This is a genomic window from Micromonospora arida, from assembly GCF_042873195.1.
In the GTDB taxonomy this organism is placed as follows: Bacteria; Actinomycetota; Actinomycetes; order Mycobacteriales; family Micromonosporaceae; genus Micromonospora; species Micromonospora arida.
In genome coordinates this window covers 314,963-371,253 of record NZ_JBIALC010000001.1, presented here as the reverse complement: position 1 = coordinate 371,253, position 56,291 = coordinate 314,963, and the positions used below count along the sequence as shown (strand labels likewise).

Genomic DNA, 56,291 nt, shown 5'->3' with positions numbered 1-56,291 from the left:
ACAGCGCGCTCGTCGCCGGCCTGGCCATCACCCCCTTCGCCCTGGGCTCCGCGGCCGCCGCCGTGCTCGGTGGCCGCATCGTCAACCGCTTCGGCCGACCACTGGTCGCCATCGGACTACTCACCGTGGTGGTCGGACTGGCCGCCACGGTGATCGCACTGCGCCTCTTCCCGGACGCCCCGGCGCCCTGGGTCACCGCCGGCCCGCTGCTCGTCGCCGGCATCGGCAGCGGGCTGGTGATCGCCCCCAACCAGACGATCACCCTCTCCGAGGTGCCGGTCGATCAGGCGGGCAGCGGCGCTGGCATGCTCCAGACCGGCCAGCGGATCGGCGCCGCCGCCGGCATCGCCGCCGTCGGCTCGCTGTTCTTCTCCACGTTGGCCGACAGCCGCGGGGACTGGACCAACGCCTTCGAACAGTCCCTCATGCTCGCCACCGGCATCATCGCGCTCGCGCTGATCGCCGCGCTGATCGATATCAGGCGCACCCACAACCACAAGAACTGACCGGGGTACGCCGCTGGCCGGCTCCCCGGGTGTGGGTGCCGGTGCCGGTGCCGGTGCTGGTGCCGGTCCCTGTGGCGGTGCCGGTCCCGGTCCGCGGTCCTGGTCAGCAAGTCGGTTTCGTGGTGCGGTTTGTGCGGGGTCAGGGCACGGAAGTGCCGCTGGCCGGCACCCCGGGGTTGCGGGTGCCGGCCAGCGGTCGGTGTCGTGCTGGTGGTGCTGTGCTGTTGTTCTGTGGTGGTGCGGGTCAGCTGTTCCAGTGCTGGCCGACCAGGTCGGTGGCCTGCTGCTCCCACTGGGCGTAGGCGTCCGGGTAGGCCGACACCTGCACGGTCTGCGCGGCGTCGGTCAGGGGCATGTCCTGCCACCCGTCGACCTGCTTGAGGCCCTTGAGGAACGCGGTGGTGGAGTAGGCGGGGTCGGTGATCTGCTCCGGGGTGCCCCAACCCGAGCTCGGGCGCTGCTGGAACAGGCCCAGCGAGTCGTGGTCGTTCTTGTCGCCGAGGTGGCCGAGGTTCTCCAGCTTCGACTCCTGCAGGCTCGTCGCGATCGAGATGACCGCGGCCCGCTCCGGCAGACCGGCCTTCTTCGTGGCGGCGATGATCGCCTTCACGTTGGCGCTCTGCTCGTCGTTGAGGGTGATGTGGGACTGCTCGCCCTGCGGCTTCGGCGCCGCCGACTGCACGGCCACCGCGACCGGCTTGGCATCCACCGGGTTGGCGTGGGCGGCGATCGGGCCGGCGAACACACCACCGGCGAACGCGAGACCAGCAACAGACAGCATGCTCTTACGGAAGATCGTATTCATGAGGGGTAGCTCCTTCGGGGGTAGAACACCCGACCGCCAAAAGGGGGGGCGGCGGCAGGGTGTGAGCACCTCGTCCGGCGCTGCACAAACAAAGAGGAAAAGTTTGGGGGTGACGCTCGTGTCGGGCGTCGGCGACCTGGCGAGCCGGGGGGCTCGCGGCGCCGGTCCCTGTGTAACGACCGGGGGGCCGGGATCATTCCGGGGTGGCCCGCCTACCGGGCACCCTCATCGTGGCGGTGCCTGCGGTTGGTCGTCGGGACTGTAACGACCGGGCGGAGGTTGGCATTCCAACCTGCGCGACCAGCCCCCAAAGGTCGGGTGGCGGGTCGGTGGTACTGCGATCGTCAGGGTATGTAACGACCCCGGCCCGGCCATGATTCCGGCCCACGAGTGCGCCCGGTCACCACCCACAAACACCCACCAACGGACAAACCACCCACACGGCCGGGCTCGTGCGACCCCAAACCACCCTGGCCGGGCGTGATCCACTCGAGTTTACGGAAATCGGGGCATCCCGGACTTCCGGACACCGCGATATCAAGGCCCGAGTCGATCACGAACGGGCCGACCGCGCAAAGGCCCCAAGCCGGACACAGCCTGCCGGAAGTCGTAGCGGCGGTATGTCGACCTCGATATCCGCGGGCATGGCCGGACCGACGAATATCGGCGGGCATGGCCGGACGACGACGGTCCCCCGGAAGGCGCTGGCGCGCCCCGTCTCACTGAACAGGCTGGCGCCCGTCGGAGCGTTTCCGACGGGCGCCAGCCTCGGTACTGTCCGGGCGCAGCCCGGTGGTGTGGATTAGTGCGCCGCACCACCGAAGCGCTGGCGGCGACGCCAGGCCAGGGTCAGCAGCAACATCACCGCTCCGGCGCCGACCAGGCCGCCACCGAGCTTCATGGGTGTGCCGAGGCTGTCACCCGTGACGGGCAGCGGCTGCTTCTTGGGCAGCACCCGCAGCTCGGCGCTGGCGGTACGGCCGGACTCCCGGCCGGTGGCGGTGAAGGTCAGCAGACCCGTCACCGACGGCTTGTAGCTCTTGGTGAAGCGACCCTGGGCGTCGGTGAACGCCGTGAAGTTCAGGGGCGCGCTCGCCTGGTAGGCCACCGGAGCCATCGCCACAGTGCTGCCGTCGCTGCGGCGAGCCGGAGCCGCGCCGCCGGCCGGTGCGGCCAGCGGAGTGACCGTCACGGTGTGGTCGACGGTCTCGTTCGGGCCGAAGCCGGTACCGGTCAGCACGACCGTCTCGCCGAGGTAGATCGTCGGCCGGTTGACGGTCAGAGCCGGGGGTTGCGGCGCGTACGGCGGCGGTTGGGTCGGGTCAGTGGTCGCGCTGGGCGTCGGCTGCGGCTGTGCCGCCCCCGCTGCCGTCGGCACGGCCACCACGGCCAGGCCGACCGTGAGCGCCATGATGATGCGGGATAGCCGCATGATTGGTTCCCTCCTACTGATCACAGCTTGGTGCGGAATGAACTTGGGTGGTCCAAGGGCTGGCGGTGGGGGTCAGCCACAGCTCGGCCTGCCCGACGCCGGTCTTGGCCGTCAGCACGGTGACCTCCAGCGCCCTCTCGGCGCCGGGGCCGACGTCGACGCTGGCCGTCGCCACCTGACGGCGGCGTTCGGTGCCGCTGCCAAGCGCCGTCTCGGCCCCGTCCAGTCGGGCCTCCAGGACCGCTCCTCCAGCCGGGCTGAAGATCGACACCAACGTGCGGGCGGTGTACGGATCGCCAGCCATGCCGAGGCCGAGGATGGACTCGCTGAGTCCGGACTTCGGCGCCGTCGAGCGCAGAGTCACCCGCAGCCGTAGCTCACGGCGGCCGTCGGACCGGCATTCGCCGACCGTCAGGTTCGCCGCCGGCTTCAGGTAGTAGCCGAGCTTCGCGCCGCTGCCGTCGTTGAGGAACACGCCGACGGTCGGCACGGTGTCCTGTTCCGGAAGCGTCCCGGCCATCCGGCTCTCGCCGAATGTCCGCTGTTCCTCAGGTCGGGCACTCCAGAACAATATCCGGCGTTCGGTGATAGCACGGTCAAATGCGGACAACAACACCCGTGGGTTGACATTCTTCTTAAAAAAGGTGTCGAACACCGAGGCGGCAGACGCCGCGAAGAAGTCGTCCTGCTGTTTGATGTCGAGGCGCTGGTAGCTGTCGTTGAGCAGGGTCTGCACTACCTTCTCGCTGGCGAGCGGGACACCCCCGGGCACCAGCACCGGACCGGTCGCCTTGAGCAGATAGGACAGCACCACCGGATCAACGGCGAGTACGCCGTCGACAGTGGTGCCGGTCTTTCGCCGGAACATCTCGCGGTACAGCGTCGCGGCGGTCGGGAAGTGCGGGGACAGGTTGACGTCGGCGGGATAGATGCCGGGCAGGTCCGTCCAGAGGGCCCGGGTCTCGGCGGGCACCTTCACCGCCGGGGTGAACCGGCCGAGCGAGGCACTGCTGCCCTGCTTGCCCATCTTCACCTTGCCGTTCTCCGCCTCGATCATCGCGTACGCGCCGAACATGCCGCCGGTGGCGCGCAACTCGGCGAGGTTCTGCGAGACGAGCAGGTAGCGGCGTGGGCCGTTCGCGCCGAGCAGCGGCGGGAGGAGGCGGGCTCCCTGGTCGGCAGCCCTGGTGAGGCTGGCCAGCCGGTCGATCTCGTCGCGCAGGTCGCTCAGCGCCTGCCGGATCTGGCTGACCAGAGTGTCGGCTGGCACCGCCGCCAGGTTCTGGCGGGTACGTTGCACCGACTCGTGGGCCTCGGTCAGCTGGGTGGAGACGGCGGCGAGTCGGGCGAGGTCCACCCGGCCCCCGGTCGGCACCAGGCTGGTCAGGTCCGCCCGAAGCAGGGTCGGGAACGCGTGTCGAGCCAGTTCGTCGATGGCGGCGGCGATCTGCGCGACGGCGTCGAGGTCGTCGCCTGCCATCGGCGTACGTCGTCCGAGCTGCCAACTCGGGTCGGCCGTTGCCGCGCGGGCCGCGCCGGCCTGCTCCTGAAGGGCGGCGAGCGTCCGCAGGGCGCGGTCGGTGTCCCCACCGACGGTTTGGGCGCTCAACTCTCGGGCCAGGCCAGCGGCGTTGAGCAGGTGGGTGCGCGCCTGCCAGCCACGGAAGCCGATCCACCCGGCGGTCGCCAGCAGCAGCGAGCCGACCACCAGGGCACCAAGGAGGGCCCGTCGCAGTCGGGCCCGCCGACGACGCCGGGACCGGCTCCGCCGCCGGATCGGTCGTTCGCTCACCGTCACACCACACTCCCAATCGCGGAACCGGACAGAAGGTCGATTCCCTGACGTTCTTAGCACGCATCAGGGAAATTTGTACTGTTATTGCGTTTGTCGTCCTTTAAGCGAGCTTTCTTCGTGGCTCCGTGGCGGGCTCTGCGACCCGTCCAGCCGCCTCGTGCAACAGCCGTTCGATCTGGTCCACGCCGGCGGGCAGCGACATCTCGCGCAGGTACGCGGCCCGACCCCGGCGACCCATCTCGGTGCGGGTCGGCGGCGGAATGGTGGCGGCCAACCAGAACCTGTCGGCCAACGCCGCCCAGTCCTCGGGTGGGCAGGACAACCCAGCCCGAGCCCGTTCGACCAGCTCGGCCGTGTCCCCACCGGCGGACGCGATCACCGGCGCGGCACAGGAGAGCGCGGCCTGGAGCTTGCCGGGCACCATGCCGCGCAGCTCCGGAAGGTTGCGCAACATGACCAGTTGATAGTCGGCGGCGGCGTACAGCTCCGGCATGTCGACCGGCGACCGCCGCTCCAGGAAACGGACGTTCCCCGCGCCCAGCTCGGCGGCGAGCCCCCGCACCTGCCGCTCCGCCGCGCCCGAACCGACCAGGACCAGATCCATCGTCCGGTCCAGTGCCGCGGCCGCACGGACCGCGGTCTCCAGCCCCTGCCGCGCCCCGATGGTCCCGGCGTGCATCACCACGCACCGGCCGTCGCGACGGACCAGCTGGCGAGCCGCCACGCCGGGTGTCGCCGGGTGGAAGATCCGCTCGTCGGTCCAATTCAGCACCAGCCGGACCCGGGCCGGGTCGGCACCGGCCGCGACCACCAGATCCCGCATCGACGGCGCCGCGACCGCGATTCGCGCCGCGGTCCGGTAGATCCGGGTCATCGCGCTGCCCATCCGTGCCGCCCAGCGCCCCTCGCCCCCCTCGTCCGCGCCGTCGCGAGTCCAGACGTCCTGCACGTGCAGCACCGCCGGCACCCGCCCGAGCAACCGGAGCACTCCGGCGGCGGCGAACGTCGTCGCCGGCAGTTGGAAGACGTAGAGGGCGTCCACGTCGCCCAGGAACCGGCGTGCGACCAGCCCAGCGCTGCCGGCGAAGGAGAGGTAGCTGGCCATCCGGCCGCCGACCGACGCGGCGCCCCCGGGGTACCGCGGGACCCGTCGGACGCTCAGCCGTTGGCTGTGCGTCTCGTGGTGCCACCGCTGCCGCCAGCCGGGATAGACGTGCCCGCCGGGGTAGTCCGGAAATCCGGTGAGGACGCGTACCTCGTGCCCACGCGCGGCCAGCTCCTCGGCGAGGCTCCCCGGGATGAACGCCGGCTCGGGCGGAAAGTGGTACGACAGGATGCCGATCTTCACCGGTGCGCCCCCGTCCCACAGGGATCGCCGGCGACCGGCGCGGCACCACGACCGGCCGGCGTGCGGCGCGCGTACGATGCCGACAACCCCTCCCCGCGCGGCCACCGGCGTCGACGCACCGCCCCCGCGGTGCGAGCGCTCGTGTCCGTACCGATGAGAGGGGCACCGATGGCTGATCGCGTGTTGTTCGTCTGCCACGCCAACCTGTGCCGGTCGCCGATGGCCGAGTACCTGGCCCGCCGGCTGCTGGCCGACCGACCCGTCGAGGTGGCCAGCGCCGGCACCGACGCGGTCGACGGGCTGGCCATGCACCCGTACGCCCTGGAGGTCGCGACCGAGATCGGCGCGGACCCGGCGGCGTTCCGGACCCGGGGGTTGCGGCCCGAGTACCTGGTCGACGCGACGCTCGTGCTGACCGCGACCCGACGCCAACGCTCGGTCTGCACCGCGTTGGCGCCGGGAGCGCTGCACCGGACGTTCACGCTGCGCCAGTTCGGCCGGCTGGCCGCGGCGGCCGAGCCGCCCGCCGACTCGGCCGACGACCCGTTGCGGGCGGCCATCGCCGCCGCCGCCCAGGCCCGGGGACGGCTGCAACCCGCCGCCCCGGACGAGGACGACCTTCGGGACCCGATCGGCGGTACCGCGGCCGACTTCCGACGCTGCGCCGAGGAGATCGAACGGTCGCTGCGACCCCTCGCCGCGCTCATCGGGGCAGCCGGGTGAGTTCCTGGGTGTGGTCGGGGACGCCGTTGACCCCGTCGGCGGTCGCGCTGTGCCGGCCGGACGCGGCCCTGTCGGCCGGCACCGACGCCTCGGCCGTCGAGGCCACCACCCGGTAGGCCTCGTACTGGTACGCCTCGGCCTTGGCCACCTTGGCCATGTTCAGCACACAGCCGAGCAGCCGGACCGAGACCGAGTGCAGTGACCGGGCCGCCGCAGCGACCTGGGTCCGCGAGGTACGGCCCTGCTGGGTCACCAGCAGCGCGCCGTCGGCCTGCACGGCCACCACCACGCCGTCGGTCACCGCGAGCAGCGGCGCGGTGTCGATGATCACGATGTCCGCCGACTCGCGCAGCGCCAGTAGCAGGTCCGACATGGCCTTGGAGCCGAGCAGCTCGCTCGGGTTCGGCGGGGCCGACCCGCTGGGCAGCACCAGCAGCGACTTGTCGCCCCAGCGCTGCACGACGTCGCCCACCTTCACGTCACCCACCAGCACGTCGGTGAGGCCGACGCCGGCATCCAGGCCCAGGTAGTCGTCGACCTTCGGGCGGCGCAGATCGGCGTCGACCAGCAGAACCCGCCAGCCCGCCTCGGCCAACGCGATGGCCAGGTTGCAGGAGAGCGTGGTCTTGCCCTCGCCCTGCAGGGCGCTGGTCACCGCGATGACCCGGGCCGGTTCGTGGACGTCCACGAAGCGCAGGTTGGTCCGCAGCTTGCGCACCGCCTCGGCGCGCGCCGAGGTCGCGGCGTCGCCCACGATCAGCGGGGCGCTGCGGGCGTTGGCCTCGAACGGAATCTCACCGAGCAGCGGGCTGCCGGTGGCGCGTTGCAGGCCGGCGGCATCGCGCAGTCGGACGTCGGCGACGCCCCGCAGGATCGCCAGACCCACGCCGAGGATCAGACCGACCAGGCCACCGAGGGTGAGGTTGCGGGCCGGCTGCGGCGAGACGGGATTGGCGCTGACCCGCGGGCCACTAACCACTTCGATCTTGATGGGCGCCTTGCCCTCCGGGGTCGTCTCGACCTTCTGAACGAGCTCGACGAACTTGTTGGCGAGGCTCTCCGTCACGCGCAACGCGCGGGTCTGGTCGGTGTCGGTCACCGACGCCCGCAGCAGAACGGTGCCGGTCTCGGTCGATGTGCTCACCCGGCGCTGCACCTCGTCCGCGGTGAGGCCGACCGGAGTCTCGGCCACCACGCTCTGCGCCAGCCGATCGCTGCTGAGCAGGTCGGCGTACGACTTGACGCGCTGCTGGAGAAAGAGCCCGCCCTGATAGGCGTCGCTGACGCCGGTGTTGGGGGTGGTGACGAAGAAGGTCACCGAGGCGACGTACCGGGGTTGGGCCCGTACGGTCAGGAACGCCGAGACGCCGAGAGCCACCATGACCGTGACCAGCGCGACCCACCAGTGCCGACGCACGTGGCGCAATTGGCGGAGCAGGTCCATCAGGAGCGCCCCCGTGCCGGTCCGGTTACGGCAAAGAACTTCACGAAAACCCCCAAGGTCGTCTCTAAACTCGTGAAACCATTAAAGCGGCTCATACGGCTTATGTCCGGAGTTATGTATTTTCCGGCGGCGAGATGTGCGCCCGCATGACCAACCCGACAAACGCCCATTCGGCTGCGGCGACAACGGGGAAAAGTCGGAAGCCGATCGGATGGCGTCCGATCGGCCCAGCGGTCGCCGCCGACCGCGCCGCCGGATAGGGTTGACAGCGGTGTGCCGGGAAGTCTGGTCGGCGAGTGGATTCCTGCCGTCCCGACTCCCGTAGGTGAGCCCAAAGTTGACCTCCCCCACCCCGCCATCAGGGCCGCGTCCGCCGAAGATCCGGCTGTTCTCCCGATCGTCCTGGCCGCAGGCCCGGCACATGGCCGACGTGCTGCGCACCGAGACCGTCGGCGGCGTGCTGCTGCTGTCAGGTGCCGTGATCGCGCTGATCTGGGCCAACTCCCCGTGGTCCGACTCGTACACGCGGCTCGGCGACGTGGTGCCCTGGCCCGGCGCGCCCTGGCACCTCGACCTGAATCTGGCCACCTGGGCGGCCGACGGCCTGCTGGCCATCTTCTTCTTCGTGGTGGGCCTGGAGCTCAAACGGGAGTTCGTCGCCGGTGACCTGCGCGACCCGCGCCGAGCCGCGCTGCCGATCGCGGCCGCGCTCGGCGGGATGCTGCTGCCGGCGCTGATCTACGTGGCGGTGGTGCTGAACGGGGGCGGGGACGGCCTGCGCGGGTGGGCCATTCCGACCGCCACCGACATCGCATTCGCGCTCGCCGTCCTCGCGGTGGTCAGTTCACATCTGCCCCAGGGCCTACGCGCATTCCTGCTCACCCTCGCGGTGGTCGACGACCTGTTCGCGATCACCATCATCGCGATCTTCTACACCGCCGACTTCCACCCCGTACCGCTGCTCGCCGCGTTGGCGCCGATCGGGCTCTTCGCGGTGCTGGTGCAGCGGGGGCGCACCTGGTGGTGGGCGCTCATCCCCCTCGCGATCGCCGCCTGGACACTGGTGCACGCCTCGGGCGTGCACGCCACGGTCGCCGGTGTCCTGCTCGGCTTCACGGTCCCGGTGCTCGCCCGTCGTCCGGCGGGCGGCGAGCAGCCGGCCACCGCCAGCGAGGGTGGGCTCGCCGCCCGCCTGGAGCACCGCTGGCGGCCGGTGTCGGCCGGCTTCGCGGTGCCGATCTTCGCCCTCTTCGCCGCCGGGGTCACGCTGCGCGGCACCGACCTGGGCGCCCTGCTGAGCGACCCGATCGTGATCGCCATCGTCGCCGCCCTGGTCTTCGGCAAGAGCATCGGCATCTTCGGCTCGACGTACCTGCTGGCCCGGTTCACCCGCGCCGAACTGGACGAGGACATCACCTGGGCCGACCTGCTCGGGATCGCCCTGCTGGCCGGCGTCGGCTTCACCGTCTCGCTGCTCATCGGCGACCTGGCGTTCGGGGTGGGCAGCACGGCCGACGACCGGGTCAAGGCGGCCGTCCTGCTCGGCTCGGTGATCTCCGCCGGGTTGGCCGCCACGGTGCTCAGCCGCCGCAACGCGGCGTACCGGAGGGTGGCCGAGCGGGAGCGGCTGGACGCCGACGGGGACGGCGTACCCGACGTCTACCAGCACCCCGAGACCCGCTGAGCGCGCCGACGCGGCCCGGTGAACGCGAACGCCGAGGGGGCGGCGCGGCCCGACCAGCGCGGTTTCGCCGCCGCACCAACCGCGCGGGCTCGCGCTCAGCGGCGACGGTCGGCGGGCGGCAGGTCCTCGGTCTCCTCGACCAGCGCCTCGGCCGTCGGCCCGGTGAAGTCGTCGCCCGGCACCGCCACCTCCTCGACCCGATCCTGCTCGTCGGGCTTCCCGCCGGGCGGCGGCTCCGGGGCGGTGCCATCGCCGGCGAAGCCGTACTCGTTCGGTTCGTCGTGCCGGCTCATGTGGTCATCCTCCCGCTTTTCCCGCTTCACCTGTCGAGGCCAACGGTAGGTGGTGATCGTCCTCAGCGCAGCGCGCTGGGGATTGTCGGCCGGACCATGGGGGTGGGCGGCTCAGCGCCGCCCCGAGCAGCTGACGCAGGGCGATGATCGCGACCGCGCCGGCCAGGCCGTTCCAACCCGGCTCGCCGGCGAGCCGCAGCAGACCGGCCGCGGTGAGCAGGTCCAGCAGCACCCGGACGCCGCTGCGCAGCGCCCCCGTGGTGAGCGTGGTGAGTACCCCGGCGACCAGCGCCAGGACGGTGGCCGCCGTGACCAGGGCGCCCGTCACGGTTGACGCTCCCCCTCGGCCACCTGACGCTGCTCCTGACGGATCTCGCGACCCAGGAAGTAGTTCAACGCCGTTCGGATCGTCGCGATCGCGGCCAGTTGGCCGATCTGCGTGAACGACGGGGACACCGCCGTGCGCAGCACGTCGGCCGCCAGCTGAAATTCCAGGCCCAGGGTCAGAAAGCGGCCCAGCGAGAGCCGGATCGGCGTGAAGCGGGCGGCGCTGCGATGTCGCAGCCCTTCGACCACGAACCGCACCGCCGCCCACACCGCGCCCACGAAGATCACCAGCGCGCCGGCCACCTCCACCACGGCAACCAGCACCTGATCGCCTTGGCGCAACAACTCGGCCGGATCCACCCCGGGCCGTTACCCGCCCACCAGGCGGCTAGTCGGCGCTCAGGTCAGCTCGTTCACCGCCTCCAGGATCAGCCAGAGACCGGAGATGGCGAAGAGGATCGCGGCACCGTACTTGATGGTCTTCTCCGGCAGCCGCCGACCGAGCATCCGGCCGACCAGGATGGCCAGCGCGTCCGCCGCCACCATGCCGATGGTGGAGCCGAGCCAGGTGCCGAACCAGCCGTACTTGGTGGCGAGCGTGATCGTGGCGAGCATCGTCTTGTCGCCCAGCTCGGCGAGGAAGAACGCCACCGAGACCGCCACCAACGCGGTCTTGTTGGTCTTCTCCGCCTTACGCTTCTCCTCCTCGGTGAGTTTGTCCCCGCGTAGCGTCCACGCACCGAACCCGAGGAACGCCACGCCGGCAACCAGGGAGATCCACTCGGTCGGCAGCACCGCCCCGAGACTCGCGCCGATGGCGACCGACGCGAGGTGCACCACCGCGGTGGCGACCGTGATGCCGATCAGCACCGGAATCGGTTTGAACCGCGTGGCGAAGGTCAGCGCCATCAGCTGGGACTTGTCCCCCAGCTCGGCGACGAAGATGACGCCGAAGCTGACGACCAGCGCGGCGAAGAATCCCTCCATGACGTCCTTCCCGTTCACGCCGGGAGGAGGTACAGGGGCGCCCTCGACCCGGCTGCAACAGCCTGAGTCGAAGGTCTCGCCCGCCCCGAAAAAACCGGGGCCGCGTGGCCGGATGCGGAACGCACCAGTATGTCGACCACGACATTGGGGGCTACTCCCCTTCGCGTGGTCAGCCTATCGGATCACCACCCGGCCCGGCCCAGCCGGGTGAACAGGCTCACCGCGCCCGCGCCAACGTGACGCCGAAGAGCCCGTCCGGGTCGGTCCAGAACTCCGCCGCGGCGAAGTCGGCCATGGCCAGCTCCGCGGCGACCCCCTCCCGGTGGAACTTCGCCGACACCTCGGTACGCAGCTCCTCCCCCGCCGCGAAATCGACTGTCAGCCCGAGCACCCGCACGCTCATCGCCCGGGTCGCCCGCAACCGCATCTCGATCCACTCGTGCTGGGGATCCCACACGGCGACGTGCTCGAACGCGGCCGGGTCGAAGTCGGCGCCCAGCTCCCGATTGATCACGTGCAGCACGTTGCGGTTGAACTCGGCGGTCACCCCGGCGGCGTCGTCGTACGCCGGCACGATCACCGACGGGTCCTTCACCAGGTCCGTGCCGAGTAACAACCAGTCGCCGACCTCCAGCGCGGCGCGCATCGCCGTCAGGAACTCGGCCCGCTCGGCGGGCAACAGGTTGCCGATGGTGCCGCCGAGGAACACCACCAACCGCCGACCGCCGGTGGGCAGCCGGTCCAGTTGCCGGGTGAAGTCCCCCACGATGCCCCGCACCCGCAGGCGCGGATAGTCGGCCGCGATCTGGGCGGTGGACCCGCGCAGCGCACTGACCGACACGTCGAGGGGGACGAACGTGCCCAGCCCACCCCGGCGGGTGAAGGCGTCCAGCAGCAGCCGGGTCTTCTCCGACGAGCCGGAACCCAGCTCGATGAGCGTCTTTGCCCCGGTCAGCGCCGCGATGTCGGGAGCGTGCGCGGCCAGCACGACCCGCTCGGCCCGGGTCGGGTAGTACTCCGGCAGTCGGGTGATCTCCTCGAAGAGTTCGCTGCCCCGGGCGTCGTAGAACCACTTCGGCGGCAGCCACTTTCGCTCGGCGCTCAGCCCTGCCCGGACGTCGTCGCGCAGGCCACGCTCCAGGTCAGCCTCTTCGAGGTAGATCTCCAGGGGTTCCGCGGTCATCGGTTCGCTCCTCTGTTCGATCAACCGTTGCGTGCCTGCCCGGCGCGGCTCACCGGGGTCGGCAGTGGACGTACCCGCACCTCACCCGCGGTGGCGACGACGAGGTGCCCCTCCGGCACCGACCGCCACCCGGGATCGTCGTCGTGTGGCTCGGAGGCGAGCAGCACCGAACCCGGCGTCTCGCGGACCGACAACGCGTGCCCCGCCACGCTGGCCACCACCCGGTGCCCGTCGGTGAGCAGCAGGTTGAGCCGCGAACCGGGGGCGGCGGCGGCGACGTCGGTCACCGTCCGCCCGACTGCCTCGACCGGGTCGGCACCAGTGCGCAACCGATGCCGCACCAGCGCCCAGAGCAGCGCCGAGTCGGTGGTGGCGTCCAGAGTGAGCAGGTCACGCACCGGCAGACCGGCGGCGAGCGGCACCACGGCGTCCGGCCAGCCGCGGACCACACCGTTGTGGCTGAACAGCCACCGCCCCTCGGCGAAGGGCGCCGCCGCGCCGTCGAGCACCGCCATCCCGACCGTGGCCGAGCGCACCGCCGCCACCACCGCCGCGCTGCGGGTCACCGCCGCGAGTTGGGCGATGGTCGGGTCACTCCAGATCGGCTGCGCCCGCCGGTACCGCACCGGCTCACCCTCACCCGGGTACCAGCCGACACCGAACCCGTCGGCGTTGATCGTGCCGCCGCCGCGCATGTCACGGGGCGCCCAGGACTGCCGCACCAGCGAGTGCGGAGGGTCGAACAACAGCTCGGCCAGGGTGACCGGCGGCCCCAGGTAGGCCAGGTGGCGACACATCAGCGCCCCCAACCCGCCGCCGGGCCGCCGGTCGTGCGGCGACTCACCGGTACGACTCGTCCGGTCGCGCGTCCCGGGCACACCGGAAACCGCTGAAGATCTGCCGGCGAATCGGATAGTCCCAGTTACGGAAGGTGCCCCGGCAGGCGGAGCGGTCGGTGCCGAACGAGCCACCGCGCAGCACCCGGTAGTCGCCGCCGAAGAAGACCTCCGAGTATTCGCGATAGGGGAACGCGGCGAACCCCGGATGCCCGCCGAACGCGGTCGAGGTCCACTCCCAGACGTCGCCGATGAGCTGGTGCACACCCAACGGCGACGCGCCGGCCGGATACGCGCCCACCGGCGCCGGCCGCAGATGACGCTGGTCGAGGTTGGCGTGCGCCTCGGTCGGGTCGTCGTCCCCCCAGGGGTAACGACGCGACCGCCCGGTCGTCGGATCCCACCGGGCCGCCTTCTCCCACTCCGCCTCGGTCGGCAGCCGCTTGCCGGCCCACGCCGCGTACGCCTGCGCCTCGTACCAGCACACGTGCACCACCGGCTCGTCGGCGCGGACCCGCGCCCACTGACCGAAGCGCCGATACGACCAGTCGTCGCCGTCAGAACGCCAGTGCATCGGGGCGCTCAGCTGCTCCCGAACCCGATGCTCCCAGCCGGCCGCGCTCCACCAGCGCTGCTCGGTGTAGCCGCCGTCGGCGATGAAGGCCGCGTACTGGCCGTTGGTCACCGGGGCGGCGTCGATGACGTACGCCGGGAGGTCGACCCGGTGCGCCGGACGTTCGTTGTCCAACGCCCACGGATCGGTGTCAGTGCCCATGGTGAACTCGCCGGCCGGCACCAGCACCTCCGCGCCGACCCGGACCGACGACTCGGGCGGCGCCGGGGCGTGCAGCACCGCCGGCCCCGAGCGCAGCTGGTGGGTGGCGAGCATGGTCTCGTCGTGCTGCTGCTCGTGCTGCACGATCATGCCGAAGGCGAACCCGTCGGCGACCAGCGGCCGCTCGGTGAAGGTCACCGCGTCGAGCAGGTCGTGCACCTTGTCCCGAACGGTGGCCAGGTAGGCGCGCGCCTCTGCGGGCGGCAACAGGGGCAGCGCGGGGCGGTCCCGGCGCGGCTGCTTGAACGCGTCGTACAACTCGTCGATGTCACACCGGACCGGCTCCCGGCCGCCCACGTCCCGGACCAACCAGAGCTCCTCCTGGTTACCGACATGGGCAAGGTCCCAGACCAACGGCGACATCAGCGGTGAGTGCTGGCGCGTCAGGTCGGCGTCGTCGACCACCTCGGTCAGCAACGCGGTGCGGGCACGGGCCCGCGCCAACTCCACCGCGATGTGGTCGCGCAACTGCTCGCCGTCGACCCGGCCAGACTGCGAGGCTCGCAGAACCGGCTCACTCCTCGCGCTCACTGGTCTCTCCTCTCTGCGGCGGCCAGCCGCTGGCGTACCCCTCGCTGGATCTCGTCGTGGGTGCTGGTCGGCAGCTCCAGTCGGGGCAGGGTGGTCAGGGCCAGGTCGAGCAGGGCCGCCGCGGCGGCGGCCAGCGCCGGGTCGGCCAGGCCGTGCCGGGCGGCGGCCGACCAGCGGTGCGCCACTGGCGTGGCGATCGTGTACGCCTCCCGCACGGTGCCCTGGTCACCGAACAGGGCGGTCAGCACCGCCAGTGGCAGCCGCCAGCCGCGGTCGGGTTGGGCGTCCAGGTAGCGCAGCTCCAGGTAGCCGCGTGGCCGCACCGGCGGAAAGAGGGTGCTGACGTGGTAGTCGAGGTCATCGGTGGTGGGCGGTTGTGGCAGTGCGCCGTCGAGCCAGTCGGCGAAGGTCACGCCGGGCGGCGCGGCCCAGTCGGCGCTGTGCCGGCGCAGACAGAGCAGCGGCGCGGCGAGCACGTAGCTGATCCAGGCGTCGATCGGATCGTCCCCGGCCCGGGAGGGCGACCAGACCGGGCGGGTCCGGGCCGGGTCGATGGCCAGCCAGGCGGCCATCCGCGCGGAGGCCCAACCGGTGCGCCGCCCCGCGTGTCGACTGGCGGAGGCGAACGCCGCGAGTAGTGGGGGCCCGACCGCGTGGGCCGCGGCCCAGCGGTCAGCGACCTGGTCCGGCTCGCCGGCGTCGAGGCAGATCTGCAGGCCGGCGGTGCTGTACATCATCGTGCGGCCGGCCGGGCCGTGGCGGTCGAAGGCTCCGCGCATCGCGCGGTAACGGGGGGTTTCCACCACCGGGCGGGGCCGTCGGTGGGGGTCGATGCCACTGCTGCCGAGGACCAGCCCGGCGGCGGCCAGCAGGTCGGTGACCTGGGCGATGTCGGCCTCGGTGGCGCGGATCAACGCGGCGACCGAGGGGCGGGGCGGGGTGGAGATCTCCAACTGGCCACCCGGCTCCAGGGTGACCATGCCGCCGTGTCGCAGCGACTCGGCCGGGCTGGTGGCATCCAGCGTGGCGGGGCTGTGCCGCCCCAGCGCCGCCCGCAGCCGCGTCGCGTCGACGGGGCGGGCGGGATCGGCGGCGTCGTGCACTGTCCATTCCAGTTCGACGCCGGTGTGGGTGGGTGGGCCGGTCTTGAAGCAGATCCGGGCGAGGTGTCGGACTGCGGCTGCGGACTCGCGCAGGATGGCGCTGCGGTCCAGGTCGGATGACGTCGCCAAGGGTCGGGCCCCCTCTCCGTGCGCCGGGTCCGGCACACCGTGCCACCGTAAACCCACCCACCGACACCGTCGGGGGCGTGCACGGCGCCACCAACCTCTGTCTAACAGACGAATTTCCGAAGCAGGGCGGAACAAACCGCTCCAACCGCCGACCGGTCAGCCGCCGGCGGAGTGACCCGGTCGCGGCGGTGACGGCGGGGCTTTCCCCGATGGGGACGGCTTGTCCTTCGCCGACTCGGTGGGCGTGACCGTCGCGGGCTCGGACGGCTTCGTCTCGGGTACCACCCGCTGGCAGTACGCCTCGACCTCGGCGGGGCCGCCGGCGGCGGTCACCAGCCTCTGGAAGGCCGGCGTGCGTAGTGCCTTCTCCCGCTGCTCGGGCTTCTTCGCCCGCCACGCGCGGCACAGCCCGTGCACCTGGCCGGCGGTGGTGGGACCGGCCGGCGGCGTGGCGGTGACGGGCGCGCCCGGCGCCGGGGTTCCGGGGCCCACCGACCGACCGGGCTCGGTCGACCGGGATGCGCCCTGGTGCGGCGAGGGTGACGGGCGCGACGGTGCCGGTGCGACCGGGTCTGGCCCTCGGTCCCGGGTGACCGCGGCGAAGGCGGCCCCAGCGGTGGCGGTAGCTGCCACCGCGCCGATCCAGGCCACCGCGCCGGTGGTCATCCGGCGACGGCGTGGCCGCTGCGGCACGGCCGGCGCCGGGTTGGCCCGGGCGGCCCGGAACGCGGCCACCGCGGCGTCCTCCCCGGCCAACTCGCCTAGGCGGACGGGGCCGGCCGCCGCGGCGAGCAACGCGGCCACCGGCTCGGCCGGGGGCACGTTGCGGGCGCTCAGGTGGGCCCCACGTGAGTTCGCGTCCACTGCTGTGGGCGTGGCGGAGGGGGCCTGATCCAGGGTGGCGTCCACCCGCGCAGGGGTCGAGTCGAGCAGCCGCTCGGTGTCGGCGTGGTCGGCTCGCCGGAACGGGTTCATCGGGAGTCCCCTCACGTCAGCCGTCCGCCGGTTCGACGTGCGATGCCCGCAGGGCGGGGCTGCTCCCCGCACGCGGCGGTGGCACCCCCTCGACCCCGAGCGACGACTCGGCCGGGCTCTGCCGCTCCAGCAGGACCGCGAGCCGGCGTAGGCCTCGGTGGGCGGCGGTCCGCACGGCGCCGGCCCGGCGGCCCAACACGCGGCCGGCGGACCCCGCGTCCAGCCCGATCACGGCCCGCAGCAGGACCGCCTCGGCCTCCCGGGGCGGGAGGGTGGCGATCAGCGCGAGGGCGGTCTCGGTACCGAGCGTCTCGCTGGCTCGCTCGGCGGTGTCCGCGTCGCTGGCGAGTTCGGCGAGCGCCTGCACCGGGACCGGCAGCGAGGGGCGGCGGCGCATCCGGCGCAGGTGGTCCATCGCGCGGTTACGGGCGATGGTGACCGCCCAGGCCCGGAACTCGCCCCCGGTGAAACCGGGCAGGTCACGGGAGATCTGGAGCCAGGTCTCGGAGGCGACGTCCTCGGCGTCGGCCCCGACGAGCGCGGTCAGGTACCGCAGCAGCCCGGGCTGGAGGCTGCGGTAGAGAAAGCGGAACGCCTCCTCCTCCCCGGCCTGCGCTGCGGTGACCACCTCCGACAGGTCGGCGGTCATGCGCGGTCCACGCATCGTTCGAGGCGTGTCGGCCCGACCAACCGGGCTGGCGCACACCACGCGGCACGAGTCGTCCGCCCGATCAGCACCAGTACCGCACCGCCCTCCACCGCTCTGATTGTGCCCGCGACCATGATTGTCGGGGCGGCGTGTCCGGGAGCCAACGCCAGGGTGATCGATCGGCGCGCTGCGCGCCGAGGTGGCCGGGAGGGCCCGAGCCGGGCTAACGCTAAGAGCGGGCTCACGACGCGACAAGTCGGCGTCGTGTCACGGAAGAGTGACAATTATCAACTCGGCTCGACGGCGCGTCGTCGTAACGGCACGTACGTGACAGTCGCCAACCACCCCTGGAGGCGGTTTCCTGCCCCCTTTGACGACCCAAGCGACGGAAATAGTCGCTTTTCGTGACACCACACATCCACACCGTCACGAAGGGCGTGCGTCCACACAGGTCAGGCCGGATCGGCCAGTCCGAACCAGCCGCCCGGCGGCCCTGCCACGGCGCGCCGCCCCGCGCCACTCTAGGTACGGTAATGCGGTGTTGTCATCGGAGGTCGTGCTCAGCGGTCGCTACCGCTTGGACGAACGTGTCGCCACGGGCGGCATGGGCGACGTTTGGCGTGCCTCCGACCTGATCCTCGGCCGGCAGGTGGCGGTCAAGGTTCTCCTGCCGGCACTGGTCTCCGATCCCGATTTCATCGCCCGGTTCCGCGCCGAGGCCCGGATCATGGCGGCGCTGCGGCACCCCGGCATCGTGCAGGTCTTCGACTGCGGTGCGGACGACCTCCCCGACGGCGGGCGCGCGGACTACCTCGTCATGGAGTTCGTCGCCGGCGAGCCGTTGTCCAAGCGGATCGAGGCGGCCGGGCGGCTCGACGTGGCCGAGACGATGTCGATCGTGGCCCAGGCGGCCGCAGCGCTCAACGCGGCGCATCGCGGCGGCATCGTGCACCGCGACGTCAAGCCCAGCAACCTGCTGGTGCAGGAGGACGGCACTGTCGTCCTGGTGGACTTCGGCGTGGCCCGCTCCACCGACATCACCAGCATCACCAGCACCAACGCGGTGCCGGGCACCGCCCTCTACATGGCTCCGGAGCAGGCCGCCGGTCGGCCGGTCAGCGGTGCCACCGACATCTACGCCCTGGGCGCGGTCACCTACTGCTGCCTGACCGGCAGTCCGCCCTTCACCGGTGACAATCCGCTCCAGGTCGCCGTGCGGCACCTGGACGACGAGCCACCGGAGCTGCCGCACGACATTCCGGAGGCGGTCCGCGCCCTGGTGTCGCGGGCCCTGGCCAAGGATCCGCTGGAGCGGTTCACCAGCGGAGCGGCGATGGCCGAGGCCGCTCGGACGGCGGTCACCGGCGGCGAGCCGCCGACGGCGATGGCCGGGCCGGTCGCGCTGCGCGACGCTGGGCCGGGCACCCGCACGGACGTGCCGGCCGGCGCGGCGGTGGCGGCCGGGCGCCAGCGACGGCGGGGTCCGCTCGTCGGCGCGGCGGCGGCCATGCTGGTCGCGCTGGTCGGGCTCGGCGCGGCGCTGGCCGCGACACGTAACGTCGGCGACGACCCGGCGGTCAATCTGCCGGCCACCTCGCCGACGGTGGCGCCGAGCGGCCCCGTCGACCTGCCCGCGGCGAACGAGCAGATCACCAGTGTCGAGCCGGTCCGGCCGGACCGGCCGCACGTCTCCAGCAACTCCCCGTCGGCCTCGGTCTCCGCCACGCCGAGCCTGCAGCCCAGCGAGACGGTCGGCCCGCCGACCCCGACGGTGGGCGTCACCACGGCGCCGCCGACCAGCGCGGCGCCCACGACCGCCGCGCCGCCGACGACCGCGCCGCCCTCTGATCCGCCCCCCACCTCCAGCGCGCCGGTCGATCCGGAGGTGCCGGTGGGCGGTTGAGCGGACCAGTGTCGCCGACCCCCGTCAGTCCCACCAGCACCGATATCCCCAAAACGGACTTACGACGCCGAAGACGCCTCTAGGCTCTGAGCAGGCTATTTACACCATCTGCTGCGGGAGCCTGGGTGAGCGCTGAAAAGCTGGTCGTGATCGGTCAGGGGTACGTCGGACTGCCGCTGGCCATGCGGGCCGTCGAGGCGGGGCTCGACGTGGTCGGTCTCGACGTCGACGCCGACCGGGTGAAGCGTCTCGCCTCCGGCGAGTCGTTCGTCGAGGACATCCCGGCCGACCGGCTGGGCCGCGCGTTGGGCAGCGGCCGCTACCACCCCAGCACGGAATACACCGACGCTGACGGGTTCGACATCTGTGTCATCACGGTGCCGACCCCGCTGCGCGACGGGACCCCGGACCTGAGCTTCGTCGAGCAGGCCGGCGTCGGTATCGGCCCGTACGTACGCCCCGGCTGCACGGTGATCCTGGAATCGACCACCTACCCCGGCACCACCGAGGAGCTGCTGCGCCCGCTGTTGGAGTCGGCCAGCGGCCTGACCAGCCCCGGTGACTTCCACCTCGGCTACAGCCCCGAGCGGATCGACCCGGGCAACCCGACCTGGCGGCTGGAGAACACCCCGAAGGTGGTCTCCGGTGTGGACCCGGCGGCGCTGGCCCGGGTGGACGAGTTCTACCAGCGCCTCGTCGAACGCACCGTACCGGTGGACTCCACCCGCGTCGCCGAGCTGACCAAGCTGATCGAGAACACGTTCCGCCAGGTCAACATCGCGCTGATCAACGAGCTGACCATGCTCTCGCACCACCTCGACATCGACGTCTGGGAGGCGATCGACGCCGCCTCGACCAAACCGTTCGGCTTCATGCCGTTCCGGCCCGGCCCCGGCGTCGGCGGCCACTGCCTGCCCATCGACCCGTGCTACCTGTCCTGGCAGGTCAAGCGCCGCCTCGGTCGGCAGTTCCGGTTCATCGAGCTGGCCAACGACGTCAACCACGAGATGCCCGAGCACGTCGCCCAGCGGATCATGGGTGGGCTGAACCGGGACGGCCGGGCCGTCAGCGGCGCCCGACTGCTGCTGCTCGGTCTGGCGTACAAGAAGAACACCGGCGACATGCGCGACTCCCCCGCCGTGGACGTGGCCCGTCGGTTGCAGGCCCTCGGCGCCGAGGTGCACGCCGTCGAGCCGTACGCCGAGGCGCACCAGATCCCCGCCGGAGTCACAGTGGTCGGGCTCAGCGAGCGTGAGGTGCGCGCGGCCGACGCCGTGGTGGTGGCCACCGACCATGACAGCTTCGACTACGACCTCGTCGTCAGGCACGCCCGCTACGTCTTCGACACCCGCAACCGGTGCGTCGGCCCGATGGTCGAGCGCCTGTAGACCCGGCACCGCTGGCCGGTCCCGCCGCCGGGGAAGATGGCGGGACCGGCCAGCGGATGTCCGTCCGGTCGCCGGGGTCGGACCCGGCCGGTCCGGACCGCGACCGGCTCACTGGTCGGCGAGCGCCTCGACGACCGGGCGGGACAGCGCCCGGCGGGCCGGCAGCACCGAGGCGAGCAGAGCGGCGAGCACCGCGACACCGAGGATCAGCCCGAGCTGGCCGAGCGGCAGCACCACGTGGAAGTCGCCGCCGAGGCGGTCCAGCAGGGCCATCGCGGACGCGCTGACTCCGGTGCCGAGCCCGACCCCGAGCACCGCGCCGACCAGCGCCATCAGCACCGCCTCGACGGCGAGCACAGCCCGCATCCGCCCTCGGGTGAGCCCGACCGCCCGCAGCACGGCGTTCTCCCTGGTCCGTTCGACCACCGACAGGCTCAGGGTGTTCGCCACACCGACCAGGGCGATCACCACGGCCAGACCGAGCAGCGCGGTGACGAAGGCGAGCAGCATGTCCACAGTGCCGGTGAGCATCTTCTTGTACGCGCCCTGGTCCATCAGGTTCACCGTCGGGTAGCGGCCCAGCACTGCGGTGATCGCGTCGCGGGCCCGCTCGGGGCTCACCCCGGCGGCGGGGTCGATCTCGGCCAGGTAGCCGCGCCGGGCGGGGAAGAGCTCGGCGAAGTCCTGGTCGGACAGGTCGATGACGTGACCCGCGGGCACCTCACCACCGGGGCTGTCGTCGGTCACCACGGCGGCCACCCGGAACGACCTCCCCCCGACGGTCACCGGGGAGCCGACCTGCCAGCCGCGGGCCCGCGCCAACTCGCTGTGCACCAGCACCTGCCCCGGCCCGACCCGCTCGGCGTCGCCGGCCAGCACTCCGCTCAGCGTCCGGCCGACCAGCGCCGGGTGGGCCGCGCGGATCTCGACGTCGTCGACGACAGTGTTGCGCTGCTCGTGCACGACACCAAGCTCGGGACGGGAGGCGAGCTCGCCGACGAGCGCGGCCGGCAGGTCCTGACCGATTCCGCTGACCACGAAGTCCGTCCCGATCTGGGCGTCCACGCTGCGTTCGATGCCGTCCTTGGTGCTGCGGGCGCCAACCATGAACGCTGAGACCAGTCCGATACCGATCACCAGCGCGGTGGCCGTCGCGGCGACCCGCCGCGGATTGCGCACCGTGTTGCTCACCGCCAGCTCACCGATGGTGCCGAGCACTCGTCGGACCGGCCAACCGAACACCCGGGCCAGCGCGGGGACGAGCACGGGCCCGAACAGCACGATCCCGAAGAAGGTGAGCACCCCACCGACCGCCACCAGTAGTAGCTGACCGGCGCTGGCGGCGCCGGCCAGCGCGGCCACACCGACGGCGAGGACCACCGCGCCGATGCTCAGCCGAACCCGACCAGCACCCCGGCTGGGCTGCACCGCGGCGTCGGTGAGCGCGGCCACCGGTGCGATCCGTGTGCCCCGCCAGGCCGGCAGCAGGGCGGCGCACACGGTGAGCCCGGTGCCCAGCAGCAGGCCGGTGAGCACTGTCGAACCGGTCACGGTCAGCCTACCGGTGACCGGCACGTCCAGTTGGGACAGCAGCAGCCGCAACCCGGCGGCGAGGGCCACCCCGAGCAGGACCCCGAGCGCGGAGGCGACCAGCCCCAGCACCGCCGACTCCAGCACTGTGGATCGGAAGACCTGTCCCCGGGTGGCGCCGATCAGGCGCAGCAGCGCGGTCCGTCGGGTCCGCTGGGCCAGCACGATCGCGAAGGTGTTGGCGATCACGAAGCCGGCCACCACGATGGCGACCCCCACGAAGATCAACAGCAGCATGCGGAACTGGTCCACGTTGCGGACCGCGTCCTCCACGGCGTCGTCGAGGATCTGCTGGCGACTCTTCACCGTGGCTTCGGCGCCGGATGCGGCGCGTACCTTCTCGGTCAGCGTCGCGACGTCGGCGCCCGGGCGGGCCGCCACCATGATCCGGCCGTAGCCCCGCTCGCCGGTGAGGGCCAAGGCGTCCGGCCCGACCAGGCCGACGAACGGACCGCCGACGTCGCGGGCGGTGTCCGCCACGTCGACGGTGCCCACCAGGGTGTACGGGCGGGCCGCCCCGCCGGAGGCGCCGATCCGGACCGCCGCGCCGAGCCCGAAGCCCTGCTCGGCCGCCGTCGGCGCGTCGAGCACCACCTCGCCGGCCCGGTCGGGCAACCGGCCGGCCACCACGTCGTACGAGCGCAGCGCGTCCTCGGTGGGGATGGCGACGAGCATGGTGAAGCCGAGCACCGGCCGACCGTCGGCTCCGACGATCCCGGCGGTGTTGGTCAGCTCACCGGCGGCGGCGGCCACCCCGTCGACCGCCCGCACCCGGTCGACCAGCGCCGGGGGCAACACCTCTCGGCCGGCCGAGTAGACCCCCAGATCGGTGTGGCGGTCGAAGGTGCCGGCCCGCTCGTACGCCCCGGCCCGCATCCCGTCGACGAACATCATCGTGCCGGCGACGAACGCGACGCCGAGCACGACGGCGAGCGCCGAGAGCAGCATGCGCAGCGCCTCGGCGCGCAGCGAACGCAGGGTCAGGCGGATCATGCGGGGCTCCCGGTGCAGGTGGCGGATCGGACCCCTCCGACGCTATGGCCGGAACCGGTCTGTCGATCTCCACCTGCGCGCTCGACCTGCGTGCGCCCCGGGTCGCGGTGCGCCCGCCGGCCGCTACGACCCAGGTCGTACGCGGTGTCATCCGCCGGGCGTGACCAGCCCGCTCTCGTACGCCAGGACCACCGCCTGGACCCGGTCGCGCAGCTGGAGTTTCGCCAGGATCCGCCCGACGTGGGTCTTCACCGTCGCCTCGGCCACGTGCACCCGGGCGGCGATCTCCGCGTTGGACAGCCCCTGGGCGACCAGCAGCAGCACCTCCCGTTCCCGTTCGGTGAGCTGCGCGAGTCGAGGGTCGGCGCCCGGAGCGGCGCCGAGCTGCCCGGCGAACCGGTCCAGCAGGCGTCGGGTGATCGACGGAGCCACCACCGAGTCGCCCTGGGCCACCACCCGGATCGCGGCCAGCAACTCCTCCGGCGGGACGTTCTTGAGCAGGAAGCCACTCGCCCCGGCCTGCAGCGCCGCGAACGCGTCCGCCTCGGTGTCGAAGGTGGTCAGCACCAGCACCCGAGGGCCACCAGCGGGCCGCTCGGCGCAGAGTCGACGGGTCGCCTCCACCCCGTCCATGGTGGGCATCCGGATGTCCATCACCACCACGTCGGCCTCGGTGCGGGCGAGCACCCGCAGGGCGTCCGCGCCGTCGATCGCCTCCCCGACGACCTCCAGGTCGGGCTGGGATTCCAGCACCATCCGGAACCCGGCGCGGACCAGCGCCTGGTCGTCCACGATCACCACCCGGACCGTCATGCCGCAATCACCTCCGTTGCCGGCTCTGACGGTAGCGGCAGCCGAACCTCTACTTGCCAGCCCCCGGCCAGCCGGGGACCGGCGGTGAGGCTGCCGTCGTACACCGTCACCCGCTCCCGCATGCCGAGCAGGCCGTGACCGCCGGACGGCGCCGGGCTGACCAGCGGGCGGCCGCGACCGTCGTCGACCACCCGGACCACGACGGCCTCGGCGGTGTACGACAGGACGACCTCGACGCCCGCGCCGACGCCGGCGTGCTTGAGCGCGTTGGTCAACGCCTCCTGCACCACCCGGTAGACGGTCAGCTCCAGGCCCGGCGGCAGGGCCGGTGGCGCACCGGTGACGGTGCTGCGGACGTGCAGACCGGCGTCGTCGAAGCGGGCCAGCAGGTCGGGCAGCTCGGCCAGCGCGAGGCGTCGGTGCTCGGGGTCGGCCGCCACCGCCAGCCCGTCGGCCCCGTCCGCGCCGGCCGGGCCGGCGTCGCGCAGAACGCCGACCAGGCGGCGCATCTCCTCCAGCGCCTGCCGGCCGGTGTCCGCGACCACCTTCACGGCGGTGCGCGCCTGGGCGGGGTCACGGTCGAGCATGAACCGGGCCCCGTCCGCCTGGACGATCATCACGGCCATGCTGTGGGCGACCACGTCGTGCAGCTCACGGGCGATCCGGGTGCGCTCCTCGGCGACCGCCGCCCGGGACTCGGCCTCCCGCTCGCGTTCCAGGGTGGTGGCCCGCTCCTCCAGGCTGAGCACGTAGAGCCGGCGGGTCCGCACGTTCAGCGCGACCAGCCACACCGCCCCGGTGACCAGTGCGTACCACAGCGCGGTCACCCACCACTGGATGACGTTGGGGGTCTGTGCGGCGGCCAGCAGCACGCCGACTGCCGCGACCGCGCCGGCGAGTACGCCGTCGCGCAGCCGCCGGCCGTACTTCACCACGCTGTAGAGCGCGATCAGGACGGCCACGTCGTAGATGAGCGGACCCCAGCGGGCGATCACCTGGATCAGGGCGAGCACCGCGACCGCCACCGTCACCGCGCTCGGGTGGGTGCGGCGGAACAGCAGCGCCACCGCCATCCCCACGCCCACCGCCGTGGCCGCCCAACCGCCCGGCTGGTTCACCGCCGCGGCCAGGGAGACGAGGACCACCAGCGCGGCGACGGCCACGTCGAAGGCGGCGCCGCGCAGCGGGCGACCGAACAGGGTGCGTCTCACGGTCACCCAGCGTACGTGCCGGGATGCAAGGCCCTCGCGCCCCGCGCCCGGGCTCAGCCGCCGAGGACCTCACGCATGCGGTCGATCTCGACGGTCTGCTCGGTGGCGACGGAGTTGGCGAACTCGTTGAGCGTCAGGTCGGAGCCGACCGTGAGCAGGTTGGTGGCCATCTCGATGGCGCCCTGGTGGTGCTCGGTCATCATCTGGACGAAGAGCCGGTCGAAGTCGGCGCCACGGGCCGCGGCGAGCTGCCGCATCGCCTCTGGCGACTGCATGCCGCGCATGGTGCCGTGGTCGTGCCCCTGCACCTCCGCCGGCAGGCCACGGGTCTGCAGCCAGCCGCGCATCATGCCCATCTCCGGCCCCTGGCTGGCTCGGATGCGCTCGGCGATGGCCCGGACGTCGGGGTCGGCGGCCCGGTCGGGGGCGAGCTCCGCCATCGCCAGGGCCTGCGCGTGGTGCGGGATCATCATCCGGACGAAATAGACGTCCAGCGAGTTGTGCGAGGCGGGACCGGCGTCGCGGACCTCGTGCGCCGGGCGGGTGGCCGCCGTCTCGCCCGGGCGGCCGGGCGCGATGACGGTCAGGTCGGTGGGGACGGGGCTGGCCGTCGGCGACGCGGCGGAGGTGGCGGGCGCGGAGACCGGCTGCGGTGCGCTCGTGCCGGTGTCGCCGTCGAGGCGGATCACCATGAACACCACCAGCGGCAACACGAGAGCCAGTGTGACGACCGCCAGGGTGCGTGCGCGCCGGTTGGTCATGGGCCACTCCCTGCAGTCGAGGTCACCGCGATGCTATCCATTGAAGAACCCACTTTCATGTGATCCAGCTCACATCGACGTTCTTCGTCGGACGGTAACGTGTCAACCATCGTCTCCCCCTTGCGAAGGGCCCCGCCGATGATCAGATTCCACAAGCCACGGTTACGACAACTGCGTGTCGTGGCACTCGCCACGACCGGCCTCCTCGTCGCCAGCGCCCTCGTCGCCCCGGCGAGCAGCGCCCAGACGGTGCCGCAGGCGGCCCCGGCCCCCGCGCTCACCAACACGATCCCGGGCGTCGACGAGATCGTGAGCAGCCCCAACCTGCGCCAGATCGCCAACGTCCCCAAGGTCGCCCCACTGGACGCGACCAACAGCGACATCGCCTTCCAGGGCAAGTACGCGTTCGCCGGCAACTACAACGGCTTCGTCATCTATGACATTTCGCGGCCCAGCGCGCCGACGGTCAAGGCCCGGGTGCTCTGCCCGGGGTCGCAGAACGACATCTCCGTCCACGGTGACCTGCTCTTCCTCTCCACCGACTCGTCGCGCAGCGACGACTCCTGCAACAGCACCACGCAGGGAGCGGACGTGAAGGGCTCGTGGGAGGGCATCAAGGTCTTCGACATCAAGGACAAGGCCAACCCGCGCTACATCAAGTCCGTCGAGACGGCCTGCGGCTCCCACACCCACACCCTGGTGCCGGGCAAGGACCGCAAGGCCATCTACCTGTACGTCTCGTCGTACAGCCCGCGGGCCGAATTCCCGGACTGCCAGCCGCCGCACGACTCCATCTCCATCATCAAGGTGCCGGTGAAGAAGCCGACCGACGCGGCCGTGGTCGCGACGCCGAACCTCTTCCCGGACGGCGGCTTCCCCGGCAGCCAGACCGGCTCGGCGACCACCGGTTGCCACGACATCACCGCCTACCCGTCGAAGGACCTGGCCGCCGGCGCCTGCATGGGTGACGGCATCCTGCTCGACATCAAGAACCGCGAGGCCCCCCGGGTCATCAACCGGGTCCGGGACGAGGTCAACTTCGCGTTCTGGCACTCGGCCACCTTCAACAACGCCGGCACCAAGGTGATCTTCACCGACGAGCTGGGTGGCGGCGGGGCGGCGACCTGCAACGAGACCGTCGGCCCGAACCGCGGCGCGGACGCCATCTACGACATCGCCGGCCGCGGCAACGCCCGGACGATGACCTTCCGCAGCTACTACAAGATCCCCCGGGCGAACGCCGACACCGAGAACTGCGTGGCGCACAACGGCTCGCTGATCCCGGTGCTCGGCAAGGACATCATGGTCCAGGCGTGGTACCAGGGTGGTATCTCGGTGTTCGACTTCACCGACTCGGCCAACCCGAAGGAGATCGCCTTCTGGGAGCGCGGCCCGCTCTCGGCCGACACGTTCGTCGGCGGCGGCACCTGGTCCGCGTACTACTACAACGGCCACATCTACTCGAACGACATGGTGAAAGGCCTGGACGTCCTGGAGCTGAACGACTGGCGTACCTGGTCGGCCAAGCTGACCCGCTACCAGGAGCTCAACGTGCAGACCCAGCCCAGCTACCTGGGCTGGTAGCCACCACGCACCACGCACCACGCACCACGCACCACGCACCACACCGGGCCCGGTCCCCGATCTCCGGGGGCCGGGCCCGGCCCTGTTCGCGCACGTCCGCCCGTCAGCTCATCGGCAGGATCCTCCACATGTCCATCGGGACGCCGGTGGGGCCGATCGTCGGTTGTCTCCCGCCCCGGGCCGGCCTGTCGGGTTCCGCGCGCCGCAGCACCTCGGCTGGTCGACCGCGCTCCCCCGGTCCTCGGTGGGGCTGGTCACCCTGACGGCGCCAGCGCGGGCGGCAGACCCGCCACCGTGTCAACGTGGTCAGACGTGAAGCTTGACGTCGTCGCACCGCCCGCCCCACCCGCGCCGACCACCCGCTGGCGACCCCACCCGCTGGACCTGGTGGCGGTCGTCCTCGCCGTGGTCGGCGCCGCCTGCGCGCTGAGCGGGCTGCTGCCCCGCGCGGAGACCACCGCCACACTGCACCGGATCCTGCCGCTGCTGCTCTTCCTCGGCACCGTGATCGTGCTCGCCGAGCTGACCGCCGTGGCCGGTGTGTTCGACGTGCTGGCCAGCCGACTGGCCATCGCCTCGCGGGGGAGGTGGGCGGCGCTGTTCCTGCTCTGCGGCGGCCTGGCGACGCTGACCACCCTCGTGCTCAACCTCGACACCACCGCCGTGCTGCTCACCCCGGTCCTGCTCGCGCTGGCGCGCACCCTGCGCGTTCCCGCCGCCCCGCTCGCGGTCACCACGGTCTGGCTGGCGAACACCGCCAGCCTGCTGTTGCCGGTGTCCAACCTGACCAACCTGCTGGCCGCCGACCGGGTCGGGCTGGCGCCCCTGACGTACGCGACCCGCATGGCGCTGCCGCAGCTGGTGGCGGTGGCGGTCACCATGGCGCTTCTCTGGTTCACCTGGTGGCGACGGGACCAACCGACTGGCGGGCGTTTCGTCCCGCCGGCCGCGCACGTGCCGGCGGACCCGGTGCTGCACCGCACCGCCCTCGCCGGTTGCCTGCTCTTCATCGGCGGGATCCTCGCCGGCGTGCAGATCGGTCTCGCCTCCACCGTCGCGCTGGCGCTGGTGCTGGTCGGGTTCGTCGTCCGCTCCCCCGCCACGCTGCGCCCGGGGCTGGTGCCGGTGCGCCTACTGCTCTTCGTCACCGGCCTGTTCCTGGTGGTGCAGACCCTCGGCCGGCACGGGCTGGACGACGTGGTGGGCACCATGCTCGGGGCCGACGGTGGTGCGCTCGGCGCGCTACGCGCCGGCGGCACCGGAGCGCTGCTCGCCAACGCGCTGAACAACCTGCCGGCCTACCTGGCCGGCGAGTCGGTGCTGCCGGCCGGCGACGCGACCCGGCTGCTGGCCCTGCTGATCGGCACCAACGTCGGCCCGCTGGCCGCACCCTGGGCGTCGCTGGCGACCCTGCTGTGGTTCGAGCGGTGCCGGGCGGCCGGGGTGGCGGTGCCGCTGACCCGGTTCGTGCTGACCAGCATCCTGCTCGCGGTCACCGGCACGCTCGGCGCGGTCGGCGCGCTGCTGCTGGTGAGCTGATCCCGGCGGGACGATCCAGTGCGCGGCGTTCGGCTCAGTCCCGGTACACGGCGAGCTGAAGCTCCGTGACGCCCTTCTCCGGGGTGTCCGCGCAGTAGTCCAGGTAGACCTCCCGGGCGAAACCGTCGGTGCGGTAGCCGTTATCCTCGATCCACCGGGCGAGCGCCTGCATGCTGGGCTCGACGTCGTCCATCGCACCGTGGTGGATGATGGTCGCCGCGCTGCGCAGCGCCGGCAGGTCGCGCACCGTGACGTCGGGAGCAGCGGCCGGCTCGGCGTCGACGAGCACCCCGGCGTGGACGACGACAGCGTCACCGCCCGCGTCGGCGGGCTCGTACCAGGCGATGGCGGGCCCGGTCGGGTTGACACCGGCCGCCGACAACCGCCGGAACAGCTCGGGGTAGAGCGGTTGGATCACCGGTCCGATGTCCTCGCCCTGGTAGCTGGCCGCGACGGCGGACAGCTCCGCGACGCGGGCCGGTGCGATCTCCTTGAGTACGACGTCCTGGGTGGTCATCCGACCCTCCGACTCGATCATCCGGAGCCTCGCCTCCACGGCCGCCAGCCGGGCCGTGTCGGCGGCCAACTGCTCAGCTAGCTGGCTCCGGCGCAGCCGCAGCATGCCGCGCAGCTCGGCCACGTCGACGGCGTCGTCGACGATCGCGCGCACCTGTTCCAGGGTGAGGCCCAGCTCCTTGAGGGCGATCACCCGGTTGAGCCGACGGAGCTGGTCGGCGCGGTAGAAGCGGTAACCGCTGTGCGGGTCGACGCTGGCGGGGCGCAGCAGGCCGATGCTGTCGTAGTGGCGCAGCATCCGCACCGACACCCGGCCGAGTCTGGCGAAGTCTCCGATGGTGAACATGGTCCCCTCACACTCGTCCCTGACAGCGTGTCAGAGTCAAGCGTGGTGTGCGGGGCGGCCGTCAGTGGCGGGCGGGGCGCGGGCCGACCAGCCGGCGGACCATCGGAGCGGCGTTCCACTTGGCCGCGCCGACCAGGTCGCGGGCGTGCTCCAGGACCGTGTAGTCGGGTCGGGTCAGCCCCTCGGCGAGGGCCCGGTCCAGGTCGTTGCCGCAGCGGCTGAGCACGGTGTCGAAGTCCCGACGGACCGGCTCCTGCAGGTCGTAGCCGAAGGAGCGGTGCAGCCGGGCGAAGAGCGGCTTGTACAGCCGGACCCGCTCGTGCAACCCCGACGAGTACGACATCGGGTTCTTCGGACGGCGGAGGATGTAGTCGGGCAGCACGTCGGCGAACGCCCGCCGGACGATCCACTTCTCCTGCCCGTGGCGCAGCTTCAGATCCACCGGCAACCGCATCGCCAGCTCCACCACGCTCAGGTCGAGGAACGGCACCCGGGCCTCCACGCCGTATGCCATGGCGGCCCGGTCGACCCGCTGCAACTCGGTGCGGCACAGGTTGTGGATCCGATGCCGGAACAGTCGGCGGGCCGCCGCCGGGGCGACCTGGTGGTACATCGGGTACCCGCCGAACAGCTCGTCGGAGCCGTCGCCGGTCAGCACCACCTTGATGCCCAGGTCGCGGAGCCGCCGGAAGATCGGCACCGAGACGACCGCGTTGATGATGTCGCCGTACTCGGTCAACTCGGAGATCCGGATGGCCTCGCGGACGTCGGCGAGCCGGATGTCGCGCGGTCGCAGCTCGACCACCACGTGCGGCACGTCGAGGTCGGCGGCGAGCCGCCGGGCGTACGCCACGTCGGGGCTGTCGGCCACGCCGACGGTCACCGCGACGCAGTCCGGGTGGATGTCGCGCACCTGCCGCAGGGTCACCGAGCTGTCCAGCCCACCGGAGAGCACCACCCCGACGGTCAGATCGGTCTCCACCCGCATCCGGATCGCGTCGCTGAGCGCGGCGCGGACCAGCAGCGCGGCCTCGTCCGGGTCGTCGATGACCGGCAGGCCGTCACCGATGGTGAGCAGGTCGACGTACGGGCTCAGTCGCACGTGCCCGTCCGCCTCCGCCCAGCCGTGGTGCCCGGGCGGCACCTCGGCGATCGGGGCGCCGTGTCCGACGAGGGCCTTGACCTCGGAGGCGAGGTGCAGGCAGCCGGGTCGACGGGACCAGTACAACGGCTTGACCCCGAGCGGGTCGCGGGCCAGGTACGCCCGGCCGGTGGCCCGTTCGACGACCGCGAAGGCGTACTCACCGCGGAGCCGGGTGACCGCCGCCTCGCCCCACTGCTGGAACGCGGCGAGCAGCACCTCGGTGTCGCTCTCGGTGCGGAAGGCCTGCCCCAGGTGGGTCAGCTGCGCCCGCAACTCCCGGTAGTTGAAGATCTCGCCGTTGAAGCAGAGCAGCCACCGCTCGTCGGTCGACGTCCACGGTTGCACCGCCCGGTCCCGGTCGACGACCCGCAGCCGGCGGGTGCCGGCGAGCAGCCCGCTCTCGGACCGGGTCTCGGTGACCTCACCGCGCGGGGCCAGGGCGGCGAGCATCCGCCGGAAGGTCGTCGGGTCGGCCTCGGGGCCGATGCTCAACGCGATGCCGCACACGGCTCAGACCCCCATCTCGGCCTCGTACGCCCGGCGTAGGCGACGCCGGGCGGTGGGCGCGAGACACAGGTGCCAGGCCTGCCCCTCGTCGATGACGTTCAGCTCACCGGCCTCCTGCCGGCTCAGCAGCAGCTCCGCCAGGGCCTCGCGCGCGCCGAACCGCTCGAACCAGGCCAGCTCGACGTCGGCCGAGTAGCCGAGGCAGTGCCCGCTGGGCAGCATCGCCGCGTAGCCCAGGCGGCGCAGCCGGTACTGGTGCTCGGCGCTGCGGACCAGGCTGGTCACCCAGAGCGGCGGGGTGGCCGGCGGCGCGACGGCGGCGAACTCCCGTCCGATGTCGTTGAGCAACGCCACCACCTCGCGCCGGGCGCGGCGGAACAGCAGCCCCGCGGTGCGCGGGGTGGCGTCGGGTCGCAGTCGGCGACGCAGCCCGCGGGCGGCCCGGCCCAGCATCGTGGCGGGCTGCTCCTGATAGCGGAAGCGCAGCAGGTCGCGGCGGCGCAGCCACTCCAGATCGACCAGCTCGGGGCTGCCGTTGACCTGGTCGTCGGTGACGAAGGTCGGCGCGTCCTGCCACCACAGCACGTCGATGCGGGAGAGCAGATAGATCCGTACCAGCGCGCTGAGGTCGGTCGCCGAGGTGCGGTCGTTCGGTTGGTAGCGGGCCATCTCCAGCAGCAACGTCTCGCGCGCGCCGATCAGCCCCTGCGGGGTGGCGTCGAGGACCGCGGCGAGGGCTGGCTCCCGCAGCCGCTCGTCGATGAGCACCTGCCGGGCCCGGGTGCTCGCCGCGTCGGCCAGGGCGCCGACCTCGACCAGCAGGTCGGCGACGGCGGCCCGGTAAGCGGGCAGGTCGGGGGCGGGGGCGGGAACGCGGCGGGGGGTCGCACCGGAGGGTCGGCGGCGGGCCGGAGCCGCAGGCGACGGAGGCGAACCGGGTTGCTGTCCCGGGCTACGGCTGGGCACTCGCATGACAGGTCCCTCTCTCCGGTCACGACACTGGGTGGTTCGCCCTGAAACACACCGTAATCATCGGGACCGGAACGGACCGAACAATCCTCCTATTTCCCCCCTAACGGAGCGTGGACGACGCAGGGGTGATCCTTGGGCCTGGCGCTTTGGAGCTGATGTCGCCAACGAATCAACGCCGCCGGCTTCGCAAGCGGAGCCGTGGTGCACACGAGCGGGCCCTGACGTCACACAGGCGGGCGTGACGTCACACAGGCGGGCCCGTCACACAGGCGGACACGTGATGTCGCAAACGATTCAGCTCCAAAGGCACCGACCAACACACCACCCACCGACGCCCGACGGACCGACGCCCGCCGGGCCGACGGCCGACGGACCGACGCCCGCCGGGCCGACGGCCGACGCCCGCCGACTTCCGGCCGGCCGGGCCGCATCGAGCGAGCCGAGCACAGCACCCGCCGACGGGCCGCCTGGGGCGGGCCAGGCCCTGCTCGGCAACCACCGCCGGAGCGCCGGCAACCACCGTCAGTCGCCGTCCATCGGCACCAGGGCCTGCACCTCGGCGTACGACGGCAGTCCCGTCGGTGTGGTGGGCCCGCCGTCGCGGACGGCGTCGGCGGCGGCGAGCGCGGCACCCAGCGCGGCCCGGAACAGCAGCGAGCCGGTGCTGACCCGGGCCACCCCGACGCCGCCCAACTCAGCCAGCCCTGGGCCGCCCGGCTGGTACAGCGCGTTAACCGGAGCGTCGATCCGCTCGGTGAGGACGCGCAGGGTGGCCAGGTCGACAGTCCCGGGCACGAAGATCCCGTCGGCACCGGCCACCCGGTAGGCACGAGCACGAGCGAGGGTCTGCGGCAGCGGGTCGTCCACCCCGAGCCACCAGGTGTCGGTGCGGGCGTTGATGAACAGCTCCGGTGCCGCCGCCTTCACGGCCACAATCTTGGCAACGGCGAGCTCGGTGTCGGCGAGGGTGCCATCGGCACGCCCGTCCTCCAGGTTGATCCCGACCACGCCAAGCCCGGCCAACTCCGCCACGTACTCGGCGACCTCCGCCGGGTCGTCACTGAAGCCACCTTCCACGTCAACGCTGAGCAGCATCGGCAGCCGAATCAGCCGGCGGGCCAGGGCGAGGGTCTCCCCCGCGGTGGCCGCAACGCCGTCGGGAAGGCCTGCGGTCGCGGCGACCCCGAGGCTGGTGGTGCCGATGGCCGGATGCCCACGCGCGGCGAGCGCCGCCGCCGAGGCGTGGTCCCACGCGTTGGGCAACAGCAGTGGGCGGCCGGCGTGATGCAGGGCGTGGAACGCGGCACGACGTTCGCTCATCGGACGTTCACCTCCAGACTCGTCGGTACCCGCAGGGTCGGGTGCGGCTCGTGGCACACCGGGGTCGGATCACGCCGGCAGCGTTCCCGCAGCACGTCGAGCACCCCGCTGGCCAGCGCCAGGGCGTGCCGGTCACCGGGGCAACCCCGCTCCCCCGTGCCGAAGGTCAACAGCCCGGCACCGGGTCGACCGGGCTGGAACGCCGCGGGCTCGGTGAACGCCTGCGGGTCACGGTTGGCCGCGTCGAACCGCAGCAGCACGAGGCTCCCGGCCGGCAGATCCTGCCCGCCCAGCCGTACCTCGTGGACGGTGACCCGTCGGGTGGCCCGGACCGGTGGGTCGAGGCGCAGCACCTCGGCCAGCAGGTCGGCGGTCCGTGCCGTGGCCGGAGGTCGCGGGGCGGCCGGTGGCAGCAGGTGATGGGTGGCGGCGCCGATCAGGCCGGCGGTCGCGTCGCACGCCTGGACCAGCAGACCGATCAGGTTCGCCCGTACCTCCGGCGGGCCCTGCGGCGCGAGCGCCAGCAGCGCCGTCACCGCCCGGTCGGCCCGCGCGGTCAAGGCCGGGTCCACCCCCGGGTGGTACGCCGCCGCGACGACCGCGACCGCCGTCCCGGCGGCTGCCGGATCCGCGAAACCGAGGCGATCGGCCAACGCCCGTAGCGGAACCGGCCGGGCCAGTTCCCGCATCACGTCGACGCGGTCGCCGGCGCGGTCGAGAACGGCAACGGTCAGCCGTGCCGCGTCCTGTCGCAGGTCGTCCGGGTCCAGCCCGGCCAGCGCGCTCACCGCGACCGCCCGACGCTCGGCGTGCCGTCGCGGTGGACTGAACCGGCTGACCGTGGCGCGCAGCCAGGCGAGGGTGCCGGGCGGACCGGTGTCGACGGCCGGCACCTGGAACGCCGGGTCGGTCAGTGCCGCGCGCACGTCGGCGTGCCGGGTCACCCACCAACCGCGTTCCGGTTCGAACGAGGGCGGCCCGCACGCCGGTGTTCCCGGGGCGGACGCAATGAGCGGCCAGTTGTCAGTCACCGCCCGACCGTAGGGCCCGAACCGTTCGCCGTACACCGAACGATCCCGCCGCGGTCACCTAGCTGCTCGCCGGTCAGGCGCGGCCGCTCGTGGGTGGCGGGGCTGCCGGCGGGTCGAGGGTGTGTTCGGGGATGGACAGTGCCGCGGCCAGGCCGGGGCGGCCGGTCGGAGTGAGACGGACGGCGCGGCCGGTGCCCGGGCTGATCCAGCCCAGGTCGGTGAAGCGATGGCAGAGTGCCGCGCCGAGCGCTCCGGCCAGGTGTGGGCGGCGTTCGGTCCAGTCCAGGCAGTCGCGGACCACCGGGCGGCGGGCGGCGCGCAGCACCTGCACGGGTACGCCCAACCCGGCCACCCAGGCCCACCCGTCGGGCGTCAGTGCCAACCCGCTGGACCGGTCGAGCCGGCGCTCGGCCAGCAGCGCGTCGTACATCAGCACGCCCAGCCGCCCCGCGAGGTGGTCGTAGCAGGTCCGGGCGTACGCCAGGGAGGCGGTGGCGGTCGTCGCGCGCAGCGACCCGGTCGGGGTGGGCGTGGCCGGGGCCTGCCCGGCCAGGTCCTCGATCAGCTGAGCCACCGACGGCCCGGCCAGTCGCAGGTAACGGTGCCGGCCCTGCCGTTCCTCGACGAGCAGCCCACCGCGGACGAGTCGGGTGAGGTGGTCGCTGGCCGTCGACGGGGCGACACCGGCGCGCCGGGCCAGCTCGCCGGCGGTCCACGCCCGCCCGTCGAGCAGCGCCAGGCACATCCCGGCGCGGGTGCCGTCGGCCAGCAGGGCCGCCAGCTCGGCCATCCCCCGGCCGTCGGTGCCAACGCTCATCGCCCCAGTCTAGGAAGGCCGCACACCTGATCCGCCGTCGAGTCCCTCGGTGGACGAGACACCCAGCAGGACCCGCTCGTCGGTGGGGCGGGCCGACAGCGTTCAGCGGAGCCGGGTCAGCGCGGTCACCGAGCGGTCCGTGCCGTCGTAGCTGCGGGCGGCGTCGAAGTCGCCCGTCGGGCGCTGCCCACCGGCGACGGCACGAGCCGCCCGCAGGTCGGCGTTGCGGAACCGCAGGGCCAGGCTCAGGTGCGGCACCCACGCGTCGGGCGCATGCCACGGGCGATGTCCGTCGGCCTCGGCGAGAACGTCCCAGACGGCGGCGTGCAGCGCGGTCAGCGCCGGAGTGGGTCGGACGAGCCAGACCAGTGGGGCGCTGCCGTCGAGCACGACGACCCGGTCGAGCGTCACCGGCACCGGCAGCGCGGCGTCGAACAGGTCGGCCAGGTGGTGCTCGACCCCCGGCGGGAACTCGTCGACGGCGGCGAGGGTGAGGTGCGGCCGGTTGGTCGGGTGGATGTTGCGGGCCAGGCTGGGCAACCCGGCGGCGGCCAGCCGACCCCAGACCGCCCGGACCGCGACCTCCAGGCCGGGCGAGCAGACAAGTTCCACCGTACGCACGCGCCCACGCTAGCCGGGCGGTCCACGCCACCCCCACGGATCGGAACCGCGCCACACCCTTCAGGCCGGGTGGCGGCGGGGAGCGTCCCCGGCCGACGCCGGGTTGACCTCACCCGCGATCCGGGCGCGGTGGGTCAGGTCGAAGATGGCGACGACGGTGATGGTGGCCGCGCCCAGCAGGCCCACCGCCAGCGGCGGGAGTCGTGCCGCGACCGGGCTGAGGATCAGGCACGCCACCACGGCCGCGAGGCAGTGCCTCGTCAGGCGGCCGAACACCCAGATCTCGAAGATCATCTGCCCGATGAGGAAGGTCAGCGGCCCGACCAGGATCGCCACGACGTTGCCGGCCGACCGCTGCGCGTCGGGCTCCTTCAGCATCAGCTCGCCTCCGATGCCGGTGAGCAGGATGCCCGCCACCATCACCAGGTGGGTGTAGCTCGCCCGCAGGTTGAGCCGGTACGGATCCACCGCGGTCAGAGCCAGCCGTTGTCCCGGGCGGTGCGCACCGCCTCGGCCCGGTCGGCGGCACCGAGCTTCTGCACGGCGGCGGAGAGGTGGTTGCGCACGGTTCCGGTGGACAGGTGCACCCGACGGGCGATCACCGCGACCGGGGCACCCACCTCCACCAGCCGTAGCGTCTCCAGTTCCCGAGGGGTCAGCGGGCACGGGGGCAGGGTCAACGCGTCGGCGGCCAACGAAGGGTCGACGTAGCGACCTCCGGCGTGCACCCGGCGGATCACGTCGGCGAGCGCCGCACCCGGCGATCCCTTGGGCAGGAACCCCCGGGCGCCGGCGGTCAACGCCTGGCGCAGGTGCCCGGGACGACCGTGGCCGGTCAGCACGACCACCGCGCAGTCGGGTCGGACCCGGGCCAGCTCGGCGGCTACCGCGATGCCGTCCAGGCCGGGCATCTCCAGGTCCACCACGGCCACGTCCGGACGGTGCGCCAGCGCCGCGGTGACGGCTGTCTTCCCGTCGGCGGCGTGCGCCACCACCTCGATGTCCGGTTCCAGGCCGAGCAGCGCGGCGACGGCGACCCGGATCAGGTCCTCGTCGTCGGCGAGCAGGACGCGGATCACGACGGCGCCGGCACTGTGGCTTCGAGGGTGAAGATCGCGTCCTCCCGGCGTACCCGCAACTCGCCCCCGGCAGCGGCGAGCCGGTCGGCCAGCCCGCGCAGGCCGTGGCTGTGCGCGTCCGGGCCGCGGTCGTCGGCGCCGTCGTTGGCCACCGTCATCCTGGCCACGTCATCCTCCCGATCGATGCGGATCCGGCACCAGTCGGCCCGGCTGTGCCGCAGCACGTTGGTGCTCGCCTCGCGCAACACCGCCGCCAGCTCGATGGCGGCGGGCTGCGGCAGGTCCGCCGGCAGTGGCAGAACCGTGCACCGCACCCCGCAGGAGCGCAGCACCCCCACCACCGCGGTGAGCTGTTCGTCGAGGTCGACGGCCCGATAGCCGTGCACGGTCTCCCGTACCTCGCTCAGCGCGGAGGCGGCCAACCGTTGCACCTCGGCGGCTTCCCTCCCGGCCCGTTCCGGGTCGACCGGGGCGAGCCGGGCGGCGAGTTCGGCCTTCAACGCGATCACCGTGAGACGGTGCCCCAGGACGTCGTGCACGTCGCGGGCGAAGCGCAGCCGCTCCTCGGCGGCGGCCAGCCGCGCCTGGGCGGCCTGGCCCTGCCGGGCCTCCACGAGCAGGTCCCAGAACCAGACCTGGAACCCGTTGAAGGCGGCAACTGCCGCGCCGATCCCACCGGTCACGGCGAGGTGGCGCGGAACGGAACCGCCGGTCCACCAGGCCACCACGACCGCCACCGCCAGGACGCCGACCGCGACCGCCAGCCCGGCCCGCCACCGCACCAGCAGCGGCGTCATGCCGATCAGCGCCGCACCGAGCCAGGCCCAGGTCGGCCACCTGCCGGCCGCCACCGGACCCACCAGCGGAACGGTCAGCACCGCCACCCCGACCAGGCTCAGCTCGGCCCGACGTCGCCAGCGCGGCTCGAGCCACGGCGTCACGGCCGCGTACAGCACGACGGTCTGGGCGATCACGAAGGCGAGGATGCCGACCGCGCCGAGTGTCACCCGGCCCGGGTCGGGCTCGCGGGTCAGGCCGACCGCCGGTAGCAGGATGCTCGTCCAGACGCCGGTGGCCAGCGACACCAGCGTCGCCCGCCGGGCGCGACGCAGCCGGCGGTCCGCCCGGGTAGTCACCGCCTCGCTCGCCACGCACCGATCCTAGGACCGTCCCCGGCACGGTCCACCCCTGCGAACTGTCACGGTTGGACCGTGCGGTCCGCACGGTTTTCCGGTGACGAACGGGTCTGCCGGTCACACGGGGGGCACCGGCAGGGTCGAGGCATGGAAAACACCCGGATGTACGCGGACAGCCTCACCGCCGTACCGTCGCCCGCGCCCCTGCCCACCGACGAGCCGACCTCCTCGGCCCCGACACCGACCACGGCGGCACCGACCGCCGCGGCACCGGCCAGCAGCAGGCGGAGGTTGCTGTGGCATCTGGGCGAGATGGCCCTGGCGATGGTCGCCGGGATGCTGCTGCTCGCGCCGTTGTGGGAGCTGGCCGGCACCGCTCTGGGCATCGGCGACGCGCTGGCCCGGCCGGAGGTCGCCGTCCTGGTGATGGCCACGAACATGACCGTCGGGATGACGGTGGGGATGCGCTACCGGGCGCACGGCTGGCACGCGGTCGGCGAGATGGCCGCCGCGATGTACGTCCCGTTCCTGCTGCTGCTCGTGCCGTTTCGGGCCGGCCTGATCGACGCCGACGCGCTGATGCTCGGCGGTCACCTGCTGATGATCCCCGCGATGGTGCTGGTGGCTCTCCGGCACCGGCACGAAGCGCCGGCACCGGTACGCCGACACCGGGTCGTGGTGGCGCTCGCCCACCGCTGGCCGACCGGGCTGGCGCTGCTGATGACCGTCGACATGTGGGTCGACCCGAGCGTGCTCAGCCCGTGGACGATGCTGGTGCTGGCCGGCGGCTATCTGGTGATCGGCGTGGTCCGTGGCACGCTGCACGGGCCGGGGGTGCTCGCCACCCAACTGGCCGGCCTGGTCGGCTGGGTTGCCCTGACGCTGGTCGCGGTCGCTGCCGGCGGGCGGACGGCCGAGTGGCTGGTGGCGTTCGGTTGGCTGGCGCATGCCGGCTGGGACCTGGTCCACCACCGCAGCGGCCGGGTGGTGCCGCGCGGCTACGCGGAGTGGTGCGGCGTGCTCGACGCGGCATTCGCGGGAATCATGATCCTGGCAATCCTGACCACCAACGCCTGATCGAAGCCGCCGTCGGGGTCGCGGAACAGCCGCAGCACGGGCTCGGGGACAGCTCTTGTGGCGGTCGGCGCAGCGGCTCCGACGGCGTAATGAAAGGCTTGGCACATGAGTTCCGCACCTGCACAGCACGACGCACCGATTGACGCACCGATCGACGCCACCCCCGACGGCACCGACGAGGTGAGCGCCTTCACCGAGCTCGGGCTCCGCGCCGAGCTGCTGGGCGCGCTCGCCGCCCTCGGGTACGAGGAGCCGACCCCCATCCAGCGCGAGGCTATCCCACCGCTGCTGGAGGGTCGGGACCTGCTGGGTCAGGCGGCCACCGGCACCGGCAAGACGGCTGCGTTCGCGCTGCCGCTGCTGAACCTCATGGCGGCACACCGTCAGGGCGGCGACCCGGTGGCGCTGGTGCTGGTGCCGACCCGGGAGCTGGCGGTACAGGTCTCCGAGGCCTTCCACCGCTACGGCAAGGACCTGGGGGCGCGGGTGCTGCCGATCTACGGTGGGCAGCCGATCGGGCGGCAGTTGCGGGCACTGGACAGCGGTGTCGACGTGGTGGTGGCCACCCCGGGCCGTGCCCTCGATCACATCGCCCGGGGCACCCTGCGCCTCGGTGGGTTGGCCACGGTGGTGCTCGACGAGGCCGACGAGATGCTCGACATGGGCTTCGCCGAGGACATCGAGGCGATCCTGGAGCACGCGCCGACGCAGCGTCAGACGGTGCTCTTCTCGGCCACCATGCCGTCGCGCATCGACGGGATGGCCCGCCAGCACCTGCGCGAACCGGTGCGCATCGAGATCGGCCGGGAGCAGCAGGTCGCGGGTGAGGCGCCCCGGGTGCGGCAGAGCGCGTACATCGTGACCCGGGCGCACAAGCCGGCCGCGCTGGGCCGGGTCTTGGACGTGGAGTCCCCGACCGCGGCGATCGTGTTCTGCCGCAGCCGGGAAGAGGTCGACCGGTTGACCGAGACGATGAACGGTCGGGGCTACCGCTCCGAGGCGCTGCACGGCGGCATGAGCCAGGAGCAGCGCGATCGGGTCATGGGTCGGCTGCGGGCAGGCACCGCCGACCTGCTGGTGGCCACCGACGTGGCGGCCCGTGGGCTGGACGTCGAGCAGCTGACCCACGTGGTCAACTACGACGTGCCGTCCGCCCCCGAGTCGTACGTGCACCGGATCGGTCGGGTGGGTCGGGCTGGCCGCGAGGGCGTGGCGATCACCCTCGCCGAGCCGCGTGAGCACCGGATGCTCAAGACCATCGAGCGGGTGACCGGCCAGCGGATCACCATCGACAAGATCCCCACCGTGGCCGACATGCGCACCCGGCGGCTGGAGCTGACCCAGGCGGCCCTGCGGGAGAGCCTGCTGGAGGACGACCTCGACCCGTTCCGGGTGATCGTGGAGACGCTGACCGACGAGTTCGACCTGATGGAGGTCGCCCTCGCCGCCGTGAAGCTGGCCCACGAGGTGACGTCGCCGGGCTCCGACGACGAGGAGGAGATCCCGCAGGCTCCGGTCCGTGGGCCGCGCGAGGGTCGCCCGGAGGCCGGCGGCCGGGGCGGCGACCGGCGGGGCGGGGGCCGGCCACGCTCCGGCGGCGGCAACACCGTCCAGGTCTTCGTCGGCCTGGGTCGACGCGCCGGGGTGCGCCCGCAGGATCTGGTCGGCGCGATCACCGGGGAGACCGGCATCCGCGGTCGGGACATCGGCTCGATCGAGATCGCCGACCGGTTCTCACTGGTGGAGGTGCCGCAGGGGGTGGCCGATGAGGTCATCTCCGGGTTGCGCTCCAGCACGATCAAGGGCCGCAAGGCCACCGTGCGCCGCGACCGCGGCGGCGACGAGCGCTGAGCACGCCGTCGGCGACCGCCGGAGCACGACGGTCGCCGACGCCACTGCCCGGCGAGGCGGCGGGAGAAACGAGAGCACCCGCCGCCCGCGTCGAAGAGCAGGCGCTGTCCAGCAGCCGTATCTACTGTGCATCGTCGCGTGCTGGCCGACGCGGATCAGAGGGCGTACGGGCCGAAACGGCCCCAGGCCACCACTGCGGCGAGGACGAGCAGCACCGCGCAGGTGACCGCGCCCTGGATCTCGGTGCGACGCCCGTCCGGGGAGGTCTGCTGCTCGCGGGCACGCAGGTGCACCAGGATGCCGCCGATCATGACGATGACCAGCCCGACGGCGGCGAGTGGGGTGAGCACTGTGGCGATGCCGGTGGCGGCGGGCAGCACGAGCCCGGCGGCGGCCAGCAGCTCGACCGCGCCGAGCGACTTGACCTGCGACGGCGGCACCGGGTCCACCCACCGCATGACGTCGCGCAACTTCTCCTTGGGCTGGCTCAGCTTGGCCAGCCCAACGCCGGCGAAGACGGCGGCGAGCAGGATCTGAATGATCCAGAGCACCACGTTCACGGGGGTTCCTCCAGGGGGCCGCCTCGCGGCGGAGAGGTGGTTGACGGTGCAGACGAGACAGTAGACCGTCCCCCGCGTACCGAAAGGGCCCCCGCCGTCGGAAGACGGCGGGGGCCCGCATGGTCGGAGCGTCAGACCGCGAAGAGCGCCGGACCGTCCAGCGTCTTCACGTCGGCCGGACGCAACGCCAGGGCGAGCACGTCGGCCACGTCGGCCAGGGTGTGCACGGTCAGCGCCTCGCGCACCTCGGTCGGCAGGTCGTCCAGGTCGGGCTCGTTGCGCGCCGGGATGATCACCTCGGTGAGGCCGGCCCGGTGCGCGGCGAGCAGCTTCTGCTTCACCCCACCGATCGGCAGCACCCGACCGGAGAGCGTCACCTCGCCGGTCATCCCGAACTCTGGGCGGACCGGGCGACCGGTGACCAGCGACGCCAGGGCCGTGACCATGGTGATGCCGGCGCTCGGACCGTCCTTGGGCACCGCGCCCGCCGGGAAGTGGACGTGGATCCGGCGTCCCGCGAGAGCGTTCGGGTCGATGCCGAACCGCCGCCCGTTGGAGCGCAGGTAGGAGAGCGCGATCTGCGCCGACTCCTTCATCACGTCACCGAGCTGGCCGGTCAGGGTCAGCCCCGGCTCGCCCTCCATGCTGGTCGCCTCGATGAAGAGCACGTCCCCACCGGCACCGGTGACGGCCAGGCCGGTGGCCACGCCGGGCACGGCGGTGCGCTCGGCCGATTCCGGGGTGAACTTCGGCCGACCCAGGTAGCCGGCGAGGTTGTCGGTGCCGACGCGTACCGGCGTCGGGTCCGTCGCCAGCGTCACCGCCACCTTGCGCAGGATCTTGGCCAGGGCACGCTCGAGCTGCCGGACACCGGCCTCCCGGGTGTACTCCCCCGCGATCAGCGCGAGAGCCTCATCGGCGACGCTGACCTCGTCGACGGTCAGCCCGGCCCGCTCCCGCTGCCGGGGCAGCAGGTGGTCGCGGGCGATGGCGACCTTCTCGTCCTCGGTGTACCCGTCCAGGGTGACCAGCTCCATCCGGTCCAGCAGGGGGCCGGGGATGGACTCCACCACGTTGGCGGTGGCCAGGAAGAGCACGTCGGACAGGTCGAGGTCGACCTCCAGGTAGTGATCCCGGAAGGTGTGGTTCTGGGCCGGGTCGAGCACCTCCAGCAGGGCGGCGGCCGGGTCACCGGCGTAGCCGGCGGCCAGCTTGTCCACCTCGTCGAGGAGCACGACCGGGTTCATCGAACCGGCCTCGCGCAGCGCGCGGACGATCCGACCGGGCAGCGCCCCCACGTAGGTGCGTCGGTGCCCGCGGATCTCCGCCTCGTCGCGGACGCCGCCGAGCGACACCCGGACGAAGTTACGCCCGAGCGCCCGCGCCACGGACTCGCCGAGGCTGGTCTTACCCACCCCGGGAGGACCGGCGAGGGCGAGCACCGCGCCGGAGCCGCGTCCGCCGACCACACCGAGGTTGCGCTCGGCACGCCGGTTGCGCACCGCCAGGTACTCCAGGATGCGGTCCTTCACGTCGGACAAGCCGGCGTGGTCGGCGTCGAGCACCGCCCGGGCCGCGGCCAGGTCGGTGTTGTCCTCGGTACGCGTGCCCCACGGCATTTCGAGGACGGTGTCCAGCCAGGTACGGATCCAGCCCGCCTCCGGGGAGGCGTCGCTGGCCCGCTCCAGCTTGCCGACCTCGCGCATGGCCGCCTCGCGCACCTTCTCCGGCAGCTCGGCGGACTCGACGCGGGACCGGTAGTCGGCGGAGCCGTCCGGCTCGTCCTCGCCCAGCTCCTTGCGGATCGCGGCGAGTTGCTGGCGCAGCAGGAACTCGCGCTGGGACTTCTCCAGCCCCTCGCGGACGTCACTGTTGATCTGCTCGGTGACCTCCTGCTCGGCCAGGTAGTCCTTCACCCAGCCGACCAGCAACTCCAGCCGGGCGGTGACGTCCGGCGCGGCCAGCAGTTCGGTCTTCTGCTCCAGGGTCAGCCAGGGCGCGTAGCCGGCCGAGTCGGCCAGCTCGGAGAGGTCGGTCATCCGCTCCACCGCGTCGATGACCTGCCAGGCGCCCCGCTGCTGGAGCACGGATGTCACCAGGGCGCGGTACTCGCGGGCGAGTTCCCGGGCCCGACCGGCGTAGGCGGGTTCGTCGAGTTCGGTCGCCTCGACCCAGAGGGCGGCACCGGGGCCGGGCACGCCGGAGCCGATCCGGGCCCGGGACAGGCCACGAATGACGGCGGCGGGCTCACCCTCGGGCAGCCGGCCGACCTTCTCGATGGTGGCGACCACGCCCACCGGGCCGTACTCGCCGTCGATGCGCGGCACGGCCAGCAGCTTGCGGTCGCCGGTCGCACGCGCCGCGTCGATCGCGGCCTGGGTGGTGGGGTCGAGGGTCACCGGGATGACCATGCCGGGCAGCAGTACGGCGTCGGTCAGCGGAAGTACCGGAAGAGTTGCCATCGAACACCTCGCGTTGAGTTGAGCGTGTCTCACTCAAGTAACAAAGCGTTCCCCTTGTTCCGATCTGTGACCCAGGCCACTCTTCCGGTCGGTCCGTCGAACCGCCCGGGGACCGGCGGGCGACCCGACGAGGCACCTCAGGTGAGCTTGCTCTTCACCGTGTTCACCACCGAGCCGGCCACCCCCGGGTTGGTGCCGTACAGGCGGGGGTCACCAGGGGGCAGCACCGGCTCCGGCGCGTTCGCCCGCGGGTTGTCGTCGTACCGGAACTCGCCCTTGCCGTCCGGCGAGGGCCCGGATGCCCAGCGCCCCTGGGCGGCGTCGGTGCCCGAGGAGAAACCCAGGTAGGTGTAGCCGTACTCCTCGGTGAACTCGCCGGAGTCCGGGAAGGCCTCGGGCACCGGCATCTCCTCCAGCCCGTCCTCCTTGAGCTGCTCGATCGCCGCCAGCCACATGTTCTGGTGCATCGTGTCGCGGGCCAGCAGGAAGCGAAGCATCTGCTTGACGCCCGGGTCGTCGGTCATGTGGAACAACCGGGCGACCTGGAGCCGACCCTGCGCCTCGGCGGTGACGTTGAGCTGGAAATCGGCCAACAGGTTGCCGCTGGCGGTGATGAACGCGCCGTTCCACGGCACCCCGTTGGAGTCGGCGGGCAGGGCGCCACCACCACCGTGGATGAAGTGCGCCGGGTTCTCGCCGGCGTAGGTCGCGGCACCTCCGGGGTCCTCCGCGATCCCCTCGGTCAGCGACAGCGGCGCGTTGTCCAGCAGTCGGGTGATCATCGTGACGATCATCTCGACGTGGCCCATCTCCTCCGTGCCGACGTCGAGCAGCAGGTCCTTGTACTTGCCGGGCAGTCGGCAGTTCCAACCCTGGAAGAGATACTGGTTGGCGACCGTCATCTCGCCCCACTTGCCGCCCAACACCTCCTGCAAACGCAACGCGTTCTGCACCAGGTTGACCAGTACCTGTCGGGTTCGTCCGGCCGGCACCGGGCAGGAGGCCGCCCGCCGGGTGGCCCGCGCCCGCCGACGGCCGACCGGCACCAGCGCGGCGGCCTCCCGTAGGATGCCCGCAAGCGCGACGGCCGGCTCCGGCTGCGGAGCCGGCGTCAGCACGCCGGTGCCTGCGGTCGCGTCGCGCAGGAGGCTCTGCAGGTGGGCGGCCTGGTCGCGGGCCAGCTCACTGAGCGCCCGCCGGTCGTCCCCGGTCAGCTCGCGACGCTCGTCGGCCAGCGCGCGGGTCAGCGACGTCAGGGTGCTGATCGGCGTACGGAACTCGTGGCACAAAACCCGCAGCAGCAACTCCGAATCGGCCGCCGTCGGCCGTCGCTCGTCGGGTGTCGGCTCAATGGGGCGCAACCCTCGCAGCAGGTCCCGCAAACCATGCCGTACGCGCATCCACCCGACTCCTCTCGTTCGGTGCGAACCCGCATGATCGGTACCCGCTGGGGAACGGCGCAGACATGCCGGGAGCCTCCACCTTGCGACTCGTCGTCGTGGACGATCACCCGCTTTTCGTCCGCGGCCTGGAGTTACTGCTCCCGATCACCACCAACGGCCGCGCCGAGGTGGTCGCCTCGACCGGCGACGCCGCCGCGGCGGCGGCCCTGGTCAGCAACCACTGCCCCGACCTGGCCCTTGTCGACCTGCACATGCCGCCGCCCGGCGGCATCCGGGCGGTGGCCGCGATCCGGCGGACCACCCCACGGGTACGGGTGGTCGCGATGTCCGGTGCCGCCGAGCCCGGGCCAGCGGTCGAGGCGCTGCGAGCCGGCGCCGAGGGGTTCCTGCCCAAGACCAGCGAACCGGAGGAGCTGCTGCCCCCACTGCTGGCCATCCTCGACGGCTGGGCGGTGCTGCCGGCCGAACTGCTGCGAGCCGTGCTGCGACCCACGCGCTTCGCGGCCGTCGACCTGGACGGCGAGGAACGGCGGCTGCTGCGGGCGATCGCCGCCGGCCGCAGCACCGTCGACATCGCCGAAGAACTGCACGTCTCCGAACAGACGGTGAAACGGATGACCGCCGCGTTGCTGCGCAAGTTGCGGGTCTCGAACCGGGCCGAGGCGGCTGCCCTCGCCGGTCACAGCGGCATCCTCGGGGAATGAAGCCTCGACACCGAACCGATTCACGGTTTTGCTCGTAACGGAATCGCGACGCGCCGAATGAATGGAAGGCATATTGTTGCGGATTACCGGGGTGATAGGTCAGACTTTGGACACATCCCGCCGCACACAGGGAGTAATCGGCAATGGCGAGAAAAGTAATCACGGTCCTGACCGACGACCTCGACGGTGGGAAGGCCGACCGGACGGTTGAGTTCAGTCTCGACGGCGTGGCCTACACGATCGATGTCTCCGACGAGAATGCCGGCGTCCTGCGCAAGGCGCTCGATCCGTACATCAATGCGGGGCGGCGGATCGGGCGCGGTCCGGTGGAGAGCACCCGTTCGGTCCGGCGACCGGGGCGACCCGCCGGCGCGGGAATGGATCGGGAGCAGAACCGGGCCATCCGGGAATGGGCCGTCAAGAACGGCTACAAGATTTCCGAGCGGGGCCGGATCCCGGTTGAGGTCGTCGAGGCGTACAAGAGCCGCTGACGCGACTCGACGGGGCCCCGCCGGAAACGGCGGGGCCCCGCCGTTTGTCCGGGCACCGGAAACGAAGCGGCGGCCGGCCACCCCGGGTTGTCGCCCCGGGTGGCCGGCCGCCGTTGGTACGTCAGCTCAGTTGACGTCGATGCGCACCGAGTCGAAGGCGGGGGTCTGGTTGGCCCGCTCCATCATCGGCAGGCGGTGCGAGCCGTCACCGGCCCAGACGGAGCACTGGGCGGTACCGGACTGCGGCAGGCCCGGAATCTGGATCGTCACCTCGTCGGGCTGGGCGCCACCGCGGCCGTCCTCGGTCGCGACGAAGAACGCGGGCACCTCCTGCGGCTCCGGCGGAGCGGTCAGGCTGTTCAGCATCCGGCAGGCGGTGTGGAAGTGACCGCGGACCAGGCCCTGGTCGTTGAGGAGCGAGCTCTCCACGTAGTAGCCACCCTGACCGGCGGCCAGGAAGCGGTCCCGGACCAGGTTGCGGGTGCTGACCCGCAGGGTGAAGGGCTGGTTCTGGCCGACCTGGTCGGGGAACTGGGTGATCAGCAGCGACGGGTTGTTGGCCGCCGCGCCGACCTCACCGAACTCGGTGCTCACGCAACGGTTGCCGTTCTGGAAACCGTTGTGCGGCTCGAGCTGGCTCTCGTCGCAGTCGTTGGCGAGCACACCGAGCCCGGCGCCGGGCGCGGTGCCACCACCAGGAGTCGTGGTGGGTGAGGTGCCGCCACCGTTGTTGCCGCCACCAGGGGTCGTGGTGGGTGAGGTACCGCCGCCGTTGTTGCCGCCCGTGCCGCCGGTGGGCTGCACCTGGCACTCGGCGAGCTGCGCGAGGCCCTGCGGCCGAGGTCCGACCCGGTCGATGGCGGTCGTGATCCGGTCCAGCACGGCGCGGCGCTTGCCGGCCAACGGCTGGAGGATCGCGCTGCGGATGAACGCCTCACCCTTGTTGCCCTCGGCGGCGAGGCGGCGGTCCGCCTCGGCGATCTGGGTCTGCAACTGGGCGAGGTTGCGGTCCACCTCGGCCCGCGCCCGGTTCGGCACCTGCGGCAGTTTGGCCGCCACGTCCGGACAGGCGATGGCCGTACCGGTGCCCACCGTGCCGTCCTTGCCGTCCTCGCACTCGGGGACCGACTGCTGTCCGTCACCCCAGTGATTACGCACCCACCGACCGTTCTGCCAGGTCCGGGTGGTCGAGCCGCCGCCGGTCGGCGCGGTCGCGCCCGGGCTCGGCTCCACGCACTGCCCGGAAGCCGGACGTGGCTTATTTGTCCGCCGGTCCTGGGCCGACGAAATCTGAGTCACGGCGACAACTCCGCCGAAGACCGCGAGCGTGCCGACAACTGCCAGCAGACGCTTGCTCCGCGCGTTGCCGGAAGGCCGGCGCGCCCGAGTGGACCTGCGCATCGAATTGCTCTCCTTCTCGATCCGGTAGTGGATTTCTGCCCTCGGCGGACCGACGGATGTGAGGTGGCACGCCGCGGTGGTGACCCACCGTGGCCTACCCGGTAATGCGTCGATGGCCGACGATGCCCTTTCCGCACCGTCTCCCGCGCCCGGTGGACGCGGATGGGGAGATCCTGTTCATTCGCGCAGGAGTACGGGGCGGCGGCCGGGAAGGTTCAACAGACGCACAGGAAATTGCCGCGACCCGACACGGAGCCGGTGCGGAGCAGGGATCAGCAGGTGAAACGGCGCTGGTCAGTCGGCGCAGAGGTGGTCGAAGGCGAAACCGCCGACCAGTTCGTGGCGGCGCTGGCTCAGCGCGGCGATCCGGGCGGTCCACTCGCCGCGCGGCAGCAGGTCGGCCACGGCGTTCTCCCGTAGGCGTTCCCCCACCGCGACGGCGGCGAGATCCTCGGCCAGCCGGGCCGCGTCGATGCCACAGGAGAAACGGTGTTCGGTCACCGAGACCTGCTCGACGAGGCACCCGTCGGGGCGTACCTGCACCCAGCTCCACCCCTGTGCCGGCCCGTCCACCCAGCGGACGTGCAGCCCTCGCACGATCGGGTCGGCCACCTGCCCGGCCACGTACGCCTCGACCGCCGCCGCGCGGGTCAGCGCGCCGAGGTCGTTGACCGGCCCGGTACGCCCGTCCGGCAGCCGGCCCAGGATGTCCCGGAAGCCCACCGGCGCCGGTTCGGTCCCGGCGGCGGTGGCCCCGCCCGCGGCGTAGGCGCGCGCGTCGATCACGTACTCGACCAGGCGGCGGCCATGCTCGGCGGCGCTCAACGTGGGCGTACCGATCCGCAGAACGGGCAGGCCGACGGCCGCGCTCACCGCGTCCGTGAGCCGCTCCACGCGCTGCTCCGCCGAGCCGGGAGACGGCACCGGGCCGATCTGCACGGCGACGACCGGACGGCCGGTGTCGGCGGCGTAGACCACGAAGTCGAAGCTGGCGCGGCTCGCCGAGGTCCACTGGCTGCCAGTGACACCGGGTGGGCGACCCTGGACCAGATCAGTGAGCCGGCGTGCCGCCAGGACCCGGTGGCCGGCGCGGCTGAGCAGCGCGTCGCGTCCCGCCTCGGCGGGCATCGCCCGCAGCCAACCGGGGTCGTCGCTCCCGATGCTCGTCATCTGCCTGATCCATCCGCCGGTCGGTCGAGCCGGGCCGAGTCTAGGTGGTCGATCATGGGCCACCGACTTACGATGTGACGCGGATCACAGCAGCGCCGACGTTCCAGGAATGGCCGCCGGGTGTATCCAGCGACCGCCGGTACCGGACCGGCCCGGAGGTGACCATGTCGCGACAGCAGTTCGGCTTCCTCGCCGGGTTCCTCGCCGTGGCGGTCTGGGCGCTCGCCGGCGCCGGCGTGGCCGCCCTGGCCGTGCTCGCCGGCCTGCTCGGCTGGCTGGTCGTCCGGGTGCTCGACGGCGACCTCGCGGTGACCGGTCTCGGCGACCGCCGCGCCGACGCTCGGCGGCGCCGGTGACCACCCGCCCGTCCGCGGGGACGAACCCCGGCACCGGTCTGGCTGCCGGGACGACCGGTCCGGAGCGCCGCCCGGGCGACACCGCGGACGTCGCGCGGATCGCGGTGCAGGCGGCCAGCCTCGTGCCGGGCGTGTCCGTCGTCCGCCCGGCGGCGGTCCGCCTGGATGACCAATCCGTCGGACTCGACCTGCACCTGATCACCTGGTACGGGCACAGCGTGCCGACGATCGCCGAGACGGTTCGGGCGGTGGTCACCGACCAGGTTGCCGCCCAGACCGGGCTCAGCGTGGCGGTGGTGACCGTCACCGTGGACGACCTGCTCGTCCCCGGCGTCGACTCCTCCGGCGTCGGCACCGCCACACCGGAGGACGGCTGAGATGCGTACGGCCAACCGGGTCGCCTCGTTGCTGCTGGCCACCGCCCTGCTTCTCGGTGGCGCCGCGGCGGCCGTCCAGGCGTTGCTGCTCACCCTGCACCGACCGACACCGTTCGACACCAGCGGCTGGCTCGACGCGCTGAGCGGCACCCGGTGGCGCGACCCCACCGTCCGGGCCGTGGCCGGCGGGGCTCTCCTGCTGGGCCTGGCCATCCTCGTCGCCCAGCTGCGCCGCTGGACGCCGGTCCGCCTGCGCGCCGACGAGCTCGACGGCTGGTACCTGCACCGGCGCTGTGTGGAACGGCGGCTCGCCGACGCCGCCAGCGCGGTGCCGGGCGTCCGCCGCGCCCGGGTCCGGGTCCGACGGCGCGGCGGCCAGTGGCGCCCCCGGGTCCGCGCGACCGGCGACCCGGCGGCCCGGGCGGAGATCGAGTTCGCCGTGCACCAGGAGTTGCGCCACCTCACCGCACCCCGCCCCGCCCGGATCGACGTCCGGCTGCTGCCTCGGCGACGGCCGGCGTGAGCAACGCCGGGCACCGACTGCTGTGGACCGTCATCGCGCTGCTGCTGGTCGCGGGCGGCGCCGGGGCGCTGACTGCCAGCCTCGGTACGTTGCCCGGCGCTGACCCGGCGGCGGTGCTGCTCAGCGCCGAACTGGTCGACCGGTGGCGGAGGGCCGCGCCGTGGAGCACCCTGGCCGCGGCCGTCGCCGGAGCGCTGTTCGCGCTGGCCGGGCAACGCCTGCTGGCCCGGGAGCTGCGGGGCCCGGACGGCACGCTGCGCGGCACCCTGAGCCACCCCGGACGCCGGCCGGGCCGGACCCGGCTGGCCACCGACGTTCTCGCCGACGCGCTGGCCCGCGACCTGACCGGCAACCCCGGGGTACGCCGGGCCCGGGTGGTGCTCACCGGCGCGCCACCGCACCCCGACGTGTGGATCCGGGTGGACCTCACCGCCGACGCGCCGACCGCCGGCGTACGCGAGCACGTACGCGCCGCGGTCCGCCGATTCGCGGCGACGACCGACTGCCAGCCCGCGCACCTCGACGTGACCGCCCGCATCGAGGCGAGCCACCCCTGACCCGACGCCGACCCGAGAGGCATGATCGGTGTCGGCGGCGAACAGGAGGTACGCGGGTGCGGGTGGTGTCGCTGGTGCCGTCCCTGACCGAGGCGGTGGCGCTGACCCTGCCGGGAGCGCTGGTCGGAGCCACCGACTGGTGCAGCCACCCGGCCGGGCTCGACGTGGCCCGGGTCGGCGGCAGCAAGTACCCCGACCTGGACCGGGTGCGCGCACTGCGTCCGGACGTGGTGCTGCTGAACGTTGAGGAGAACCGCCGGGCCGACGCGGAGGCGTTACAGGCGGCCGGCGTACCGGTGCGGGTCACCTATCCGCGGACCGTTCCCGGCGCGTTGGCCGAGCTGGGCGACCTGCTGACCGAACTGGGTGCGCCGACGGAGCCGGCCTGGCTGCGGGCCGCCCGGCGGGCGTGGGCCACACCACCCCGGCTGACGACGACCCGTCGCGCGGTGGTGCCGGTCTGGCGTCGGCCGTGGGTGGTGCTCGGCGGCGACACGTTCGCCGGTGACGTGCTGCGCCGCCTCGGCGTGGTCAACGCCTACGACGAGCACCCCGAACGCTATCCCCGCCCGACCCTGGCCGAACTACGCGAACGAGAGCCCGACCTGGTGGTGCTGCCCGACGAGCCGTACCGGTTCACCGCCGACGACGGGCCGGAGGCGTTTCCCGGCGTACCGTGCGCCCTGCTCTCCGGGCGGCACCTCACCTGGTACGGCCCGTCCCTGGCCGAGGCGCCCGCGTTGCTCGCCGACCAGCTGTCCCGGCCGGTGCTGGTCGGCTGACCCCGGCCAGCGGCCCGGCGGCTCAACCAGCGGCCCGGCGGCTCAGCCGTCGGTTCGGCGGCGGGCGGCCAGGGTGCTGGCGCCGATGGAGACCGTGAGGGTCAGCAGCACCACGGCCAGGGTCAACCAGACCGGCAGCTTGCCCACCGGCGTCTCGGCGAGAATCAGCTTCAGCCCGGCGAAGGCCAGTAGCAGCGCCAACCCGTACCGCAGGTAGCCGAAGTGGCGCAGCAGGCCAGCGAGGCAGAAGTAGAGGCTGCGCAGCCCCAGGACGGCGAACGCGGTGGCCGTCCAGACCAGGAAGGTGTTCGTGGTGATGGCAAGGATCGCCGCCACCGAGTCGATGGCGAAGACCACGTCGGTGGCCTCGATGGCGACGAGCGCGACCAGCAGCAACGTCGCCACCCGACGGCCGGCCACCCGGGCGGTGAACCGGTCGCCGTGGTAGCGGGCGTCGGTGGGCACCAGCCGCCGGAACAGCCGGACCACGACGTTGCGTTCCGGGTCGACGTCCGGCTTTCCGCGTACGGCCAGCCGCCAGCCGGTCCAGATCAGGAACGCGCCCAGCACGAACCCGGCCCAGGCGAGCCGGTCCAGCAACTCGGCACCGGCGAAGATGAACAGCAGCCGGAAGACGAGTGCCCCCACGACACCCCAGAACAGCACCTTGTGCTGATAGCCCGGCGGCACCTGGAAGTAGCCGAAGAGCAGTGCGAAGACGAACACGTTGTCCACCGAGAGCGCCTTCTCCAGCAGGTAGCCGGAGAAGTACGCGATGGCCGGGTCACCGCCGAGGCCCCACCAGACGACCAACCCGAACAGCAGACCGGCGCCGATCCAGACGGCGCTCCACAGCAGCGCCTCGCGGAGCTCGATGACGTGGTTGTCCCGGTGCAGGAGCACATCCACGGCGAGCAGCACCGCGATCACCGCGCCGACCGCCGCCCAGGCCCACAGCGGGACCGCGACCGTCGCCTCAGCCACCGACGCCCTCCGCATCGATCACCGCGCACCGCCCGTCAACCAGGCCGGCCGGCCTTTTCCGAGCCTAGGTGAACGCCCGACCCGGCATCGGACGGTCGACCGAAGTCGGGTCGGGCACCACTACGACGATCGGGCGGTCCCCAGGGCGACGGCTGAGGCTCTGGGCGGGCGCCGCCAGTGCTCAGGCGACCGGCATCACCTGGCGGGGGTCGGAGATCGTGTCGTCGGCGTCGTAGGTGATCGCGTTGGTCACTCGCACGACCCCACTGACCTGCCCCGCGAGTCGACCGGCGAGGTCGACGGCGGAGCGGCGGTCCAGCCGACCGGCCAGAGTCACGTCACCGTGGCGGACCTCGACCGTGACCAGTCCATCCCGCACGGCGAGCACCCGGCGAAGCACCTCCTGGACCACGTCCTCCCGAATCTCGGCGTCCGAGCGCAGGTGCACCCGCAGCAGGTCGGCACGACTGACGATCCCGACGAGCCGGCCCAGGTCGTCCAGCACGGGCAGCCGCTTGACCTGCTCGCGGTCCATCAGCCGGGCAGCGGCGGACAGCATCGCCTCCGGATCGGTGGTGACCGCCGGCGCGGTCATCAGGTCGCCGGCCAGCAGGGCGGCACTCTTGCCACGGGCACCGCGCCGACGGCGGCTCTCGAAGACCCGTCGCAGCGCCGGATCACCGGCGCGCTCGACGCGGTGCAGCAGATCAGCCTCGGACACCACCCCCAGCACCCGGTGGAAATCGTCGATCACCGGCACCGCGCTGACACCGCGGCGCAACAGCACATCGACGATCTCCCGGTACGGGGTCTCGGCCACCACGGTCTCGACCTCCCGGGTCATCACGTCACCCACCTGCCAGGTCCTCATCACGGCCTCCCTCTCCTGGTCCATCTCGGACGCTACGACCGAGCGCCGACGGTCGTCAGGGCCGCCGGACCGGACCGGAGGGGGTCGAACGTCCCGAGCAGGTGCGGTCTGTCGGCCCTGCCGCCGAGAAGGCCGTGGGAGTCCACTGGAGATGCCACCGGGAAGCGCGGTGCGAAGCTGAGAAGGGACGTGGAGACCATGGTCGCGACGACCGAGCGGGTCACCGCCGATAACACCGCTCCGAAGGCCGGCACCGCTCACGAACGGACCGTCCGGTACATCCTGGCCGGCACCCGGCTGGCGCTCGGCTGGATCTTCCTCTGGGCCTTCATCGACAAGATGTTCGGCTTCGGGATGGCCACCGAGTCGAAGAACGCCTGGATCAACGGGGGCAGCCCCACCAAGGGATTCCTGACCTTCGGCGTGAGCGGCCCGTTCAAGGACCTCTACGCCGGGATCGCCGGTGCCGCCTGGGCGGACTGGCTCTTCATGATCGGCCTGGCCGGGATCGGTGTCGCGCTGATGCTCGGCATCGGTATGCGGGTCGCCGCCGTGGCCGGTGGGCTGCTGCTGGTCATGATGTGGACCGCCGTCCTGCCTCCGGAGAACAACCCCTTCATGGACGACCACCTGATCTACGCGGCGGTGCTGGCGGTCCTGGCGCTGGTCAACGCCGGCGACACCTGGGGTCTCGGCCGGGTGTGGGCGAGGCTGCCGATCGTCCGGCGGATGCCCTGGCTGCGGTGAACACGGCACACCCCCGCGGCGGACGTCACCAGCACTGGTGACGCCCGCCGCGTCGTCGTTTCACCGCCCGGGCCCGCAGCGCCACCGGGACCGTCGGTGCACGACCGGCGGACGGGCCGCGGAGCAGGTTGCGGGTCCGCCGCACATCGGTGAGGGGTGATCCGGCAGGATCGACGGTGACCGGACACATCACCCAACACGGCAGGAGATCCCCGCATGACCCAGGCAGCAGGCGCCCAGTCGGGCAAGCCCGAGGTTGGTCCGATCGAGGGTGCACCGCCGGCCGACCTCGTGATCGAGGACATCACCGTGGGCGACGGCCCGCAGGCCGAGCCGGGCCAGTTGGTCAGCGTGCACTACGTCGGCGTGTCGCACTCCACGGGCGGCGAGTTCGACTCGTCGTGGAACCGGGGCGAGGCGTTCGACTTTCCGCTCGGCGGCGGCCAGGTCATCGCCGGCTGGGACCAGGGCGTCGTCGGCATGCGCGTCGGCGGTCGCCGCCGCCTGATCATCCCGCCGCACCTGGGGTACGGCGACCGGGGCGCCGCCGGCGTCATCAAGCCGGGCGAGACCCTGGTCTTCGTCGTCGACCTGCTCGGCGTGAGCTGACCGATTGTCGGGGTCGCCGGCCCACGCCGGCGGCCCCACGTCCGGGTGCGAGGGTGGGAACCCACCTCGTCGTCGGGGTCAGGCGGCCAGTTGCAGGTCCGTGGTCGCGACGACCGGGCGACGCGCGGCCTCGATCGGCGAGGTCAGCTCCAGAATCGGCATCACGCGGTGCAGCCCGCTGACGCGCAGCACCCGCGCCACCACCGGGCTCGGGTCGACCAGGACCAACTCGCCACCACAGGCCCGCACGCGCAGATGCGCTGCGAGCAGCGTGCGAACTCCAGCGGCGGAGAGCAGCCGCAGCCCGGACAACTCCAGTTGAAGCACCGGGCGGGCCGGCGCGGACCACAGCGCGGACCGGAACGCGGCCACCGTGGCGATGTCGACCTCGCCGGCCACCCGCACGAGGACCATCTGGTCACCGACGCTGACCTGCACGTCCAGCCGGTCGCTGTGCTCTTCCATGCCCAGAAATCTAGCCGCCACCACCGACACTTTCGCCCCTCCACG

General features: G+C 72.5%; 55 protein-coding genes (1 of these 55 cut by a window edge). 18 read left to right on the top strand and 37 right to left on the bottom strand.

The features are described from left to right. Positions 1–506, top strand: partial view of an MFS transporter gene (locus ACFYP0_RS01835; protein ID WP_355496196.1) — the final stretch only. Its footprint begins 934 nt before the window's first position; only the last 506 of its 1,440 coding nucleotides appear in the window; its start codon lies beyond the left edge, outside the window; the stop codon is at positions 504–506. 244 nt (positions 507–750) lie between these two features. Here ACFYP0_RS01835 and ACFYP0_RS01830 read toward each other — a convergent pair whose 3' ends face one another. The 4 genes from ACFYP0_RS01830 to ACFYP0_RS01815 form a co-directional block, all read right to left on the bottom strand. Beyond that, positions 751–1,311 (bottom strand): hypothetical protein, encoded by a 561-nt coding sequence (locus ACFYP0_RS01830; protein ID WP_355496199.1) that lies wholly within the window; start codon positions 1,309–1,311, stop codon positions 751–753. An 802-nt stretch (positions 1,312–2,113) separates the two neighbouring features. After that, positions 2,114–2,743: a hypothetical protein gene (locus ACFYP0_RS01825; RefSeq protein ID WP_386993971.1), complete on the bottom strand. Its 630-nt coding sequence runs from the start codon at positions 2,741–2,743 to the stop codon at positions 2,114–2,116. Between the two features lie 13 nt (positions 2,744–2,756). Further along, positions 2,757–4,535, bottom strand: a complete 1,779-nt coding sequence (locus ACFYP0_RS01820) for a DUF4012 domain-containing protein (RefSeq protein WP_386993969.1) — start codon at positions 4,533–4,535, stop codon at positions 2,757–2,759. A 103-nt stretch (positions 4,536–4,638) separates the two neighbouring features. Then, positions 4,639–5,886: a glycosyltransferase family 4 protein gene (locus tag ACFYP0_RS01815; RefSeq protein ID WP_386993967.1), complete on the bottom strand. Its 1,248-nt coding sequence runs from the start codon at positions 5,884–5,886 to the stop codon at positions 4,639–4,641. Between the two features lie 168 nt (positions 5,887–6,054). Here ACFYP0_RS01815 and ACFYP0_RS01810 point away from each other — a divergent pair, with 168 nt between their 5' ends. Beyond that, positions 6,055–6,609, top strand: coding sequence for an arsenate reductase/protein-tyrosine-phosphatase family protein (locus ACFYP0_RS01810; protein WP_124854386.1), 555 nt, complete (start codon positions 6,055–6,057; stop codon positions 6,607–6,609). On the opposite strand, the gene ACFYP0_RS01805 is transcribed toward ACFYP0_RS01810, so the two are convergent. Continuing rightward, positions 6,590–8,053 carry a polysaccharide biosynthesis tyrosine autokinase gene (locus tag ACFYP0_RS01805; protein ID WP_124854387.1) on the bottom strand — a complete coding sequence of 488 codons (1,464 nt, stop codon included), beginning with the start codon at positions 8,051–8,053 and terminating at the stop codon, positions 6,590–6,592. The two genes, ACFYP0_RS01810 and ACFYP0_RS01805, sit on opposite strands and share 20 nt — an antisense overlap. Positions 8,054–8,390: 337 nt before the next feature. Here ACFYP0_RS01805 and nhaA point away from each other — a divergent pair, with 337 nt between their 5' ends. Beyond that, entirely contained in the window at positions 8,391–9,737 is a 1,347-nt protein-coding gene (gene nhaA / locus ACFYP0_RS01800) for a Na+/H+ antiporter NhaA (protein WP_386994835.1), read from the top strand. Between the two features lie 95 nt (positions 9,738–9,832). On the opposite strand, the gene ACFYP0_RS01795 is transcribed toward nhaA, so the two are convergent. The 10 genes from ACFYP0_RS01795 to ACFYP0_RS01750 all read right to left on the bottom strand — a co-directional run bounded on the left by ACFYP0_RS01795 (position 9,833) and on the right by ACFYP0_RS01750 (position 17,585). Continuing rightward, a complete protein-coding gene (locus ACFYP0_RS01795; protein ID WP_386993963.1) occupies positions 9,833–10,030 on the bottom strand; it encodes a hypothetical protein in 198 nt (65 codons plus the stop codon). A gap of 4 nt (positions 10,031–10,034) precedes the next feature. Next, positions 10,035–10,358 carry a hypothetical protein gene (locus ACFYP0_RS01790; RefSeq protein WP_386993961.1) on the bottom strand — a complete coding sequence of 108 codons (324 nt, stop codon included), beginning with the start codon at positions 10,356–10,358 and terminating at the stop codon, positions 10,035–10,037. Further along, on the bottom strand, positions 10,355–10,717 hold the full coding sequence (locus ACFYP0_RS01785; RefSeq protein ID WP_124854390.1) for a DUF1622 domain-containing protein: 363 nt from the start codon (positions 10,715–10,717) through the stop codon (positions 10,355–10,357). Before ACFYP0_RS01785 ends, ACFYP0_RS01790 begins: the two co-directional genes overlap by 4 nt. A 39-nt stretch (positions 10,718–10,756) precedes the next feature. Further along, on the bottom strand, positions 10,757–11,344 hold the full coding sequence (locus ACFYP0_RS01780) for a TMEM165/GDT1 family protein (protein ID WP_124854391.1): 588 nt from the start codon (positions 11,342–11,344) through the stop codon (positions 10,757–10,759). Between the two features lie 217 nt (positions 11,345–11,561). Next, a complete protein-coding gene (gene egtD, locus ACFYP0_RS01775) occupies positions 11,562–12,527 on the bottom strand; it encodes an L-histidine N(alpha)-methyltransferase (protein WP_355496218.1) in 966 nt (321 codons plus the stop codon). 20 nt (positions 12,528–12,547) lie between these two features. After that, complete coding sequence (egtC, locus tag ACFYP0_RS01770; protein WP_355496595.1) at positions 12,548–13,324, bottom strand: ergothioneine biosynthesis protein EgtC; 777 nt, start codon at positions 13,322–13,324, stop codon at positions 12,548–12,550. Between the two features lie 43 nt (positions 13,325–13,367). Beyond that, positions 13,368–14,705: an ergothioneine biosynthesis protein EgtB gene (gene egtB / locus ACFYP0_RS01765; protein ID WP_124854396.1), complete on the bottom strand. Its 1,338-nt coding sequence runs from the start codon at positions 14,703–14,705 to the stop codon at positions 13,368–13,370. A 20-nt stretch (positions 14,706–14,725) separates the two neighbouring features. Then, the gene (gene egtA / locus ACFYP0_RS01760; RefSeq protein WP_357005515.1) at positions 14,726–15,961 is read right to left on the bottom strand and encodes an ergothioneine biosynthesis glutamate--cysteine ligase EgtA; all 1,236 of its coding nucleotides are present in this window, start codon (positions 15,959–15,961) and stop codon (positions 14,726–14,728) included. A gap of 156 nt (positions 15,962–16,117) precedes the next feature. Beyond that, entirely contained in the window at positions 16,118–16,936 is an 819-nt protein-coding gene (locus ACFYP0_RS01755; protein ID WP_355496223.1) for a hypothetical protein, read from the bottom strand. 16 nt (positions 16,937–16,952) lie between these two features. Next, complete coding sequence (locus ACFYP0_RS01750) at positions 16,953–17,585, bottom strand: RNA polymerase sigma factor (RefSeq protein WP_355496601.1); 633 nt, start codon at positions 17,583–17,585, stop codon at positions 16,953–16,955. Between the two features lie 538 nt (positions 17,586–18,123). On the opposite strand from ACFYP0_RS01750, the gene ACFYP0_RS01745 reads away from it, so the two are divergent. After that, positions 18,124–19,488: a serine/threonine-protein kinase gene (locus ACFYP0_RS01745; protein ID WP_355496226.1), complete on the top strand. Its 1,365-nt coding sequence runs from the start codon at positions 18,124–18,126 to the stop codon at positions 19,486–19,488. 125 nt (positions 19,489–19,613) lie between these two features. Next, a complete protein-coding gene (locus tag ACFYP0_RS01740; RefSeq protein WP_355496228.1) occupies positions 19,614–20,876 on the top strand; it encodes a nucleotide sugar dehydrogenase in 1,263 nt (420 codons plus the stop codon). A 108-nt stretch (positions 20,877–20,984) separates the two neighbouring features. Here ACFYP0_RS01740 and ACFYP0_RS01735 read toward each other — a convergent pair whose 3' ends face one another. From ACFYP0_RS01735 to ACFYP0_RS01720, 4 genes are all read right to left on the bottom strand, one after another. Then, the gene (locus tag ACFYP0_RS01735; protein WP_355496230.1) at positions 20,985–23,459 is read right to left on the bottom strand and encodes an ABC transporter permease; all 2,475 of its coding nucleotides are present in this window, start codon (positions 23,457–23,459) and stop codon (positions 20,985–20,987) included. Between the two features lie 147 nt (positions 23,460–23,606). Continuing rightward, positions 23,607–24,272: a response regulator gene (locus ACFYP0_RS01730; protein ID WP_124863138.1), complete on the bottom strand. Its 666-nt coding sequence runs from the start codon at positions 24,270–24,272 to the stop codon at positions 23,607–23,609. Beyond that, positions 24,269–25,489 (bottom strand): sensor histidine kinase, encoded by a 1,221-nt coding sequence (locus ACFYP0_RS01725; protein WP_124863135.1) that lies wholly within the window; start codon positions 25,487–25,489, stop codon positions 24,269–24,271. The genes ACFYP0_RS01730 and ACFYP0_RS01725 overlap by 4 nt, the downstream gene beginning before the upstream one ends. Before the next feature lie 47 nt (positions 25,490–25,536). Further along, entirely contained in the window at positions 25,537–26,244 is a 708-nt protein-coding gene (locus ACFYP0_RS01720; RefSeq protein ID WP_124863133.1) for a DUF305 domain-containing protein, read from the bottom strand. A gap of 138 nt (positions 26,245–26,382) precedes the next feature. Between ACFYP0_RS01720 and ACFYP0_RS01715 the strand changes: the two genes are divergently transcribed. Both ACFYP0_RS01715 and ACFYP0_RS01710 read left to right on the top strand, forming a co-directional pair. Next, positions 26,383–27,828 (top strand): LVIVD repeat-containing protein, encoded by a 1,446-nt coding sequence (locus ACFYP0_RS01715; RefSeq protein WP_091397814.1) that lies wholly within the window; start codon positions 26,383–26,385, stop codon positions 27,826–27,828. 312 nt (positions 27,829–28,140) lie between these two features. Beyond that, positions 28,141–29,367 (top strand): ArsB/NhaD family transporter, encoded by a 1,227-nt coding sequence (locus ACFYP0_RS01710; protein WP_386993954.1) that lies wholly within the window; start codon positions 28,141–28,143, stop codon positions 29,365–29,367. 34 nt (positions 29,368–29,401) lie between these two features. Here ACFYP0_RS01710 and ACFYP0_RS01705 read toward each other — a convergent pair whose 3' ends face one another. The 10 genes from ACFYP0_RS01705 to ACFYP0_RS01660 form a co-directional block, all read right to left on the bottom strand. Next, positions 29,402–30,229, bottom strand: a complete 828-nt coding sequence (locus tag ACFYP0_RS01705) for a MerR family transcriptional regulator (RefSeq protein ID WP_124853339.1) — start codon at positions 30,227–30,229, stop codon at positions 29,402–29,404. 61 nt (positions 30,230–30,290) lie between these two features. After that, positions 30,291–31,880, bottom strand: coding sequence for an asparagine synthetase B family protein (locus ACFYP0_RS01700; protein ID WP_124853338.1), 1,590 nt, complete (start codon positions 31,878–31,880; stop codon positions 30,291–30,293). A gap of 3 nt (positions 31,881–31,883) precedes the next feature. Beyond that, positions 31,884–32,852 carry a DUF5715 family protein gene (locus ACFYP0_RS01695; protein WP_355585632.1) on the bottom strand — a complete coding sequence of 323 codons (969 nt, stop codon included), beginning with the start codon at positions 32,850–32,852 and terminating at the stop codon, positions 31,884–31,886. Between the two features lie 522 nt (positions 32,853–33,374). Next, positions 33,375–34,172: an isocitrate lyase/PEP mutase family protein gene (locus tag ACFYP0_RS01690; RefSeq protein WP_124854473.1), complete on the bottom strand. Its 798-nt coding sequence runs from the start codon at positions 34,170–34,172 to the stop codon at positions 33,375–33,377. Further along, complete coding sequence (locus ACFYP0_RS01685) at positions 34,169–35,203, bottom strand: cytochrome P450 (RefSeq protein WP_386993951.1); 1,035 nt, start codon at positions 35,201–35,203, stop codon at positions 34,169–34,171. The genes ACFYP0_RS01690 and ACFYP0_RS01685 overlap by 4 nt, the downstream gene beginning before the upstream one ends. 73 nt (positions 35,204–35,276) lie before the next feature. Further along, the gene (locus ACFYP0_RS01680) at positions 35,277–36,020 is read right to left on the bottom strand and encodes an ArsR/SmtB family transcription factor (protein WP_124854474.1); all 744 of its coding nucleotides are present in this window, start codon (positions 36,018–36,020) and stop codon (positions 35,277–35,279) included. A gap of 102 nt (positions 36,021–36,122) precedes the next feature. After that, the gene (locus tag ACFYP0_RS01675) at positions 36,123–36,641 is read right to left on the bottom strand and encodes a 2'-5' RNA ligase family protein (RefSeq protein WP_124854475.1); all 519 of its coding nucleotides are present in this window, start codon (positions 36,639–36,641) and stop codon (positions 36,123–36,125) included. A 60-nt stretch (positions 36,642–36,701) separates the two neighbouring features. Further along, positions 36,702–37,109 carry a low temperature requirement protein A gene (locus ACFYP0_RS01670; RefSeq protein WP_386993948.1) on the bottom strand — a complete coding sequence of 136 codons (408 nt, stop codon included), beginning with the start codon at positions 37,107–37,109 and terminating at the stop codon, positions 36,702–36,704. A gap of 5 nt (positions 37,110–37,114) precedes the next feature. Next, the gene (locus tag ACFYP0_RS01665; RefSeq protein WP_386993947.1) at positions 37,115–37,720 is read right to left on the bottom strand and encodes a response regulator transcription factor; all 606 of its coding nucleotides are present in this window, start codon (positions 37,718–37,720) and stop codon (positions 37,115–37,117) included. Further along, positions 37,717–38,871, bottom strand: coding sequence for a sensor histidine kinase (locus ACFYP0_RS01660; protein WP_124854478.1), 1,155 nt, complete (start codon positions 38,869–38,871; stop codon positions 37,717–37,719). Before ACFYP0_RS01660 ends, ACFYP0_RS01665 begins: the two co-directional genes overlap by 4 nt. A 132-nt stretch (positions 38,872–39,003) precedes the next feature. Between ACFYP0_RS01660 and ACFYP0_RS01655 the strand changes: the two genes are divergently transcribed. Beyond that, on the top strand, positions 39,004–39,933 hold the full coding sequence (locus ACFYP0_RS01655; RefSeq protein WP_208740919.1) for a hypothetical protein: 930 nt from the start codon (positions 39,004–39,006) through the stop codon (positions 39,931–39,933). A gap of 105 nt (positions 39,934–40,038) precedes the next feature. Continuing rightward, positions 40,039–41,784, top strand: a complete 1,746-nt coding sequence (locus ACFYP0_RS01650; RefSeq protein ID WP_244218831.1) for a DEAD/DEAH box helicase — start codon at positions 40,039–40,041, stop codon at positions 41,782–41,784. A gap of 155 nt (positions 41,785–41,939) precedes the next feature. Here the strand turns inward: ACFYP0_RS01650 and ACFYP0_RS01645 are convergent, their stop codons facing one another. The 3 genes from ACFYP0_RS01645 to ACFYP0_RS01635 all read right to left on the bottom strand — a co-directional run bounded on the left by ACFYP0_RS01645 (position 41,940) and on the right by ACFYP0_RS01635 (position 46,206). Continuing rightward, a complete protein-coding gene (locus ACFYP0_RS01645; protein ID WP_124854479.1) occupies positions 41,940–42,344 on the bottom strand; it encodes a DoxX family protein in 405 nt (134 codons plus the stop codon). Between the two features lie 131 nt (positions 42,345–42,475). Beyond that, positions 42,476–44,806 carry an endopeptidase La gene (lon, locus tag ACFYP0_RS01640; RefSeq protein ID WP_124854480.1) on the bottom strand — a complete coding sequence of 777 codons (2,331 nt, stop codon included), beginning with the start codon at positions 44,804–44,806 and terminating at the stop codon, positions 42,476–42,478. Positions 44,807–44,943: 137 nt separating this feature from the next. Next, positions 44,944–46,206: a manganese catalase family protein gene (locus ACFYP0_RS01635; protein WP_386993942.1), complete on the bottom strand. Its 1,263-nt coding sequence runs from the start codon at positions 46,204–46,206 to the stop codon at positions 44,944–44,946. An 83-nt stretch (positions 46,207–46,289) separates the two neighbouring features. Here ACFYP0_RS01635 and ACFYP0_RS01630 point away from each other — a divergent pair, with 83 nt between their 5' ends. Further along, a complete protein-coding gene (locus ACFYP0_RS01630) occupies positions 46,290–46,913 on the top strand; it encodes a response regulator (protein ID WP_386993940.1) in 624 nt (207 codons plus the stop codon). A gap of 143 nt (positions 46,914–47,056) precedes the next feature. After that, positions 47,057–47,404 carry a histone-like nucleoid-structuring protein Lsr2 gene (locus ACFYP0_RS01625; RefSeq protein ID WP_091397759.1) on the top strand — a complete coding sequence of 116 codons (348 nt, stop codon included), beginning with the start codon at positions 47,057–47,059 and terminating at the stop codon, positions 47,402–47,404. Positions 47,405–47,530: 126 nt separating this feature from the next. On the opposite strand, the gene ACFYP0_RS01620 is transcribed toward ACFYP0_RS01625, so the two are convergent. Both ACFYP0_RS01620 and ACFYP0_RS01615 read right to left on the bottom strand, forming a co-directional pair. Then, positions 47,531–48,805 (bottom strand): hypothetical protein, encoded by a 1,275-nt coding sequence (locus ACFYP0_RS01620; protein ID WP_356976464.1) that lies wholly within the window; start codon positions 48,803–48,805, stop codon positions 47,531–47,533. A gap of 294 nt (positions 48,806–49,099) precedes the next feature. Then, positions 49,100–49,975 carry a hypothetical protein gene (locus ACFYP0_RS01615; protein WP_356976466.1) on the bottom strand — a complete coding sequence of 292 codons (876 nt, stop codon included), beginning with the start codon at positions 49,973–49,975 and terminating at the stop codon, positions 49,100–49,102. Between the two features lie 164 nt (positions 49,976–50,139). Here ACFYP0_RS01615 and ACFYP0_RS01610 point away from each other — a divergent pair, with 164 nt between their 5' ends. From ACFYP0_RS01610 to ACFYP0_RS01590, 5 genes are read left to right on the top strand one after another with little or no spacing between them, the layout of a single operon-like run. After that, positions 50,140–50,331, top strand: coding sequence for a hypothetical protein (locus ACFYP0_RS01610; protein WP_158629558.1), 192 nt, complete (start codon positions 50,140–50,142; stop codon positions 50,329–50,331). Continuing rightward, positions 50,328–50,708, top strand: a complete 381-nt coding sequence (locus ACFYP0_RS01605) for an Asp23/Gls24 family envelope stress response protein (protein ID WP_158629559.1) — start codon at positions 50,328–50,330, stop codon at positions 50,706–50,708. Before ACFYP0_RS01610 ends, ACFYP0_RS01605 begins: the two co-directional genes overlap by 4 nt. 1 nt (position 50,709) lies before the next feature. Beyond that, positions 50,710–51,231 carry a DUF6286 domain-containing protein gene (locus ACFYP0_RS01600; protein ID WP_356976469.1) on the top strand — a complete coding sequence of 174 codons (522 nt, stop codon included), beginning with the start codon at positions 50,710–50,712 and terminating at the stop codon, positions 51,229–51,231. Next, positions 51,228–51,788: a hypothetical protein gene (locus tag ACFYP0_RS01595; protein ID WP_124854488.1), complete on the top strand. Its 561-nt coding sequence runs from the start codon at positions 51,228–51,230 to the stop codon at positions 51,786–51,788. Before ACFYP0_RS01600 ends, ACFYP0_RS01595 begins: the two co-directional genes overlap by 4 nt. A gap of 56 nt (positions 51,789–51,844) precedes the next feature. Then, the gene (locus ACFYP0_RS01590) at positions 51,845–52,570 is read left to right on the top strand and encodes a helical backbone metal receptor (protein WP_356976471.1); all 726 of its coding nucleotides are present in this window, start codon (positions 51,845–51,847) and stop codon (positions 52,568–52,570) included. A gap of 42 nt (positions 52,571–52,612) precedes the next feature. Here ACFYP0_RS01590 and ACFYP0_RS01585 read toward each other — a convergent pair whose 3' ends face one another. Further along, positions 52,613–53,554 carry a TerC/Alx family metal homeostasis membrane protein gene (locus tag ACFYP0_RS01585; protein ID WP_225855294.1) on the bottom strand — a complete coding sequence of 314 codons (942 nt, stop codon included), beginning with the start codon at positions 53,552–53,554 and terminating at the stop codon, positions 52,613–52,615. Positions 53,555–53,735: 181 nt separating this feature from the next. Further along, complete coding sequence (locus tag ACFYP0_RS01580; protein ID WP_355496286.1) at positions 53,736–54,425, bottom strand: CBS domain-containing protein; 690 nt, start codon at positions 54,423–54,425, stop codon at positions 53,736–53,738. Between the two features lie 189 nt (positions 54,426–54,614). Here ACFYP0_RS01580 and ACFYP0_RS01575 point away from each other — a divergent pair, with 189 nt between their 5' ends. After that, positions 54,615–55,172, top strand: a complete 558-nt coding sequence (locus ACFYP0_RS01575; protein ID WP_356976474.1) for a hypothetical protein — start codon at positions 54,615–54,617, stop codon at positions 55,170–55,172. A gap of 216 nt (positions 55,173–55,388) precedes the next feature. Further along, complete coding sequence (locus ACFYP0_RS01570) at positions 55,389–55,781, top strand: FKBP-type peptidyl-prolyl cis-trans isomerase (protein ID WP_124854493.1); 393 nt, start codon at positions 55,389–55,391, stop codon at positions 55,779–55,781. A 78-nt stretch (positions 55,782–55,859) separates the two neighbouring features. On the opposite strand, the gene ACFYP0_RS01565 is transcribed toward ACFYP0_RS01570, so the two are convergent. Next, positions 55,860–56,246 carry an STAS domain-containing protein gene (locus ACFYP0_RS01565; protein ID WP_124854494.1) on the bottom strand — a complete coding sequence of 129 codons (387 nt, stop codon included), beginning with the start codon at positions 56,244–56,246 and terminating at the stop codon, positions 55,860–55,862. Positions 56,247–56,291 lie beyond the last annotated feature (45 nt).

What these genes read in the sequence shown, in the direction of transcription:
- ACFYP0_RS01830 (WP_355496199.1), bottom strand. Translation starts at nt 1,311, where the DNA reads ATGAATACGATCTTCCGTAAGAGCATGCTGTCTGTTGCTGGTCTCGCG.
- ACFYP0_RS01825 (WP_386993971.1), bottom strand. Translation starts at nt 2,743, where the DNA reads ATGCGGCTATCCCGCATCATCATGGCGCTCACGGTCGGCCTGGCCGTG.
- ACFYP0_RS01810 (WP_124854386.1), top strand. Translation starts at nt 6,055, where the DNA reads ATGGCTGATCGCGTGTTGTTCGTCTGCCACGCCAACCTGTGCCGGTCG.
- ACFYP0_RS01805 (WP_124854387.1), bottom strand. Translation starts at nt 8,053, where the DNA reads ATGGACCTGCTCCGCCAATTGCGCCACGTGCGTCGGCACTGGTGGGTC.
- ACFYP0_RS01795 (WP_386993963.1), bottom strand. Translation starts at nt 10,030, where the DNA reads ATGAGCCGGCACGACGAACCGAACGAGTACGGCTTCGCCGGCGATGGC.
- ACFYP0_RS01780 (WP_124854391.1), bottom strand. Translation starts at nt 11,344, where the DNA reads ATGGAGGGATTCTTCGCCGCGCTGGTCGTCAGCTTCGGCGTCATCTTC.
- egtD (WP_355496218.1), bottom strand. Translation starts at nt 12,527, where the DNA reads ATGACCGCGGAACCCCTGGAGATCTACCTCGAAGAGGCTGACCTGGAG.
- egtC (WP_355496595.1), bottom strand. Translation starts at nt 13,324, where the DNA reads ATGTGTCGCCACCTGGCCTACCTGGGGCCGCCGGTCACCCTGGCCGAG.
- ACFYP0_RS01755 (WP_355496223.1), bottom strand. Translation starts at nt 16,936, where the DNA reads ATGAACCCGTTCCGGCGAGCCGACCACGCCGACACCGAGCGGCTGCTC.
- ACFYP0_RS01750 (WP_355496601.1), bottom strand. Translation starts at nt 17,585, where the DNA reads ATGACCGCCGACCTGTCGGAGGTGGTCACCGCAGCGCAGGCCGGGGAG.
- ACFYP0_RS01735 (WP_355496230.1), bottom strand. Translation starts at nt 23,459, where the DNA reads ATGATCCGCCTGACCCTGCGTTCGCTGCGCGCCGAGGCGCTGCGCATG.
- ACFYP0_RS01730 (WP_124863138.1), bottom strand. Translation starts at nt 24,272, where the DNA reads ATGACGGTCCGGGTGGTGATCGTGGACGACCAGGCGCTGGTCCGCGCC.
- ACFYP0_RS01720 (WP_124863133.1), bottom strand. Translation starts at nt 26,244, where the DNA reads ATGACCAACCGGCGCGCACGCACCCTGGCGGTCGTCACACTGGCTCTC.
- ACFYP0_RS01715 (WP_091397814.1), top strand. Translation starts at nt 26,383, where the DNA reads ATGATCAGATTCCACAAGCCACGGTTACGACAACTGCGTGTCGTGGCA.
- ACFYP0_RS01705 (WP_124853339.1), bottom strand. Translation starts at nt 30,229, where the DNA reads ATGTTCACCATCGGAGACTTCGCCAGACTCGGCCGGGTGTCGGTGCGG.
- ACFYP0_RS01695 (WP_355585632.1), bottom strand. Translation starts at nt 32,852, where the DNA reads ATGCGAGTGCCCAGCCGTAGCCCGGGACAGCAACCCGGTTCGCCTCCG.
- ACFYP0_RS01690 (WP_124854473.1), bottom strand. Translation starts at nt 34,172, where the DNA reads ATGAGCGAACGTCGTGCCGCGTTCCACGCCCTGCATCACGCCGGCCGC.
- ACFYP0_RS01680 (WP_124854474.1), bottom strand. Translation starts at nt 36,020, where the DNA reads ATGAGCGTTGGCACCGACGGCCGGGGGATGGCCGAGCTGGCGGCCCTG.
- ACFYP0_RS01655 (WP_208740919.1), top strand. Translation starts at nt 39,004, where the DNA reads ATGGAAAACACCCGGATGTACGCGGACAGCCTCACCGCCGTACCGTCG.
- ACFYP0_RS01650 (WP_244218831.1), top strand. Translation starts at nt 40,039, where the DNA reads ATGAGTTCCGCACCTGCACAGCACGACGCACCGATTGACGCACCGATC.
- lon (WP_124854480.1), bottom strand. Translation starts at nt 44,806, where the DNA reads ATGGCAACTCTTCCGGTACTTCCGCTGACCGACGCCGTACTGCTGCCC.
- ACFYP0_RS01635 (WP_386993942.1), bottom strand. Translation starts at nt 46,206, where the DNA reads ATGCGCGTACGGCATGGTTTGCGGGACCTGCTGCGAGGGTTGCGCCCC.
- ACFYP0_RS01625 (WP_091397759.1), top strand. Translation starts at nt 47,057, where the DNA reads ATGGCGAGAAAAGTAATCACGGTCCTGACCGACGACCTCGACGGTGGG.
- ACFYP0_RS01620 (WP_356976464.1), bottom strand. Translation starts at nt 48,805, where the DNA reads ATGCGCAGGTCCACTCGGGCGCGCCGGCCTTCCGGCAACGCGCGGAGC.
- ACFYP0_RS01615 (WP_356976466.1), bottom strand. Translation starts at nt 49,975, where the DNA reads ATGACGAGCATCGGGAGCGACGACCCCGGTTGGCTGCGGGCGATGCCC.
- ACFYP0_RS01610 (WP_158629558.1), top strand. Translation starts at nt 50,140, where the DNA reads ATGTCGCGACAGCAGTTCGGCTTCCTCGCCGGGTTCCTCGCCGTGGCG.
- ACFYP0_RS01600 (WP_356976469.1), top strand. Translation starts at nt 50,710, where the DNA reads ATGCGTACGGCCAACCGGGTCGCCTCGTTGCTGCTGGCCACCGCCCTG.
- ACFYP0_RS01580 (WP_355496286.1), bottom strand. Translation starts at nt 54,425, where the DNA reads ATGAGGACCTGGCAGGTGGGTGACGTGATGACCCGGGAGGTCGAGACC.
- ACFYP0_RS01570 (WP_124854493.1), top strand. Translation starts at nt 55,389, where the DNA reads ATGACCCAGGCAGCAGGCGCCCAGTCGGGCAAGCCCGAGGTTGGTCCG.
- ACFYP0_RS01565 (WP_124854494.1), bottom strand. Translation starts at nt 56,246, where the DNA reads ATGGAAGAGCACAGCGACCGGCTGGACGTGCAGGTCAGCGTCGGTGAC.